The organism is Streptomyces xantholiticus (genome assembly GCF_014651015.1).
GTDB classification, from domain to species: domain Bacteria; phylum Actinomycetota; class Actinomycetes; order Streptomycetales; family Streptomycetaceae; genus Streptomyces; species Streptomyces xantholiticus.
Genome location: NZ_BMWB01000004.1, coordinates 171,020 through 225,598 on the forward strand (window position 1 = coordinate 171,020; position 54,579 = coordinate 225,598).

The 54,579-nt window shown below is 71.9% G+C and carries 56 protein-coding genes and 1 pseudogene (2 of these 57 only partly in view); 17 read left to right on the forward strand and 40 right to left on the reverse strand.

Annotated features, from left to right (window positions below; genetic code table 11):
• The 4 genes from IE198_RS09355 to IE198_RS09370 form a co-directional block, all read right to left on the reverse strand.
• Positions 1-205, reverse strand: the 5' end (the start) of a protein-coding gene (locus tag IE198_RS09355; protein ID WP_189884688.1) for a MetQ/NlpA family ABC transporter substrate-binding protein. The gene continues 656 nt to the left of window position 1, outside the view; 205 of the gene's 861 nt are visible here — the first part of the coding sequence; the start codon lies at positions 203-205; the stop codon falls past the left edge of the window.
• Positions 206-280: 75 nt separating this feature from the next.
• On the reverse strand, positions 281-952 hold the full coding sequence (locus tag IE198_RS09360) for a methionine ABC transporter permease (RefSeq protein ID WP_189884690.1): 672 nt from the start codon (positions 950-952) through the stop codon (positions 281-283).
• The gene (locus IE198_RS09365) at positions 949-2,013 is read right to left on the reverse strand and encodes a methionine ABC transporter ATP-binding protein (RefSeq protein ID WP_189884691.1); all 1,065 of its coding nucleotides are present in this window, start codon (positions 2,011-2,013) and stop codon (positions 949-951) included. The genes IE198_RS09360 and IE198_RS09365 overlap by 4 nt, the downstream gene beginning before the upstream one ends.
• Before the next feature lie 377 nt (positions 2,014-2,390).
• Entirely contained in the window at positions 2,391-3,038 is a 648-nt protein-coding gene (locus IE198_RS09370; RefSeq protein WP_189884694.1) for an HAD-IA family hydrolase, read from the reverse strand.
• 86 nt (positions 3,039-3,124) lie between these two features.
• Here IE198_RS09370 and IE198_RS09375 point away from each other — a divergent pair, with 86 nt between their 5' ends.
• Together IE198_RS09375 and IE198_RS09380 are read left to right on the forward strand one after the other, a co-directional pair.
• On the forward strand, positions 3,125-3,484 hold the full coding sequence (locus IE198_RS09375; protein WP_189884696.1) for a hypothetical protein: 360 nt from the start codon (positions 3,125-3,127) through the stop codon (positions 3,482-3,484).
• Positions 3,485-3,486: 2 nt separating this feature from the next.
• The gene (locus tag IE198_RS09380) at positions 3,487-3,903 is read left to right on the forward strand and encodes a hypothetical protein (RefSeq protein ID WP_189884698.1); all 417 of its coding nucleotides are present in this window, start codon (positions 3,487-3,489) and stop codon (positions 3,901-3,903) included.
• Positions 3,904-3,954: 51 nt separating this feature from the next.
• Here IE198_RS09380 and IE198_RS09385 read toward each other — a convergent pair whose 3' ends face one another.
• The 3 genes from IE198_RS09385 to IE198_RS09395 form a co-directional block, all read right to left on the reverse strand.
• A complete protein-coding gene (locus IE198_RS09385) occupies positions 3,955-4,458 on the reverse strand; it encodes a GNAT family N-acetyltransferase (RefSeq protein ID WP_189884700.1) in 504 nt (167 codons plus the stop codon).
• A gap of 38 nt (positions 4,459-4,496) precedes the next feature.
• Positions 4,497-5,036 carry a sigma-70 family RNA polymerase sigma factor gene (locus tag IE198_RS09390; protein ID WP_189884702.1) on the reverse strand — a complete coding sequence of 180 codons (540 nt, stop codon included), beginning with the start codon at positions 5,034-5,036 and terminating at the stop codon, positions 4,497-4,499.
• Between the two features lie 152 nt (positions 5,037-5,188).
• Entirely contained in the window at positions 5,189-6,352 is a 1,164-nt protein-coding gene (locus IE198_RS09395) for a glycerophosphodiester phosphodiesterase (RefSeq protein WP_189884703.1), read from the reverse strand.
• Positions 6,353-6,585: 233 nt separating this feature from the next.
• Here IE198_RS09395 and IE198_RS09400 point away from each other — a divergent pair, with 233 nt between their 5' ends.
• Positions 6,586-7,275, forward strand: coding sequence for a lysophospholipid acyltransferase family protein (locus IE198_RS09400; RefSeq protein WP_189884705.1), 690 nt, complete (start codon positions 6,586-6,588; stop codon positions 7,273-7,275).
• A gap of 267 nt (positions 7,276-7,542) precedes the next feature.
• Here IE198_RS09400 and IE198_RS09405 read toward each other — a convergent pair whose 3' ends face one another.
• On the reverse strand, positions 7,543-9,087 hold the full coding sequence (locus IE198_RS09405) for an MFS transporter (RefSeq protein ID WP_189884707.1): 1,545 nt from the start codon (positions 9,085-9,087) through the stop codon (positions 7,543-7,545).
• Positions 9,084-9,632, reverse strand: coding sequence for a TetR/AcrR family transcriptional regulator (locus IE198_RS09410; protein WP_189884708.1), 549 nt, complete (start codon positions 9,630-9,632; stop codon positions 9,084-9,086). Before IE198_RS09410 ends, IE198_RS09405 begins: the two co-directional genes overlap by 4 nt.
• A gap of 717 nt (positions 9,633-10,349) precedes the next feature.
• On the opposite strand from IE198_RS09410, the gene IE198_RS09415 reads away from it, so the two are divergent.
• Together IE198_RS09415 and helR are read left to right on the forward strand one after the other, a co-directional pair.
• Positions 10,350-11,585 (forward strand): glycosyltransferase, encoded by a 1,236-nt coding sequence (locus IE198_RS09415; protein WP_189884710.1) that lies wholly within the window; start codon positions 10,350-10,352, stop codon positions 11,583-11,585.
• Between the two features lie 190 nt (positions 11,586-11,775).
• A complete protein-coding gene (gene helR, locus IE198_RS09420) occupies positions 11,776-13,938 on the forward strand; it encodes an RNA polymerase recycling motor ATPase HelR (RefSeq protein ID WP_189884712.1) in 2,163 nt (720 codons plus the stop codon).
• Between the two features lie 249 nt (positions 13,939-14,187).
• On the opposite strand, the gene argH is transcribed toward helR, so the two are convergent.
• A complete protein-coding gene (gene argH, locus IE198_RS09425) occupies positions 14,188-15,615 on the reverse strand; it encodes an argininosuccinate lyase (protein ID WP_189884714.1) in 1,428 nt (475 codons plus the stop codon).
• A gap of 107 nt (positions 15,616-15,722) precedes the next feature.
• Positions 15,723-16,919: an argininosuccinate synthase gene (locus IE198_RS09430; protein WP_189884716.1), complete on the reverse strand. Its 1,197-nt coding sequence runs from the start codon at positions 16,917-16,919 to the stop codon at positions 15,723-15,725.
• Between the two features lie 144 nt (positions 16,920-17,063).
• On the opposite strand from IE198_RS09430, the gene IE198_RS09435 reads away from it, so the two are divergent.
• Together IE198_RS09435 and IE198_RS09440 are read left to right on the forward strand one after the other, a co-directional pair.
• Complete coding sequence (locus tag IE198_RS09435; protein ID WP_189884718.1) at positions 17,064-18,467, forward strand: hypothetical protein; 1,404 nt, start codon at positions 17,064-17,066, stop codon at positions 18,465-18,467.
• 71 nt (positions 18,468-18,538) lie between these two features.
• On the forward strand, positions 18,539-19,126 hold the full coding sequence (locus tag IE198_RS09440; protein ID WP_189884720.1) for a pyridoxamine 5'-phosphate oxidase family protein: 588 nt from the start codon (positions 18,539-18,541) through the stop codon (positions 19,124-19,126).
• A gap of 244 nt (positions 19,127-19,370) precedes the next feature.
• Here IE198_RS09440 and IE198_RS09445 read toward each other — a convergent pair whose 3' ends face one another.
• From IE198_RS09445 to IE198_RS09470, 7 genes and pseudogenes are all read right to left on the reverse strand, one after another.
• On the reverse strand, positions 19,371-19,916 hold the full coding sequence (locus IE198_RS09445; protein WP_189884722.1) for an arginine repressor: 546 nt from the start codon (positions 19,914-19,916) through the stop codon (positions 19,371-19,373).
• A gap of 7 nt (positions 19,917-19,923) precedes the next feature.
• Entirely contained in the window at positions 19,924-21,129 is a 1,206-nt protein-coding gene (locus IE198_RS09450; protein WP_189884724.1) for an acetylornithine transaminase, read from the reverse strand.
• On the reverse strand, positions 21,126-22,040 hold the full coding sequence (gene argB, locus IE198_RS09455; RefSeq protein ID WP_189884726.1) for an acetylglutamate kinase: 915 nt from the start codon (positions 22,038-22,040) through the stop codon (positions 21,126-21,128). The genes IE198_RS09450 and argB overlap by 4 nt, the downstream gene beginning before the upstream one ends.
• Positions 22,037-23,188 (reverse strand): bifunctional glutamate N-acetyltransferase/amino-acid acetyltransferase ArgJ, encoded by a 1,152-nt coding sequence (argJ, locus tag IE198_RS09460; protein WP_189884728.1) that lies wholly within the window; start codon positions 23,186-23,188, stop codon positions 22,037-22,039. The genes argB and argJ overlap by 4 nt, the downstream gene beginning before the upstream one ends.
• Positions 23,185-24,213, reverse strand: coding sequence for an N-acetyl-gamma-glutamyl-phosphate reductase (gene argC, locus IE198_RS09465; protein ID WP_189884730.1), 1,029 nt, complete (start codon positions 24,211-24,213; stop codon positions 23,185-23,187). The genes argJ and argC overlap by 4 nt, the downstream gene beginning before the upstream one ends.
• A gap of 298 nt (positions 24,214-24,511) precedes the next feature.
• Positions 24,512-24,639 (reverse strand): annotated as a pseudogene (locus IE198_RS35060) (VOC family protein); the annotation flags it as partial.
• 55 nt (positions 24,640-24,694) lie between these two features.
• Complete coding sequence (locus tag IE198_RS09470) at positions 24,695-25,096, reverse strand: DUF5997 family protein (RefSeq protein ID WP_189884732.1); 402 nt, start codon at positions 25,094-25,096, stop codon at positions 24,695-24,697.
• A gap of 73 nt (positions 25,097-25,169) precedes the next feature.
• Between IE198_RS09470 and IE198_RS09475 the strand changes: the two genes are divergently transcribed.
• The 3 genes from IE198_RS09475 to IE198_RS09485 all read left to right on the forward strand — a co-directional run bounded on the left by IE198_RS09475 (position 25,170) and on the right by IE198_RS09485 (position 27,693).
• Complete coding sequence (locus IE198_RS09475; protein WP_189884734.1) at positions 25,170-25,943, forward strand: LysR family transcriptional regulator substrate-binding protein; 774 nt, start codon at positions 25,170-25,172, stop codon at positions 25,941-25,943.
• Positions 25,944-26,101: 158 nt separating this feature from the next.
• Complete coding sequence (locus IE198_RS09480) at positions 26,102-26,455, forward strand: YciI family protein (RefSeq protein WP_189884736.1); 354 nt, start codon at positions 26,102-26,104, stop codon at positions 26,453-26,455.
• A complete protein-coding gene (locus IE198_RS09485) occupies positions 26,452-27,693 on the forward strand; it encodes an RNA polymerase sigma factor (RefSeq protein WP_189884737.1) in 1,242 nt (413 codons plus the stop codon). Before IE198_RS09480 ends, IE198_RS09485 begins: the two co-directional genes overlap by 4 nt.
• Before the next feature lie 10 nt (positions 27,694-27,703).
• Here IE198_RS09485 and IE198_RS09490 read toward each other — a convergent pair whose 3' ends face one another.
• From IE198_RS09490 to IE198_RS09500, 3 genes are all read right to left on the reverse strand, one after another.
• On the reverse strand, positions 27,704-28,279 hold the full coding sequence (locus IE198_RS09490) for a histidine phosphatase family protein (protein ID WP_189884739.1): 576 nt from the start codon (positions 28,277-28,279) through the stop codon (positions 27,704-27,706).
• Positions 28,280-28,310: 31 nt separating this feature from the next.
• Positions 28,311-28,763, reverse strand: coding sequence for a GNAT family N-acetyltransferase (locus IE198_RS09495; RefSeq protein WP_189884741.1), 453 nt, complete (start codon positions 28,761-28,763; stop codon positions 28,311-28,313).
• 61 nt (positions 28,764-28,824) lie between these two features.
• Positions 28,825-30,261 (reverse strand): aminotransferase-like domain-containing protein, encoded by a 1,437-nt coding sequence (locus IE198_RS09500; RefSeq protein ID WP_189884743.1) that lies wholly within the window; start codon positions 30,259-30,261, stop codon positions 28,825-28,827.
• Here IE198_RS09500 and IE198_RS09505 point away from each other — a divergent pair.
• Together IE198_RS09505 and IE198_RS09510 are read left to right on the forward strand one after the other, a co-directional pair.
• Positions 30,260-31,156, forward strand: coding sequence for a DMT family transporter (locus IE198_RS09505; protein WP_189884745.1), 897 nt, complete (start codon positions 30,260-30,262; stop codon positions 31,154-31,156). The two genes, IE198_RS09500 and IE198_RS09505, sit on opposite strands and share 2 nt — an antisense overlap.
• Positions 31,157-31,242: 86 nt before the next feature.
• Complete coding sequence (locus IE198_RS09510) at positions 31,243-31,434, forward strand: DUF1918 domain-containing protein (protein WP_189884747.1); 192 nt, start codon at positions 31,243-31,245, stop codon at positions 31,432-31,434.
• 24 nt (positions 31,435-31,458) lie between these two features.
• Here the strand turns inward: IE198_RS09510 and IE198_RS09515 are convergent, their stop codons facing one another.
• Positions 31,459-32,724 carry a glycoside hydrolase family 10-like protein gene (locus IE198_RS09515; protein ID WP_189884749.1) on the reverse strand — a complete coding sequence of 422 codons (1,266 nt, stop codon included), beginning with the start codon at positions 32,722-32,724 and terminating at the stop codon, positions 31,459-31,461.
• Positions 32,725-32,897: 173 nt separating this feature from the next.
• On the opposite strand from IE198_RS09515, the gene IE198_RS09520 reads away from it, so the two are divergent.
• Complete coding sequence (locus tag IE198_RS09520) at positions 32,898-33,758, forward strand: 3-hydroxybutyryl-CoA dehydrogenase (protein WP_189884751.1); 861 nt, start codon at positions 32,898-32,900, stop codon at positions 33,756-33,758.
• Between the two features lie 32 nt (positions 33,759-33,790).
• On the opposite strand, the gene IE198_RS09525 is transcribed toward IE198_RS09520, so the two are convergent.
• The 9 genes from IE198_RS09525 to infC all read right to left on the reverse strand — a co-directional run bounded on the left by IE198_RS09525 (position 33,791) and on the right by infC (position 43,557).
• Complete coding sequence (locus tag IE198_RS09525) at positions 33,791-34,321, reverse strand: NUDIX hydrolase (protein WP_189884752.1); 531 nt, start codon at positions 34,319-34,321, stop codon at positions 33,791-33,793.
• 51 nt (positions 34,322-34,372) lie between these two features.
• Complete coding sequence (locus IE198_RS09530) at positions 34,373-35,716, reverse strand: NsdA family TPR-like regulatory protein (protein ID WP_189884754.1); 1,344 nt, start codon at positions 35,714-35,716, stop codon at positions 34,373-34,375.
• Between the two features lie 394 nt (positions 35,717-36,110).
• Positions 36,111-38,639 carry a phenylalanine--tRNA ligase subunit beta gene (pheT, locus tag IE198_RS09535; RefSeq protein WP_189884756.1) on the reverse strand — a complete coding sequence of 843 codons (2,529 nt, stop codon included), beginning with the start codon at positions 38,637-38,639 and terminating at the stop codon, positions 36,111-36,113.
• Positions 38,639-39,760 carry a phenylalanine--tRNA ligase subunit alpha gene (gene pheS, locus IE198_RS09540; protein ID WP_189884758.1) on the reverse strand — a complete coding sequence of 374 codons (1,122 nt, stop codon included), beginning with the start codon at positions 39,758-39,760 and terminating at the stop codon, positions 38,639-38,641. Before pheS ends, pheT begins: the two co-directional genes overlap by 1 nt.
• Before the next feature lie 132 nt (positions 39,761-39,892).
• Entirely contained in the window at positions 39,893-41,011 is a 1,119-nt protein-coding gene (locus tag IE198_RS09545) for a sensor histidine kinase (protein ID WP_189885092.1), read from the reverse strand.
• Positions 41,012-41,108: 97 nt separating this feature from the next.
• Positions 41,109-41,960 carry a TrmH family RNA methyltransferase gene (locus IE198_RS09550; protein ID WP_189884760.1) on the reverse strand — a complete coding sequence of 284 codons (852 nt, stop codon included), beginning with the start codon at positions 41,958-41,960 and terminating at the stop codon, positions 41,109-41,111.
• Positions 41,961-42,109: 149 nt separating this feature from the next.
• Positions 42,110-42,493 carry a 50S ribosomal protein L20 gene (gene rplT / locus IE198_RS09555; RefSeq protein ID WP_018103794.1) on the reverse strand — a complete coding sequence of 128 codons (384 nt, stop codon included), beginning with the start codon at positions 42,491-42,493 and terminating at the stop codon, positions 42,110-42,112.
• 101 nt (positions 42,494-42,594) lie between these two features.
• A complete protein-coding gene (gene rpmI / locus IE198_RS09560) occupies positions 42,595-42,789 on the reverse strand; it encodes a 50S ribosomal protein L35 (protein WP_100106297.1) in 195 nt (64 codons plus the stop codon).
• A gap of 117 nt (positions 42,790-42,906) precedes the next feature.
• Positions 42,907-43,557: a translation initiation factor IF-3 gene (infC, locus tag IE198_RS09565; RefSeq protein ID WP_189884762.1), complete on the reverse strand. Its 651-nt coding sequence runs from the start codon at positions 43,555-43,557 to the stop codon at positions 42,907-42,909.
• 353 nt (positions 43,558-43,910) lie between these two features.
• On the opposite strand from infC, the gene IE198_RS09570 reads away from it, so the two are divergent.
• Positions 43,911-44,291, forward strand: a complete 381-nt coding sequence (locus IE198_RS09570) for a DUF1844 domain-containing protein (RefSeq protein WP_189884764.1) — start codon at positions 43,911-43,913, stop codon at positions 44,289-44,291.
• A gap of 8 nt (positions 44,292-44,299) precedes the next feature.
• Here the strand turns inward: IE198_RS09570 and IE198_RS09575 are convergent, their stop codons facing one another.
• The 3 genes from IE198_RS09575 to IE198_RS09585 are packed head-to-tail and all read right to left on the reverse strand — an operon-like array spanning position 44,300 to position 47,183.
• Positions 44,300-45,043 (reverse strand): SseB family protein, encoded by a 744-nt coding sequence (locus IE198_RS09575; protein WP_189884766.1) that lies wholly within the window; start codon positions 45,041-45,043, stop codon positions 44,300-44,302.
• A 41-nt stretch (positions 45,044-45,084) separates the two neighbouring features.
• A complete protein-coding gene (gene mycP / locus IE198_RS09580) occupies positions 45,085-46,260 on the reverse strand; it encodes a type VII secretion-associated serine protease mycosin (protein ID WP_189884768.1) in 1,176 nt (391 codons plus the stop codon).
• Positions 46,257-47,183: a hypothetical protein gene (locus IE198_RS09585; protein WP_229833805.1), complete on the reverse strand. Its 927-nt coding sequence runs from the start codon at positions 47,181-47,183 to the stop codon at positions 46,257-46,259. The genes mycP and IE198_RS09585 overlap by 4 nt, the downstream gene beginning before the upstream one ends.
• A gap of 325 nt (positions 47,184-47,508) precedes the next feature.
• Between IE198_RS09585 and IE198_RS09590 the strand changes: the two genes are divergently transcribed.
• Both IE198_RS09590 and IE198_RS09595 read left to right on the forward strand, forming a co-directional pair.
• Entirely contained in the window at positions 47,509-48,303 is a 795-nt protein-coding gene (locus IE198_RS09590) for a hypothetical protein (RefSeq protein ID WP_189884770.1), read from the forward strand.
• 216 nt (positions 48,304-48,519) lie between these two features.
• Positions 48,520-49,722, forward strand: coding sequence for an amino acid deaminase/aldolase (locus tag IE198_RS09595; protein ID WP_189884772.1), 1,203 nt, complete (start codon positions 48,520-48,522; stop codon positions 49,720-49,722).
• 18 nt (positions 49,723-49,740) lie between these two features.
• Here IE198_RS09595 and IE198_RS36565 read toward each other — a convergent pair whose 3' ends face one another.
• From IE198_RS36565 to IE198_RS09605, 3 genes are all read right to left on the reverse strand, one after another.
• A complete protein-coding gene (locus IE198_RS36565) occupies positions 49,741-50,028 on the reverse strand; it encodes an NAD(P)-dependent oxidoreductase (RefSeq protein WP_373299809.1) in 288 nt (95 codons plus the stop codon).
• Positions 50,029-50,190: 162 nt separating this feature from the next.
• On the reverse strand, positions 50,191-50,370 hold the full coding sequence (locus IE198_RS36570; protein ID WP_373299811.1) for an NAD(P)H-binding protein: 180 nt from the start codon (positions 50,368-50,370) through the stop codon (positions 50,191-50,193).
• Positions 50,294-51,304: an EamA family transporter gene (locus tag IE198_RS09605; protein WP_506417277.1), complete on the reverse strand. Its 1,011-nt coding sequence runs from the start codon at positions 51,302-51,304 to the stop codon at positions 50,294-50,296. The genes IE198_RS36570 and IE198_RS09605 overlap by 77 nt, the downstream gene beginning before the upstream one ends.
• Here IE198_RS09605 and IE198_RS36320 point away from each other — a divergent pair.
• Complete coding sequence (locus IE198_RS36320; RefSeq protein ID WP_189884774.1) at positions 51,293-52,390, forward strand: MarR family transcriptional regulator; 1,098 nt, start codon at positions 51,293-51,295, stop codon at positions 52,388-52,390. The two genes, IE198_RS09605 and IE198_RS36320, sit on opposite strands and share 12 nt — an antisense overlap.
• 19 nt (positions 52,391-52,409) lie before the next feature.
• Here IE198_RS36320 and IE198_RS09615 read toward each other — a convergent pair whose 3' ends face one another.
• The 3 genes in view from IE198_RS09615 to IE198_RS09625 are tightly spaced (at most 31 nt apart) and all read right to left on the reverse strand, a layout consistent with a single transcriptional unit that may run on beyond the window.
• Positions 52,410-53,399 carry a DUF2510 domain-containing protein gene (locus tag IE198_RS09615; RefSeq protein ID WP_189884775.1) on the reverse strand — a complete coding sequence of 330 codons (990 nt, stop codon included), beginning with the start codon at positions 53,397-53,399 and terminating at the stop codon, positions 52,410-52,412.
• A gap of 31 nt (positions 53,400-53,430) precedes the next feature.
• On the reverse strand, positions 53,431-54,213 hold the full coding sequence (locus IE198_RS09620; protein WP_189884776.1) for a 3-oxoacyl-ACP reductase: 783 nt from the start codon (positions 54,211-54,213) through the stop codon (positions 53,431-53,433).
• A gap of 6 nt (positions 54,214-54,219) precedes the next feature.
• A protein-coding gene (locus tag IE198_RS09625; RefSeq protein ID WP_189884777.1) for an aldehyde dehydrogenase family protein crosses the window boundary here: on the reverse strand, positions 54,220-54,579 show its end. The gene runs 1,020 nt beyond the window's last position; only the last 360 of its 1,380 coding nucleotides appear in the window; its start codon lies off the right edge, out of view; the stop codon is at positions 54,220-54,222.

A 54,579-nucleotide genomic window follows, 5' to 3' on the forward strand; every position in this document is an offset into this window, starting at 1 on the left:
TCTTCGCCAGGTGGTCCTTGACGTAGTTCAGGATGTCGGCGTGCGGCGTCGGCGAGGCGGCGACGACGAGGGCCTTGGACTCGTCGGCCTTGGAGCCGGAGTCGGCCCGGGCTCCCGGGTCGGAGGCCGTGCCGCAGGCGGTGAGGCCGAGGGCGAGGGCGGCGGTGGCGGCAGCAGCCGCGGTGAGCTTGATGTTCCTACGCACGAAGAGTGCCTCTTTCTGGTGGTGGTACGTCGCCCGGACAAGGAGTGCGGGCCGTGTGGGGAGGAGGTTCGGGGTTCAGCCCGCGGCGCGTCCGCGGCGGGCGAGGAGCCTTACGACGCCGTCGCCCAGGAGCTGCACGATCGTCACGAGGGCGATCAGGATCACGACCGTGACGAGCATGAACTGGGTCTCGAAGCGCTGGAATCCGTAGGTGACGGCCTTGGATCCGAGGCCTTCGCCGCCGACGGCTCCGGCCATCGCCGAGTAGCCGACGAGCACGATCACGGTGGTGGTGACGGCGGCGACGAGCGACGGCAGGGCCTGCGGGAGCAGCACCTTGCGCACGATGGTGGGGACGGAGCCGCCCATCGACTGGACCGCTTCGACGAGTCCGTGGTCGACCTCGCGGATCGCGGTCTCGACGAGACGGGCGAAGAAGGGGATGGCGCCGACGGCGAGGGGCACGATCATCGCGGTCGGGCCGATGAAGGTGCCGACGACCAGGGTGGTGAACGGGATCAGCGCGATCAGCAGGATGATGAACGGCAGCGAGCGGCCGATGTTCACGATCACGCCGACGACCTTGTTCACCGGCGTGTTCTGCAGCAGTCCTCCCTTGTCGGTGAGGACGAGCAGCACACCGAGCGGCAGTCCGCCGGCGACGGTGACGAGGGTGGACCACAGCACCATGTACAGGGTGTCGAGGGTGCCCTGGCTCAGCAGGGGCTGCATCTCGGACCAGGTCACTTCGCGACCTCCTCGACCGGCGCGGGGCCGTTCTGCGCCGGGACGGACGCGACTGCGGTGCCGATGACGTCGACCTGGAGTCCCTGTTCGCGCAGGAAGCCGACCGGGACGACGTTCTCCTCGTAACGGCCGGGGAGTTCGATCCGCATCCGGCCGATCTGGCGACCGCCGATGGTGTCCATGGCGGCGCCGAGGATCGATATGTCGATGTTGTATGTGCGCGACAGCTGGGAGATGACCGGCTGCGTGGCGGCCTCGCCGTGGAAGGTGACGTCGATGACGGTCCGGTCGGCCCCCGAGGCGTCGCCGCTCACCGGGAACAGCTCGTGGGCGAGCTCGGAGCCGGGGGTCGCGAGCAGTTCGCTCACCGTTCCGGATTCGATGATCTTCCCCTTCCTCATCAGGGCGGCTGAGTCGCAGATCGTCTTGACGACGTCCATCTCGTGCGTGATCAGCAGGACCGTGAGGCCCAGTTGGCGGTTGAGGTCGCGCAGCAGCTGGAGGATCGACCGGGTGGTCTCGGGATCGAGGGCGCTGGTCGCCTCGTCGGACAGCAGCACCTTCGGGTCGCCGGCGAGCGCACGGGCGATGCCGACGCGCTGCTTCTGGCCGCCGGAGAGCTGCCCGGGGTAGGACTTGGCCTTGTCGGCCAGGCCGACGAGGTCGAGGAGTTCCAGGGCCTTGCGGGAGCGCTGGGCACCCGGAACACCGAGGATCTCCAAGGGCAGTTCGACGTTGTCCTTGACGGTGCGCGAGGACAGCAGGTTGAAGTGCTGGAAGACCATGCCGATGCGGCTGCGTGCCTCCCGCAGTTCCCTGGAGGCGCGGCGGCCGCGGCCGGCCAGCGCGGTGAGATCCTCGCCGGCGACGGTCACGGCGCCGGAGGTGGGGCGCTCGAGGAGGTTGACGCAGCGGATCAGCGAGGACTTGCCCGCGCCGCTCTGGCCGATGACTCCGAAGACCTCGCCTTCACGGACGTGCAGATCGACGCCGTCCAGAGCGGTGACCTCTCGGCCGCCTCGCGACTGGTAGACCTTGGTAAGGCCCGTAGTGGTGATCACAGGGGTTTCCGTCACTGTCGAGTGCACGGCGAGGTGTCCGCCGGGCACGGGGCATTTCGGTTCCGACGCGGCACGGCTTGATTCGGCTGGTGGCCGGGGCGACGCGTGCGCGGGGCAGGCTCGGTCCGAGGCGTTCCTGATTTCAGGGGACGGTCGGACACGGCGCGGCTGTCGGTCTCGCTTCGGGGCGCGAGGCAGGCAGGGACCCTCAGAAGGCGCACATTCGACACATACAACGAGCACCGGGCGTCATGGTCGCCTCGGTCGCAAGGGTGCGGCTGCTCGTCGTGGTCATGGCTGCAAGTAAAACAGACAGGCCCTTGACCGGACCGGGCCTGTCCGCATAGCGGACAATCGAGTTGTGCTATGTGGACGGATCACTCTGCCGCGGTGATCTCGATGCCCTCGGCCGTGACCTGGACGGACACCGCGCCGAGGTCGGGAACCACGACGTCGGCGGCGAGTTCGGACCGGCCGTGGGTTGTGGTCAATGCCACGGTGCGCATTCCGGCGGCGCGTCCGGCCGCGAGCCCTGCGGGGGCGTCCTCGAAGACGACGCAGCGGGTAGGGTCGACGCCGAGCCGGCGCGCCGCGAGCAGAAACGGCTCGGGGTCGGGCTTGCCCCGGGTGATGTCGTCGGCGGCCACCATCATCTTGGGCCGTACGCCGACCTCGCCGAGCCGGGCCTCCGCCAGCCGCCGGGTGGCGGAGGTGACCACGGCCCACCGCTCGGGCGGCAGCTGCGCCAGCAGACGGAGCGTGCCGGGAAGCGCCACCACTCCCCCGGCCACGTCCTCCACCTCGAGGTGCTCGATGCGGGCTACGGCCTCGGGAACGACGTGCGCGGGCAGCAGGTCGGCGGCTATCTCCGCGGCAGGGCGGCCGTGCAACTCGACGCGGCCGAAGTCGTCGGCGGTGATGCCGTACTCACCGGCCCATCTGGTCCAGCAGCGGTTCACCGACTCCAGGGAGGAGACGAGGGTTCCGTCGTTGTCGAACAGCAGGGCTTCGGCGTGCAGCTTCATGGTCCCGACCCTAGGCATTCGGTCCTGCTCGCCTTGCGCCGGGGCCGCGCGCATCGCGGCCTTTGGCCCGTAATACCCTCGGGCCCATGCTTGACGCCCTGACGGTCGCGGTCGGTGTGGCCGCGCTCGCCCTCGCCGCATGGTGCGGCCTCGCCGCCTTTCGGGACCAGCCCACGAAGGACTGGCACTTCATCGGCATGGCCGTGGTGACGCTTCTGGCGGCGGCGCAGATGGTCGTCGGCATCGTGCAGCTGGTGCGCGGCGAGGAGGCCGAGCAGGGCACCGCGATCTTCCTGTCGTATCTGATCGGCTCGGCCCTCGCGGTGCCGGCGGCCGGGTTCCTGTCGCTGGCGGAGCGGACCCGCTGGGGGTCCGCGACGGTCGCGGCCGGCGCGATCGTGCTGGCCGTCCTCGAGGTACGGCTCCATGACATCTGGGGAGGCTGACGATGGCCGAGACCGCTGCGGGGACGAAGCGGACGAAGCTCGTCAAGGGCCCGGGGCTGCTGCTGGTCTGGCTCTACGGCGTGATGTCCGTCGGCGCCGTTTCCCGGTCCGTCTACCAGATCCTCACCGACTTCGGCAGCGCACCGCTCGCGCATGTGCTCTCGGCCGTCGCGGCCGTCGTGTACGCGTTCATCACCTACACGCTGGTGCGGGGCGGGGAGACGGCCCGCAAGGCGGCGCTGGTGTGCTGCGCCGCCGAGCTTGCGGGCGTCGTGATCGTCGGGACATGGACGGTGCTGGAGCCTTCGGCGTTCCCGGACTCGACGGTGTGGTCCGCGTACGGGAAGGGCTACATCTTCATCCCGGTGCTGCTGCCGGTAACCGGCATGCTCTGGCTGCGGCGCTCGCGGTCGTCCTGATTCCCGGGTCTCGCGGTCGTCCTGATTCCCGGGTGCGGGAACAACGGTCGCTCAGGCGCTGGCGACGTACGAGCCGGCGGCGGACTCCTTCTCCAGCGTGACCAGCGTCAGACGGGGGCCCACCTCCTCGCGGGAGACGGGGACATAGCCGCGGCTGCGGTACAGCCGCAGATTGCTCTCGCTGCGGTGACCGGTGAAGAGCTGGAACCGCTTGGCGGCCGGGTCGCCTTCGAAGCGCTGCTCGATCGCGTCGAGCAGCCGGCCGCCCAGGCCGTGCCGCTGCATCCGTGGATGGACGATCAGCTTGGCGATACGGGCCGTCCCGGTGTCGTCCACCCTGGCCCGCACGGAGGCGACGACCTCGTCTCCGAGCCTGGCCACGAGCGCGGGGCCCTGGGTGAGTTCGGCCTGGAGGTCGGCCAGCGACTGGGTAAGCGGCTCGATCCCGTAGTCGCCGTAGAGCTCGGCCTCGGTCTGATAGCACAGATACTGCAGCTTGAGGATGTGCTCCGCGTCGGTCTCCGCCGCCGCCGAGATGGTCACGCTCATGCCCATGTGCGCACGCCTCCCGCTCACCTGCCACCGCCGGTTGTCTACCGCTCCTTTCCCCGATGTTCAGGAGCTGCAACCTCTGCCGCCAGCATTCTGCGCAGACATCCCAGGCAACGGGAACGCATCGGCCCCAGACTTCCTTGTGAGATACCCAACGTCCCTGCGATTTCCCGGTAGGTGGGATCGTGTGGCGACAACATCTCAGTCAGCAGACGGGGGCAGTTCCCAGGAGTGCGGGCGACGGCTGCCCGCAGGGCGCGGCGGCGCTCGTTCCTGAGCGCGGCGCGTTCCGGGCCGCCGGTGGTGTCCGCGGAGGGGTCGTGGCGATACCGGAGTTCGCGGGAGGCGGTCCGGCGGGCGCGGCGTGCCTCCGCCCGCACGGCGGTCCTGACCCAGCGCGCGGCGTCGGGTGGCGGCCCGTCGCCGCCGAGCTGTTCCAGGAGCCGTACCCACACCGCCTGTTCGAGGTCGCCGGCTTCGATCGCGGCGGCGGGCGCTTCCGCCGTCGCCTCCGCACTCACCAGTGCCTGGAGAGCGCCGACGACGTGGCCGGAGGTGGCTGTTTCTCGGTATGGGGTCATGCCGGGCGGGACGGCCCCTGACCTGCTTCCGGTTGCCCGGCCCGGGCGCCATCACCCGTACGGGGTTCGCGTACAGGCCACGCACCGGTGCCCGCGGCGGGACAGGGCGTCAACCCGGCGTGTCGACCGGAGTTGACGCCCTGCGGCGGCTGTCAGGCGATGAAGTCGGACGCCGCCAGCAGGCCGGTGTCCGGGTTGTCGGTGAAGATGCCGTCGATGCCCGTCGCGAAGTACGCCCTGTACGCGGCGAAGACGTCGCCGTAGGCGTTCGGGTCGGTGCCGCGCCGGAAGTCGGCGGGAAGGAAGGAGTTCTCGTTGCGCATCGTGTAGGGGTGCAGGACCAGGCCCCGCGCGTGGGCGTCCCGTACCAGCGTCGTGGGCCGCGTGAGCCGGCCGTCCGCGTCCTTCGGTATGACCAGGTCCAGGGTGGGGCCGAGCCCCTGGGCGAAGGAGGCGATCCAGTCGAGCCCCTCGGGCCGGACCAGATCGGCGACCGTGCGCGGGTCACCGGCCTCGACGAAGTCCCAGGGCCGGGAGCTCGCACCGGACAGCAGGACGACCCGCGGAGAGGAGACCAGCTTCGCCATCCGCTGCATGCTGCTCGGCTCGAACGACTGCAGGAAGACGGGGGAATCGCGGCGGTCGCGCCCGTAGCGGCGCAGCAGCCGCGCCAGCGGCTCCTCGAGGCCGAGGCCGATGGACCGGAAGTAGCTGGGGTGCTTCGTTTCGACGTGCAGCCACACCGGGCGGCCGCGGCGCCGGCCCTCCGCCTCCGCCCACCGCAGCACCTCCTCGAAGGTGGGCACGGACCAGCGGCCGTCGTAGAGGGTGTTCTCCTGGCGGGTACCGGGGATCCGCTCCTTCGCGCGCAGGGTCTTCAGCTCGGCGAGCGTGAAGTCCTCGGTGAACCAGCCCGTGAGGCTGGTCCCGTCGACGGACTTGGTGGTCCTGCGGGAGGCGAACTCGGGGTGTGCGGCGACGTCCGTTGTGCCGGTGATGTCGTTCTCGTGACGGCATACGAGATGACCGTCCTTCGTGGGCACCAGGTCCTGCTCGATCACGTGGGCGCCCATGTCGAGAGCGAGCTGGTACGAGCCGAGGGTGTGCTCGGGACGGTAGCCGCTGGCACCGCGGTGCGCGATCACGGTGGGTACGGGCAGCTCCCACCTGTCCCTGCCGGACGGGCGGCCGCCCCCCTGACTCTCGTCCGCCTGCGCCGTCGCCGCGCCGGCGCCGACCCCGAGGGCGGCGGTGGTCAGGACCGCGGCTCCGAGAACGCTGCGGCGCGCCGGACTGCTGCTCGTACCCTGTGTCATGAAACGTTCCTCCATGTGATGTACGACGGCGATGACCGTGTGATGTGCCGCACCTGCCAAACGACGCCCGATGGTAGGCAGTTGCGCCTTACTTGCGGCAGACCCTGCACGAACGCCGCCCGAACGGGCGTCAACGCCGCGTATCCGCTGGGTGAACCCGACGTGCGATCCGGGATGACCCGCGAGTATCGTCCTCACCTGCAAAGATTTCACCGTTCACAACCGCCCGTCCCATGACACCGGAGGACCCGTTGTCCCGCTTGACGCTCATCAAGGCAGTGCTGGGGCCGATCCTGCGCCTGATGTTCCGCCCGCGTGTGGAAGGCGCAGAGAACATCCCGGGGGACGGGGCGGTGATTCTCGCCGGGAACCACCTCACCTTCATCGACTCGATGATCCTCCCGCTGGTCTGCGACCGGCCGGTGTACTTCATCGGCAAGGACGAGTACGTCACCGGCAAGGGCATCAAGGGCCGGGCGATGGCCTGGTTCTTCACCGGGTGCGGCATGATCCCGGTCGACCGTGACGGTGCCAACGGCGGGGTGGCCGCGCTGATGACGGGCCGCCGGGTGCTGGAGGAGGGCAAGATCTTCGGCATCTACCCGGAGGGAACCCGCTCGCCCGACGGCCGGCTCTACCGCGGCCGCACCGGCATCGCGCGCCTCACCCTGATGACCGGCGCGCCGGTCGTCCCGTTCGCCGTGATCGGCACGGACAAACTCCAGCCGGGCGGCGCGGGCCTGCCGCGGCCGGGCCGGGTCACGCTCCGTTTCGGCGAGCCGATGGAGTTCTCGCGGTACGAGGGGATGGACCGGGACCGGTATGTGCTGCGGGCGGTGACGGATTCCGTGATGGCAGAGGTCATGCGGCTGTCGGGGCAGGAGTACGTGGACATGTACGCGACGAAAGCCAAGGCCGCGTAGCGGTTTCGCTGCGCGGAACGTGTCCCCGCGCCGCCCATCCCCAGCGCCTGGCGGCGTGGGTGGTACCCCGAACCGGGAGCTCCGCCCCCCTACCCCGCGCCTCGGACCGGGCGAGGCCGACTCGGTCAGTGCCCCGGACCCCGGACACCGCGTGAAGCGCGGTACCGGGGTCCGGCGCAGTGCCCCTTCACGCGGCGGAGCCGCAATGCGGTACAGCGGCAAGGGTCGGGGACGGAAACGGCCCCGCGCAGCGGCCGGTGGCGCCCGTCAGTGTTCGACCGTGTCCGCCAGCCTCTGGCCCCGCAGCAGGAACCATGCCGCCACCGCCGTGACGAGCAGCACCACCGCCCCGGCCCCGGCCGCGAGCCGGAGCCCGTCGACGAACGCCTCCTGCGCCGCTGCGACCAGGGCGTCGGCGTGGGCCGGCGGCAGTGCGGCCGAGGCCTCCACCGCGCCGCCGAGGGACTCGTGCGCCGCGGACGCCACGCCCGCCGGGGTGCCGCCCGGTGCGCTGAAGTCGCGGTAGGCGCCGGTCACGATCGAGCCCAGCAGGGCGATGCCGAGCGCCGCGCCCAGCTCGTACGCGGTCTCCGACACCGCCGAGGCGGCACCCGCCTGTTCCTTGGGGACGCTGGAGAGGATGACGTCCGCGGTGATGGTGAACGAGAATCCCGCGCCCGCGCCGACGACCAGCAGGGCAGCGCCGAGCAGCGGGTAGCCGGTCGTCCTGCCGAGCAGCGTCAGCACCGCGAGCGAGAGTCCGACGGCCACGAGGCCGCCCGCGACCACGGACCGTACGGAGAAGCGGCGGGCGACCTTGCCGGCCACCAGCCCGGTCGCCACCGCGCCGATCGCCGCCGGAAGTTCGGCCAGCCCCGCCTCGAACGGCTCCCGGCCCTGGACCAACTGCAGGAACTGGGACAGGAAGAAGACGAGCCCCGACAGGCCGAGGATGGTCAGCAGATCGGCGAGCACAGCGCCCGAGAAGCCCCGGTGCCGGAACAGCCGCATGTCGAGCAGCGGTGCGCTCAGCGTCAGCTGGCGGCGGACGAATCCGTACAGTCCGGCGATACCGATGAGTGCCGCCGCACCCGCCTCCCAGCCCACCCCGTGGCCGGCCGCCTCCTTGACCGCGTAGACGACGGCGACCATGCCGGCGAGCGAGAGGGCGACGCTGACCAGGTCCCAGGGGCCGGCGACGGGGTTCTTCGACTCGGGCAGCAGCTTGACGCCGACGACGACCAGCACGGCCATCACGGGGAGGTTGATCAGGAAGACCGAACCCCACCAGAAGTGCTCCAGCAGGAATCCGCCGACGACGGGCCCGACGGCCGCGCCGGCCGAGGCCATGGCGCCCCAGATGCCGATCGCCAGACTGCGTTCTTTGGGGTCGTGGAAGATGTTGCGGATCAGCGCCAGGGTGGACGGCATCAGGGTCGCGCCGGCGACGCCGAGCAGCGCCCGGGCGAGGATCATCGTCTCGGGGGTGGTGGCATACGCGTTGAGCACCGAGACCGCGCCGAAGGCGACGGCGCCGGTCAGCAGCAGCTTCTTGCGGCCGATGCGGTCGCCGAGGCTGCCCATCGAGACGAGCAGGCCGGCAATGACGAACGAGTAGACGTCACCGATCCACAGCAGCTGTGTCCCGGTCGGCTCCAGATCCTCGCTGAGGAACGGGGTCGCGAGACCGAGGACGGTGGCGTCGACGGCCACCAGCAGGACGGCGAGGACCAGGACCGCGAGCGCCAGCCAGCGCCCGGGGCGGTACACGGTCTCGTCCTTTCCGCTCGTGAGCTGGACGGTGCTGCTCATTTCTCCACTCTCCGTGCGCCGCCGAGCAGCAGCTCGGCGGTCATGTGCTGGAAGTCCTTCTTGGCGACGCGGCCGTCCATCACGGCCCAGGCGCACGAGCCGACGAGGGCGTAGAGCGCCTCGGTCAGCCAGGCCGGTGTGAGGTCGATCCGGAACTCGCCCTGTTGTTGGCCGCGGCGGAACAGGTCGCACACGCGGGCGTCGAGGCGCGCCCAGCCTTCGTTGATCTGGTCACCCTCGAACAGCTGGTTCTCCGTGTAGAGGAAGGCCAGCAGATCGGCGGCCGGATCCATCTCGGTGATCAGCCGCCGCAGCGCGTCGCTCGCGGCGTCGTCGTCCAGGCGCGCCTTGTCGAGTGCGGCCTCGAACTCCTGGATGCCGAGCTGTTCCAGTGCCCTGATCAGCGCGTCCCGGCCGGCGAAGTGCCGGTGCAGGGTGGCTCGACCGATGCCGGCGGCCCGGGCGACCTCGTCCATGGTGGCGGTCGACTTACGGGCGAGCAGGGCGGCTGCGGTACGGAGCACGCGTTCTCGGTCCATGGTCATGAGACAACCATAAACCATATGAGACATCAACGTCTCATTCAGAACGCAGACGTCTCCTTTCCGCAGGTCATAAGGCGGCACCCGCTGGCCGCATGGGGCAGCGGCGGACCGTTCCAGCCGGCGCAGGTGGCGCGGAACTCGAGCGCCGGATCGCCCCTCCCCCAAGCCGATCCGATCGTCACGGCGCTCACGGCGCACGACGCACACCTGCTCGGCCGCCCCGAAGACGCCGAGATTCGCCGCCGATCGGCAATACGGCTGGAGAGCATGAACGACCGGCTGGGCAGCTGGGGACCGGTTCGGCTTCGCAGCCCTTGAGGCGCAACCCGGTCCAGTTCGTGAACAGTTGGGCCGAGGCCACTCAGCCGCGAGGGTCGCCGCTCGACGAGGCAACCGCGTTCGAAGCGAGCTCCGGCCAGGGCCGGAGCGACCGGGTGGGCAGCGTTCACGGCCCGACAGCGGGCTAGGGTGGATTCGACCAGCTCCGACGGCACCCGGGATCCGTAGCCGGCCGGTCGATCCAGGGGTACCTGCGTACGCGGCGCGGCGCGGCTTTCCGAGGAGGTTGTCCGCCCCGGCGGACGACAAAGGGCAAGGAGAAAACCTACTCCTTGCCACTCTCAACTTATAGCGCACCGGGGGGCTTGCGGCAAGGCCCGGGCCGTGCCGCAGAATTGCCCGTCCGAAGCCAGGACCTGTGGAAACGGGAGTCGCGAAGTGCGTGTGTTGTTGTCGACCTATGGGTCACGCGGGGACGTCGAACCGCTGGTGGGACTCGCGGTGCAGTTGCGGGCACTCGGCGCGGAGGTGCGGGTGTGCGCGCCGCCGGACGAGGATTTCGCGCACCGGTTGGGCGATGTCGGCGTGCCGATGGTGCCGGTCGGCCAGTCGGCGCGCGCGCTGACGACAGCGGCGCCGCCGCCGTCATCCCTGCCCCGGCGCGCGGCCGAGTTGATCGCCGGCCAGTTCGACGCGGTCACCACGGCGGCAGAGGGATGCGATGCGTTGGTGGCGACCGGCGCGATGCCCGCGGCGGCCGGCGCGCGGTCGGTGGCCGAGAAACTGGGCATCCTCTCCGTGTCCGTGACCTTCCAGCAGCTCACCCTGCCCTCCCCGCACCACTCACCGCTGGCGTATCCGGGCCGGCCGTTCCCGCCGGACGTGACCGACAACCGGGTGCTGTGGGACCTGGACGCTCAGAGCATCAATGCGCTGTTCGGTGAGGCGCTCAACACGAACCGGGCGTCGATCGGCCTCCCGCCGGTGGACAACGTCCGCGACTACGTCATCGGCGACCGGCCGTGGCTGGCGACGGACCCGGTCCTGGACCCGTGGCAGGAGCGGGCGGACCTCGACGTCGTGCAGACCGGCGCGTGGACTCTGCCGGACGAACGCCCGCTCCCCGCCCCGTTGGAGGCGTTCCTGGACGCCGGCACGCCACCGGTGTACGTGGGCTTCGGCAGCATGGCCATGCACGCCTCGAAGGACATCGCACGGGTGGCAGTCGAGGTCGTCCGCGCACAGGGCCTCCGCGCACTCGTCTCCCAGGGCTGGGCCGACCTGGCCCTGATCGACGACCGCGACGACTGCTTCGCCGTCGGCGAGGCCAACCACCAGGCACTGTTCGGCCGGGTGGCCGCCGTCGTGCACCACGGCGGCGCGGGCACGACGACGGCGGCCGCCCGGGCCGGTGCGCCCCAGGTGGTGGTACCCCAGCTGGCGGACCAGCCCTACTGGGCCGGCCGGGTGGCCGACCTGGGCATCGGCGCGGCACACGAGGGCCCGACTCCCACCTTCGAGTCCCTGTCGGCCGCGCTGAGAACGGCCCTGACCCCCGGGACCCGTGCACGAGCGACCGCCGTGGCCGGCGCGATCCGCACCGACGGAGCGACGGTGGGCGCGAAGCTGTTGCTCGACATGGTCGGCCGAGAGAGGCAGCCCGTGCCGGCGTGACCCACGCGGGACCGTCAAGCCGGGACCCGGAACACGAGTACCCGCACACCCGGGCGACCTGAACCGACAACAACCACGCGGCCCATGTCCGGCGGAGCATTGCTCGTCATGGCCACCGTGTTCGTCACACCGGTCCGGACGCCTTGCCGCGCGCAATGGTCGCAAGCGGCCTCACATCGGAGCTGAAGACGTGAACCCCCTGACCACCAGCCCGTTCGACCTTCCCGACCGCCTCTCCCCCAAGGCCGAACCGACGCTGATCGCCGGCGATGAGGAGCACTTCGCGGCCATCTCGGAGTGCCTCGAGCAGTCGATCGCCGATCTGTCCGACCGCCTCGAGGCGGAGCGCAAGGCGCCCGGCGGCATTGGCCGTCAGGCGATGGACCGGGACACGGAGATCCACCGCCTGACCACTCGCCTGCGCGCACTGCGTCGCTTCGGCCTGGACCTGTGCCTCGGACACATGGTCGGCGCGGACGACCCCGAGCCCGTGTACGTCGGACGATTCGGCCTCAAGGACAGCACGGGTCGTCGGCTGCTGCTCGACTGGCGCTCCCCCGCGGCTGAACCGTTCTTCGGAGCCACGCACGCCAACCCGATGGGTCTGGCAAGCCGCCGCAGGTACCGCTGGACCCGTGGCCGGATCAGCGACTACTGGGACGAGGTGTTCACCTCGGACGGGTTTGCCGGGCACGCCGCGCTCGACGACCAGTCCGCCTTCATCGCCAGCCTGGGCAGCAACCGGTCGCCACGGATGCGAGACGTGCTCGGCACCATCCAGGCCGACCAGGACGCAATCATCCGCGCGGGATCCCGCGGTGCTCTCGTCGTCGATGGCGGCCCGGGTACGGGCAAGACCGTCGTCGCTCTGCACCGCTCCGCCTACCTCCTCTACTCCGACCCTCGCCTCGGTCACCGCCGGGGCGGCGTGCTCTTCGTCGGTCCGCACCAGCCCTACCTGGGCTACGTCGCCGACGTCCTTCCCGGCCTCGGAGAGGAGGGCGTGCAGACCTGCACCCTGCGGGACCTCGTCGCCGAGGGAGCCGCAGCAGCGATCGAGACCGACCCGGACGTGGCCCTGCTGAAGTCGTCCGCGAACATGGTGAAGGCGATCGAGACGGCCGTCAGGTTCTACGAGGAGCCGCCCACCAAGGGGATGACCGTTACGACCCACTGGTCCGACATCCGGCTGAGCGCCCACGACTGGGCCGTGGCGTTCGAAGCAGCAGAACCCGGTACTCCGCACAATGAGGCGCGCGAGCAGGTCTGGGAGGAACTGCTCACGATCCTGGTGGACAAGCACGAAGGCGACGCCTCGCCGGCCATGCTCCGCAGGTCGCTGCTGCAGAACAGGGAGTTGCTCGCGGCATTCAACCGCGCGTGGCCGCTGCTCGAAGCGGCTGACCTCGTCGGAGATCTGTGGTCGGTACCCGCCTACCTGCGGTTGTGCGCTCCCTGGTTCGGCCCCGGTGACGTCTCCAAGCTCCAGCGCGAGGACGCCCAGGCCTGGACGGTGTCCGACCTGCCGCTCCTGGACGCGGCACGGCAGCGGCTCGGCGACCCGGAGGCCTCGCGACGCAAGCGTCGGCACAACGCCTCTGTCGCCGCCGAACGCGAGCACATGGCCAAGGTCGTCGACGCCCTGCTCGAGGCCGATGCCGACGGTGAAGGTGTGATGACGATGCTGCGCGGACAGGACCTGCGGGACAGCCTGGTCGACGAGACGGCGCTGGCCAGCAGCGAACCGGACCTGCTCGCCGGCCCGTTCGCGCACATCGTCGTGGACGAGGCCCAGGAACTGACCGACGCGCAGTGGCAGATGCTGCTGCTCCGGTGCCCGTCCCGGAGCTTCACCATCGTCGGGGACCGTGCCCAGGCCAGGCACGGGTTCACGGAGTCGTGGCAGGAACGGCTCGAGCGGATCGGGCTCGACCGCATCGACCTGGCCTCCCTGAGCATCAACTACCGGACGCCGGAAGAAATCATGGCGGAAGCCGAGCCCGTCATCCGGGCCGTGCTCCCGGACGCCAATGTGCCGACCTCCATCCGCAGCAGCGACGTCCCCGTCGTCCACGGATCCACTTCGGATCTGAGCTCGATCCTCGACAACTGGCTTGCCGCACATGCCGACGGGATCGCCTGCGTCATCGGCGCTGGTGACATCGGAGTTGGCGCATTCCGGGCGACGTCCCGCGTCCGGTCGCTGACCCCGGAGCTGTCGAAGGGGCTCGAGTTCGACCTGGTCGTCCTCGTCGACCCGGAGGCGTTCGGCAGGGGCGTCGAAGGAGCGGTCGACCGCTATGTCGCGATGACCCGAGCGACCCGGCAACTCGTCGTCCTCACGAGCTCCTGACACCGGCAGGACGAACGCCCGCTCGGGCCCGCGAGCTGCCGTTCGTCGACTGGCCGCAGACGTAGGGCGGGCGCCGCCCGCCACGTTCCGCAAGGCGCATTGCATCCTCCCGTACGCGCCCGGGCGCCCGTCGCGGACCAGGACCACCTCGCCGCCGCCCTGCTGCTGCGCGTCGACGAACGGACGGGCCCGACCCGGCCGGACTCGACGCGCTCGCGGACCGGGCGGCGGCCGCCGTGGTGCCGTCGGCTACCGCTTGGCCGTGGCCCAGGCGTGCTGTATCACCAGGTCGGCCTTGACCTCGTTGAGTTGGGTCTGGACGGCCGAGGGGGCCGTGCCGCCGCGCCCGCTGCGGGAGGCGAGGGCGCCCGGGACGTCAAGGACGGTACGGACCTCCGGGGTGAGGTGCTCGGAGATCTTCGCGAACTGGTCGTCCGTGAGCTGGTCCAGCTCGATGCCGTGTTGCTCGCACTCCTTGACGCACTCACCCGCCACCTCGTGCGCGACGCGGAACGGGACGCCCTGCTTGACCAGCCACTCGGCGATGTCCGTGGCAAGCGAGAAGCCGGCCGGGGCCAGCTCCTCCATCCGCTCGCGGTGGACGGTGAGCGTGGCCATCATGCCGGTGAACGCCGGGAGCAGGACCTCGAGCTGGTCGCACGAGTCGAAGACCGGCTCCTTGTCCTCCTGCAGGTCGCGGTTGTAGGCGAGGGGCAGCGCCTTGAGCGTGGCGAGCAGCCCCGTCAGGTTGCCGATGAGGCGGCCGGACTTGCCGCGGGCGAGCTCCGCGATGTCCGGGTTCTTCTTCTGCGGCATGATCGAGGAGCCGGTGGAGAAGGCGTCGTGGAGGGTGACGAAGGAGAACTCCTTCGTGTTCCAGATGATGACCTCCTCCGCGATTCGCGACAGGTCGACCCCGATCATCGCGGTGATGAACGCGAACTCGGCGACGAAGTCCCGCGAGGCCGTGCCGTCGATGGAGTTGCCGGCCGAGCCGCGCTCGAAGCCCAGGTCGGCGGCGACCGCCTCCGGATCGAGACCGAGCGAGGAGCCTGCGAGCGCTCCGGAGCCGTACGGGGAGACGGCGGTGCGGGTGTCCCACTGCCGCAGCCGCTCCGCGTCCCGCGACAGCGACTGCACATGCGCGAGGACGTGGTGGGCGAAGAGCACGGGCTGCGCGTGCTGGAGGTGCGTACGGCCCGGCATGGCGAGGTCCGGGTGGGCCTCGGCGAGGCCGACGAGGGCATCCTGGAGATCGGCGATCAGGCCGCCGATGATGCGGGCGTGGTCACGCAGATACATCCGGAAGAGCGTGGCGACCTGGTCGTTGCGGGACCGGCCGGCGCGGAGCTTGCCGCCGAGATCGGGGCCGAGTCGCTCCAGCAGGCCCCGTTCGAGAGCGGTGTGCACGTCCTCGTCGGCGATGGTGCCGGTGAAGGAGCCGTCGGCGACGTCGGCCTCGAGCTGGTCGAGACCGGCGAGCATACGGGTCAGCTCGTCGTCGGTGAGCAGGCCTGCCTTGTTGAGGACCCGGGCGTGGGCACGGGAGCCGGCGATGTCGTACGGCGCGAGACGCCAGTCGAAGTGCACCGACGCGGACAGCTTGGCCAGCGCCTCCGCGGGACCGTCGGCGAAACGGCCGCCCCAGAGCCGGACGTCACCGTTGTTGCTGCTCACAGTTCAAGCTCCTGGAAAGGGTACGGATGTGCCACCGCCTCCCCTGCCGGAACGGTCCGGGAAGGCGGTCTGTACAACGCGTGCGGGTTACGCGAGGTCCCGTCGGGCTACGCCCGCAGATCACGCCGCGCAGCGATCTTCTGCGACAGGCCGAAGATCTCGATGAAGCCCTGTGCCTTGGACTGGTCGAACGTGTCGCCCGAGTCGTAGGTGGCGAGGTTGAAGTCGTACAGCGACACGTCGGACTTCCGGCCGGTGACGACGGCCCGGCCGCCGTGCAGGGTCATCCGGATGTCGCCGGTGACGTGCTGGTTGGCCTCGTCGATGAAGCCGTCCAGGGCCCGCTTGAGCGGGGAGAACCACAGGCCGTCGTAGACCAGTTCGCCCCAGCGCTGCTCGACCTGCCGCTTGTACCGGGCGAGCTCGCGCTCGACGGTGACGTTCTCCAGCTCCTGGTGGGCGGTGATCAGGGCGATCGCGCCGGGAGCCTCGTACACCTCACGGGACTTGATGCCGACGAGCCGGTCCTCGACCATGTCGATCCGGCCGATGCCCTGGGCGCCGGCCCGCTCGTTGAGCTGCTGGACGGCCTGGAGGACGGTGACGGGCTTGCCGTCGATGGCGACCGGGACACCGGCCTTGAAGGAGATGACGACCTCGTCGGCCTCACGCTGCTCGGCCGGGTTCGAGGTGTACTCGTAGATGTCCTCGATCGGCGCGTTCCAGATGTCCTCCAGGAAGCCCGTCTCGACGGCCCGTCCGAAGACGTTCTGGTCGATGGAGTACGGCGACTTCTTGGATGTGGCGATCGGAAGCTGCTTCTCCTCGCAGAAGGCGATCGCCTTGTCCCGGGTCATCGCGTAGTCACGGACCGGGGCGATGCACTTCAGCTCGGGCGCGAGGGCCACGATGCCGGCCTCGAACCGCACCTGGTCGTTGCCCTTGCCGGTGCAGCCGTGGGCGACGGTGCTCGCACCGTGCTTCTTGGCGGCGGCGACGAGGTGCTTGACGATGGTGGGCCGGGAGAGCGCGGAGACCAGCGGGTACCGGTCCATGTAGAGAGCGTTGGCCTTGATCGCGGGGAGGCAGTACTCGTCGGCGAATTCGTCCCTGGCGTCGGCGACCTCGGCCTCCACGGCCCCGCAGGCGAGCGCACGCTTGCGGATGACGTCCAGGTCCTCGCCTCCCTGGCCGACGTCCACGGCAACGGCGATGACCTCGGCGCCCGTCTCCTCGGCGATCCAGCCGATGGCGACGGAGGTGTCCAGGCCGCCCGAGTAGGCGAGTACGACGCGCTCGGTCACGGGGTTCTCCTTACGGTGCATGCACTGATGGGCATAACTATGCAGTGTTCCGTATGGTTTGTCAATCGCCGTGGAAAAGCGCTGGTCGCGGCGGTGCGCCGCTCATACAGTGGCCGCCAGAACGGCACGGAGGGGGCGTGGGGAATGGGCAGGCGCTGGGACGACACGGCGGGCCGGGAGGCCGTCGGGCATCTGCTGGACGGGCTCGCCCCGAGCCACGTACTGAGCTTCGACGACCCGGCCTGCTGGACATCTCTGGACGAGGCGGTCCGAAACCTCGAGGTGTACCGGTGGGACGGTCACGACCCTCAGATCTCCGCCCGTCTGCGGGCGCGGCAGGAGACCGCCCTGTGCCACCGGGACGGGCGTGTGCGCGAGGGCGCGCTGGCGGCAGGGCCCGGCACACCCGCCTTCTGGTATCTCGTTGTGGTGCGGTGTGCGGACTGGGTGCGGCCGGTGCGTGTGCGGGCGCGCCGGATGCTCGCGGAACGCCTGCAGGAGGAGCCGGAGTGGACTCTGCGCGCCCTCACGCCGCTCGTGCTGCGCGTGGGGCGGCGCGAGCAGGGCGCCTGGGCGCGTGACCTGTTCGACGAAGCGCTGAGCGCCGCCCCGGCTCTCGCGCTCGACCGCCTCCACGACACGAGGGACACGGCGACGCGCCGCCTCGCCGCACGCGTCGTCCTCGACGCCGGACTGCTGGACGTCCGAGGACTGGCGCGGTCCGCCGCCGAGACGCCGGACCCCGTCCTGTGGCGGTGGTGGTCGGACGCGGCGCTCGCCGCGATGGCGGCCGACGGACCGGACGACGAGGCCGTCGACACCCTGCTCGGGGCGCGGGCACCGCTCGTACGGTCTGCCGGGGTGACCGCGCTCCGGCGGGCCGGCCGCGCCCGGGAGGCGGCCCGGTATCTCACCGACCGCTCGTCCCTGGTGCGTGCCTGCGCCCGCTGGGTCGTGAGCCAGGACGGCGGCGACCCGCACAGCCGCTGTCTCGCACTGTGCACCGACCCTGCCATGGTGCGGCCGCTCGCTGTAGTGGGGCTCGCGGAGTGCGGCAGGCGCGCGGACGCCGAACTGCTCCGCCTGCTGATGAGCCACCCGGTCGCCGCCGTGCGGGCGCAGGCCGTCGCGGGGTTGCGCCTGCTCGAATCGGTGCCCGTGGAGGACACGCTGCTGCTGGTGGACGACCCGTCGGCAGCGGTGGCGCGCGAAGCGGCCCGGGCACTGCTGCCGTACGCGCGCCGATTGCCCGCGGACCGGCTCACGGAGCGGCTCTCGCCGCGGTGGCCCACCCCCACGCGCAGGGCGGCGTTCCGGCTGCTGCGGGCACGCGGGGGCCTCATCCAACTACGGGCGGCGGTCGCTCTGTTGGGCGACGCCGACCCCGCGCTGCGCCGGAACGCGGAGTCCGCCGTGCAATTGCAGGCATGGATGGCCGATGTGCCGCCGGGCGACGCGGAGGTGGACCGGCTGCTCAGGCAGTGCACGCATCTGTTCAGCGCCTACGCCATAGGGGTACTGCGCACGCGTGCCGGTCTCGGCCGATGAGGCGATGAGGTGATGAGGCGAACACGCGATGACACGACGACGCGACGACCCTGCGACGGATAATCGGGCCCATGGGTAGAACGCACGAATGCATAGAGGGCCGCCTCCGCGAATTCATCGAGGCGCAGCCGGTGTTCTTCACGGCGACCGCGCCGCTGGCCGGTGACGGACACGTCAACCTGTCGCCCAAGGGACGCAGCGGCACCCTGGTCGTCCTCGACGGGATGACGCTCGCCTACCTCGACTTCGGCGGCAGCGGCGCCGAAACCATCGCGCACGTCCGCGAGGAGGGGAACGGGCGGATCACGCTGATGTGGTGCGCGTTCTCGGGGCCGCCGAAGGTGGTGCGGGTGCACGGCCGGGGCGAGGCGGTCTTCCGGGACGATCCGCGCTGGGGCGAACTCATCGGCCGCTTCGAGGAGGTGGACGGGCCGGGCGCCCGCGCGATCATCGTCGTCCACGCCCGCCGCATCAGTGAGGTCTGCGGCTTCGCGGTGCCGTTCATGGACTACCGGGAGGAGCGCACGCAGCACGCGGAGCACTTCGGGCGGAAGTCGGACCAGGAGTTCGCGGCGTACTGCGAGAAGAAGGAGCATGTGGGGGTGAGCCTGGACGGGTTGCCGGGCCTGCCGCTGCCGCTGCCGCCGCGCCCGGAGTGACAACGGGCCGCTGCGCCTGCGGCGGCTTGCGCCCCCACCCCGCCCGTCCCCCTTCCCGAACCGGCTCCGCCCGCACGCCTGACGGCGTGGGGGTGCCAGACGCTGTACTGCCGTCCGGCGCCCCGGACACCACCCGAAGCGGTGCGGAGTCCGGGGCTTGCCCGCCACGCGGCGGAGCCGCAACAGGTACGGCGGAAACGGGCGGGGCAGGGAGCGCGCCCGACGCAGCGGTCCCCGCCGCCCCCTACCGGTCGTTCTGGGCGAGCCGCAACAAATGGTCGGCCAGCGCCTGCCCGCCCGCCGGATCGCGGCTGATCAGCATCAGCGTGTCGTCACCCGCGATCGTCCCCAGGATGTCGTGCAGTTCCGCCTGGTCGATGGCCGACGCCAGGAACTGCGCCGCCCCCGGCGGCGTGCGCAGGACGACCAGGTTGGCCGAGGCCTCCGCCGAGATCAGCAGTTCGCCGGAGAGGCGCCGCATGCGCTCCTCCTTCGCGGACTCGCCGAGCGGTGCCTGCGGAGTACGGAAGCCGCCCTCGCTGGGGACCGCGTAGATCAGCTCACCGCCGGTGTTGCGGATCTTCACCGCGCCCAGCTCGTCGAGGTCGCGGGAGAGCGTCGCCTGCGTGACGTGCAGTCCGTTGTCCCCGAGGAGCTTCGCCAACTGGCTCTGGGAGCGCACCGGTTGCCGGTTGAGGATGTCCACGATCCGGCGGTGGCGGGCCGTGCGGGTCTGCGGCACGGCGGGCCCGGCCTGCTCGCCGCCGGCGTTGCCCTGCGCGTCGGTCATCGTCGTCTCATTCCCCGGTTCGTCCTTCCCCGTTGCTCGCCTCGAGGACACCGGGCAGCGCCCGGAGGAACGCGTCCACCTCAGCGTCGCCGATGGTCAGTGCGGGCATGAGCCGTACGACATCGGGCGCGGGGGCGTTCACCAGGAAGCCGGCGTCCTGAGCCGCCTGCTGCACCTTGGGCGCGAGGGGCTCGGTGAGCACGATACCCAGCAGCAGGCCACTGCCGCGGACGTGCGAGACCAGCGGGTGGCCGAGGCCCTCGATTCCGTCGCGCAGCTTCTCCCCGAGCCGCTTGACCGAGTCGAGGACACCCTCGCCCGCGAGCGTGTCGAGGACGGCGAGCCCGGCGGCGCAGGCGACCGGGTTGCCGCCGAAGGTCGTGCCGTGCTGACCGGGCTTCAGCAGGTCGGCGGCGTCGCCGAAGACGACGGTCGCGCCGATCGGCAGGCCGCCGCCGAGGCCCTTGGCGAGGGTGACGATGTCGGGCTCGACGCCCTGGTGGGCCTGGTGCTCGAACCACTGCCCGGTTCGTCCGACGCCCGTCTGGACCTCGTCGAGGACGAGCAGCGTGCCCGTCGCCCGGGTGATCTCGCGGGCGGCCCGCAGATAGCCCTCGGGCGGTACGACGACGCCGTTCTCGCCCTGGATCGGCTCGATGATGACGAACGCGGTGTTCTGGGTGACCGCGGCCTTGAGCGCCTCGGCGTCACCGTAGGGGACGTGTGTGACGTCGGAGGGCAGCGGCAGGAAGGGGGCCTGCTTGGCGGGCTGGCCGGTGAGCGCGAGGGCGCCCATCGTGCGGCCGTGGAAACCGCCCGTGGTGGCGACCATGTGCGTACGGCCCGTCAGCCGGCCGATCTTGAAGGCGGCTTCATTGGCCTCGGCGCCGGAGTTGGCGAAGTAGACCCTGCCGGGCCGGCCGAAGAGCTGGAGCAGCCGCTCGGCGAGCGCGACCGGCGGCTCGGCGACGTACAGGTTGGAGACGTGGCCGAGCGACGCGATCTGGCGGGTGACGGCCTCGACGACGGCGGGGTGGGCGTGGCCGAGCGCGTTGACGGCGATGCCGCCGACGAAGTCGGTGTACTCGGTGCCGTCAGCGTCCCAGACCTTGGCGCCCTCGCCGCGGACCAACGACAGTTTCGGCGTGCCGTAGTTGTCGGTCATGACGCCCTGCCACCGCTGGACGAGCTGCTGGTTGCCGTTGCCGCTCATGCTTCCCCCTGTCCGTCGGGCACGACCATGGTGCCGATACCTTCGTCGGTGAAGATCTCCAGCAGGATCGAGTGCTGGACCCGGCCGTCGATCACGCGGGCCGTGTTGACCCCGTTGCGTACGGCGTGCAGACAGCCCTCCATCTTCGGGACCATGCCGCTGGACAGCTCCGGCAGCAGCTTCTCGAGCTGGGTGGCGGTCAGCCGGCTGATCACCTCGTCGCTGTTCGGCCAGTCTTCGTAGAGGCCCTCGACGTCGGTGAGGACCATCAGGGTCTCGGCGCCCAGCGCCGCGGCGAGGGCCGCGGCCGCCGTATCGGCATTGACGTTGTAGACGTGTCCGTCGTCCTGGGAGCGCGCGATCGAGGAGATGACCGGGATACGTCCGTCGGCGAGCAGCGCCGCGATGGCGCCCGTGTCGATGTCGGTGATCTCGCCCACGCGGCCGATGTCGACGAGCTCGCCGTCGATCTGCGGCTGGTGCTTGGTGGCGGTGATGGTGTGGGCGTCCTCGCCGGTCATGCCGACGGCGAGCGGGCCGTGCTGGTTGAGCAGGCCGACCAGTTCGCGCTGCACCTGACCGGCGAGCACCATCCGTACGACGTCCATCGCTTCGGGGGTGGTGACCCGCAGCCCCGCCTTGAACTCGCTGACCAGGCCGTGCCGGTCGAGTGCGGCGGAGATCTGCGGCCCGCCGCCGTGCACGACGACCGGCTTCAGGCCTGCGTGGCGCAGGAAGACGACGTCCTGCGCGAAAGCGGCCTTGAGGTCCTCGTCGATCATGGCGTTGCCGCCGAACTTGATGACGACGGTCTTGCCGTTGTGACGGGTGAGCCAGGGCAGAGCCTCGATGAGCGTCTGCGCCTTGGGCAGTGCGGTGTGCTTCCGCGTCGGACTCTGGGAAGTGCTCATGAGCTGTACGCGCTGTTCTCGTGGACGTAGTCGGCGGTGAGGTCATTGGCCCAGATGACGGCGGACTCGGACCCGGCGGCGAGGTCTGCGGTGATCCTCACCTCGCGGTAGCGCATGTCGACGAGGTCGCGGTCCTCACCGACGGAGCCGTTCTTGCAGACCCAGATGCCGTTGATGGCGACATTGAGCTGGTCGGGCTCGAAGGCGGCCCGGGTGGTGCCGATGGCGGAGAGCACCCGGCCCCAGTTGGGGTCCTCGCCGTGGATGGCGCACTTGAGCAGGTTGTTGCGGGCGATGGACCGGCCGACCTCGACGGCGTCGTCCTCGGTCGCGGCGCCCACCACCTCGATGCGGATGTCCTTGCTGGCGCCCTCGGCGTCGCCGATCAGCTGCCGCGCGAGGTCGTCGCAGACGGCCCGTACGGCCTCGGCGAACTCGGCCTGGCCGGGGGTGATCCCGCTCGCGCCGGAGGCCAGCAGTAGAACGGTGTCGTTGGTGGACATGCAGCCGTCGGAGTCGACCCGGTCGAAGGTCTGCCGGGTGGCGTCGCGCAGTGCCGTGTCGAGGGCGGCGGACTCCAGGTCCGCGTCGGTGGTGAGGACGACGAGCATCGTGGCGAGGCCGGGGGCGAGCATGCCCGCGCCCTTGGCCATGCCGCCGACGGCCCAGCCGTCCTTCTGCACGACCGCGGTCTTGTGGACGGTGTCGGTCGTCTTGATGGCGATCGCGGCCTTCTCGCCGCCGTGCTCGGAGAGCTGGGCGGCGGCCTGCTCGATGCCGGGGAGCAGCTTGTCCATGGGGAGCAGCACGCCGATCAGGCCGGTCGACGCGACGGCGACCTCACCGGCGCTGTGGCCGAGCACGTCGGCGACCTTTTCCGCGGTGGCGTGGGTGTCCTGGAAGCCCTTGGGGCCGGTGCAAGCGTTGGCGCCGCCGGAGTTGAGCACCACGGCGCTGACCTCACCGCCCCTGAGGACCTGCTCGGACCACAGGACGGGGGCGGCCTTGACGCGGTTGGAGGTGAAGACACCCGCGGCGGCGCGGCGGGGCCCGGTGTTGACCACGAGGGCCAGGTCCGGGTTGCCGTTCTCCTTGATCCCGGCGGCGATGCCCGCTGCCGTGAATCCCTTCGCTGCGGTCACGCTCACGGCGCAACTCCAATCGTGGAAAGACCGGTGCTCTCGGGAAGTCCGAGGGCGATGTTCATGCTCTGCACCGCACCGCCGGCGGTGCCCTTGGTGAGGTTGTCGATGGCGCTGACGGCAATGACGCGCCTGGCGTTCTCGTCGTACGCGACCTGGATCTGGACGGCGTTCGAGCCGTACACGGAGGCGGTGGCGGGCCACTGCCCCTCCGGCAGCAGGTGGACGAACGCCTCGCCGGCCAGCGCCTTGTCGTACGCGGCCCTCACGTCCTGCGCGGTGACGCCGGGCTTCGCCTTGGCGGAGCAGGTGGCGAGGATGCCGCGGGGCATGGGCGCGAGGGTGGGCGTGAAGGAGACGGTGACCCGCTCCCCCGCGACCGCGCTCAGGTTCTGGATCATCTCGGGGGTGTGGCGGTGACCGCCGCCGACGCCGTACGGGCTCATGGAGCCCATGACCTCGGAGCCGAGCAGATGGGGCTTGAGCGCCTTGCCCGCGCCGGAGGTCCCGCTGGCGGCGGTGATCACGGCCTCGGGCTCGGCGAGACCCGCCTGGTAGGCCGGGAACAGGGCGAGGGAGACGGCGGTCGGGTAGCAGCCGGGCACCGCGACACGCTTGGACCCCTCCAGCGCGGCGCGGGCACCCGGCAGTTCGGGCAGGCCGTAGGGCCAGGTGCCGGCGTGTTCGGAGCCGTAGAATGCCTGCCAGTCGGCGGCGTCCTTCAGCCGGAAGTCGGCGCCCATGTCGATGACGAGGACGTCGTCACCGAGTTGCTCGGCGACGGCGGCGGACTGCCCGTGCGGCAGCGCGAGGAACACGACCTCGTGCCCGGCGAGCACCTCGGGGGTGGTCGGCAGGAGCACCCGGTCGGCCAGTGGCAGCAGGTGCGGCTGGAGGCCGCCGAGTGTCCGGCCGGCGTTGGAGCTGCCGGTCAGGGCGCCGATCTCGACCTCCGGGTGGGCCAGGAGCAGTCGGAGCAGTTCCCCGCCCGCGTATCCGCTCGCCCCTGCGACTGCTGCTCGTACCGTCATCGAATCCTCCTCATCGATGGCATGACTATACGCAGCAATGCAGGTTTATGCAACGAGCGCAATGACAGGCCTCGCCCCCGATGCGACCGAGAGTTTCAGTCGGCGGACGAGCACGCCAGTTGGCGGATCTTGGTCCCGTAACGCTGTGTTGCGGTCAGTTCCGAAGATTGGCCCCCGCTGCCGGTCGGGTGGTGCTGCTGTGGGTGTGCGGGGGAGGCAGCGAGCGCGAAGTGACCACCCGGGGTCATGGCGCATGAGCACACAAGGCCCCTGTGTCGGGGTGTCGTCAAGGCCCGCGTCAGGCCGGGGCGAGGACGCAGAACTCGTGGCGCTTCGGTCGGCCAGGCACGTCCACGGGACGTCGCCCTGGCCGAGGTCGAGGTCGGTGGCGCCGAGGGCCATCAGCCGGGCCACCTCCGTGGCTTCGGCAAGCCCCGCGCGGCGAGGTCGCCCTCCGCCGATGCGGGGCCGGTACGGTCCGTCAGTGCCCGTTGTGCGGCTGACCGCCCCGCGCCGCGTGCTTCTCCTTGATGCGCACGGCTTCCTTGCGGACCTCGGCCTGCGTGGCGCGCTCCGCCCGCAGCCACTCGGGAAGCTCCCGCTTCAAATCGTCGATCTGCTCCGTGGTGAGCGGTTCCGTGACCCCGCCGCGCGCGAGGCCCGCGATGGAGACGCCCAGCTTCGCCGCGACGACCGGACGGGGGTGCGGGCCGTTGCGCCGCAGCTCCTGCAGCCACTGGGGAGGATCGGTCTGCAGCGCGCCGAGCTCGCTGCGCGTGACGACGCCCTCCTGGAACTCGGTGGGAGTGGCCGGGAGGTACACACCCAGCTTCTTGGCCGCGGTCGCGGGCTTCATCGTCTGGGCGGTCTGGTGCGAGGTCATGATGTCAAGGATATCGAGCATGTGCGGCACCTCCGGCCACGGCCGCTGCGGCCACGACCGGTAACCTGGCGGGGTGACAGGCTCGGAAGTACCCCCTTCGTTCCGGCTCGCCTACGTCCCGGGTGTGACGCCGGCCAAGTGGGTGCGGATCTGGCACGAGCGGCTGCCCGACGTGCCCCTGACCCTCCTCTCGGTGCCCGCGGCCGACGCGCCCGACGTGCTCCGGCGCGGCGACGCCGACGCCGGTCTCGTCCGGTCGCCGATCGACCGGACGGAGCTCAGCGCGATCCCCCTCTACTCCGAGACGACGGTCGTGGTGGTCCCGAAGGACCATGTCGTGGCCGCGGTCGACGAGGTGACCTTCGAGGACCTTGCCGAGGACATCGTGCTGCATCCGCTCGACGACACCCTCGAATGGGAGCGCCTGCCGGGGCGGCCCGCGATCGAACGCCCCGCCACGACGGCGGACGCCGTCGAGCTGGTGGCGGCGGGAGTGGGGGTCCTCGTCGTCCCGCAGTCGCTGGCCCGTCTGCACCACCGCAGGGACCTCACCTACCGGCCGGTCGCCGACGCCCCCGTCTCGCGCGTCGCGCTGTCGTGGCCGGAGGGCGACACCCCCGATCTGGTGGAGCAGTTCATCGGGATCGTCCGCGGGCGGACCGTCAACAGCACACGGGGCCGCACTTCTGCCCCGGCGCAGCCGAAGGCAAAGCGCCCCGCGGCAGGTACTGCCCGGCGGGGGCACGCGGCGGCCGGCGACCCGGCCGCGAAGCGCGCCCGCGGCGGCTCGGCCGGGGCCAGAGGCGGCCAGGGAAACAAGCGCGGCAAGCCCCGCCGCCGGTCGTAGCGGTGCCGCCGGCGGCATCGAGCGTTCTGGAAGAACAACTCGCGGAAACAGCGTCCTTCGGCTGTCGATCCGGCGGAGCCCCGTTCGTGTAGAGGGTGAGACCACCAAACGGTGAGGCCACGGCGGGGGCGCCGCGGCTCCATGGAGGAGGTAACGCCATGACGCAGTATCTGCTCAGCATCTACCAGCCCGACGGACCCGTGCCGCCGCCCGAGGTCCTGGACCCGATCATGCGGGACGTGGAAGCCGTCAACGCCGAGCTCAGGGCGGCCGGCGCCTGGGTGTTCGCCGGCGGACTGCACGCGCCGAGCACCGCCACCGTCGTCCGGTGCAAGGACGAGGAGATGCTCATGACCGACGGCCCCTACCTCGAGGGCAAGGAGCACATCGGCGGTTTCACGGTCGTCGAGGCCCCCGATCTCGACGCCGCCCTCGAGTGGGGCCGCAAGCTGGCCAAGGCCATCACCCTGCCGATCGAGGTGAGGCCCTTGCAGTACGGCAGTCGCGGATGAAGGCCCGCATTCCCGCCGTGGCCGCGGGCGTCGTGGAGCGGGTGTTCCGCGAGGAGTACGGGCGCGCGGTCGCCGTCCTGGTCCGCCGCTTCGGCGACTTCGACATCGCGGAGGAGGCGGTCCAGGAGGCGTTCGCCACGGCGGTACGGCGCTGGCCGGACGACGGGCTCCCGCCCCGTCCGGCCGGCTGGATCATCACGACCGCGCGCAATGCCGCGGTCGACCGCCTCCGCAGGGAGGCCGCCCGCGCGGACCGGCACGCTCAGGCGGCGCTGCTGCGGGCGCCGATCGAACCGGCTGAGGAGGGGCCCGTGCACGACGACCGGCTCCGCCTGATCTTCACCTGCTGTCACCCCGCTCTCGCCCCCGCAGCCCGGGTCGCGCTGACCCTGCGGCTCCTCTGCGGGCTCACCACGGCGGAGATCGCCCGGGCGTTCCTGGTGACGGAGCCGACGATGGCGCAGCGGCTGGTACGGGCCAAGGGCAAGATCCGGGACGCCCGGATTCCGTACCGGGTCCCGGCCGAACACGAACTGCCCGACCGGCTGCCGGCCGTGCTGTCAGTCGTCTATCTCGTCTTCAACGAGGGCTACGCCGCCGGATCGGGCGCACGGCTGGTGCGGGAGGACCTGTGCGCGGAGGCGGTCCGCCTGGGCCGTCTGCTGGCCGCACTGATGCCCGACGAGCCCGAGGTGCTCGGCCTGCTGGCGCTGATGCTGCTGACCGAGTCGCGACGCCCGGCGCGGACCGGCCCGGAAGGCGAGCTGGTGCCCCTGCCGGAACAGGACCGGCGGCTGTGGGACGCGGATCTCGTCGCGGAGGGGCAGGCGCTCGTCCGCCGCTGTCTGCGGCGGGGCCGGCCCGGCCCGTACCAGATCCAGGCGGCGATCAGCGCCGTGCACAGCGACGCGGCGGACGCGGCGTCGACCGACTGGGGGCAGGTCCTGCGGCTGTACGACCAGCTGACGGCGCTCGCCCCGAGTCCGGTCGTGGCGCTCAACCGGGCGGTCGCGGTGGCCGAGGTGGAGGGTCCGGAGGCGGCCCTGCGTCTGGTCTCGGAACTCGAGACGGGTCTCGGCACGTTCCATGTCCTGCACGCGGTCCGGGCCGACCTGCTGCGACGTCTCGGGCGTCGCAGCGAGGCGATCGCCGCCTACGAGGCGGCGATCACGGGGGCCGGGAACGCAGCCGAGGCGGCCTTCCTGCGGCGCAGGCTCGGGGAGCTCGGGAACGGCTGAGCGCGCACCTTCAGGCCGCCGCTTCGAGGCACAGGCTCCAGCGGCCGGGCACACCGGTCAGGGTCACCGTCGACAGCGGCCGGACGTCGACGTTCCAGTACATCGACGGATGCGCCCGCAGCGCGTACACGAACGCCGCCCGTACGACGGCGGGCTCGGCCACCGCGACGATCGAGCCCCCGGCGTCCGCGGGGCGGGTGTCCAGCCAGCTCCCTATCCGGGAGATGAACGCGAGCAGCGGCTCCCCGCCGTGCGGGGCGCTGCGCGGATCAGCCAGCCACGCGTCGACGGCGGCGGGTTCCCTGGCCGTGACCTCGGCGAGCGTGAAGCCGCGCCAGCGGCCCATGTCGCAGTCCCGCAGGGCGGGCTGGGCCAGGGGCGCGAAGCCGAGGGCGTCACCGGTCGCCCGGCTGCGCGGGGTGGGTGAGCAGTAGCGCAGCTCGGCGGCGCTGAGCGGTACGAGAGCGTGGGCGGCGAGCTGCACTTCGTACCAGCCCGCCCGGTCGAGCGGCCGGTCGTCGTCGAATCGCTCGGTGAGCAGCGAGGAGGTACGCGCGGCGGCGACCAATGTGACCCGGACACTCATGGCGTGATGGTGCTGTGCGGCGCCTCCCAGGTCAAGGGGTTGCCGACGGCGGGGACTGGAGTGGCAGCACCAGCCAGTCCCCCGGGTTCGCCGGCGCCTTGAAGCCGACTCCCTCGTAGACGCCGTGGGCGTCGTCGGTGGTGAGCAGGATCCTGCGCACCCCGAGCGGAGTGAGGTGGTCGCGGACCGCGGTGACGAGCGCGGTGCCGAGGCCGGTGCCGCGGGCGGACCGGTCGACGTAGACGTCGCAGAGGTAGGCGAAGACGGCGTGGTCGGTGACGACCCGCGCGTAGCCGGCGATCTCACCGGTGGACGTCACATAGGCACCGAAGTTGAGCGATTCGGCAACAGCCCGGTCGTGGGCCTGGCGGCTGCGGCCGATGGCCCAGTACGCGTCGGTGGAGAGCCAGTGGTGGATGCGGTCCAGATCCAGGCGCCCCGGGTCGGTGGAGATCGTGTAGGCGCCGTGCGTCGAGTCGCTCATGGCTGGGAGGCTCGCATGTCGGTGCGGGTTTGTCAGGGCGTTTTCCGGCGGGACGAACGGCTCAGCGCAGGGCTTCGCCGCAGGCCGCGCGCAGCCTGCGGACGCCTTCCGCGATCTCGGCCGGGCCCGCCACCCCCGCGAAGCTCATCCGGATGTGCCCTGCCGTGGGCTCGGCGCAGAAGTAGGGGCGCCCGGGTGCCACGGCGACGCCCGCCCGCAGGGCGGCACCGACGAGGGCGGTCTCGTCGGTGCCGTCCGGCAGCCGCAGCCACAGGTGGTAGCCGCCGGAGGGGATGTGGGGAAGGGCCAGTTCGGGCAGCTCGAGCCGGAGGGCGGCGGTCATGGTGTCACGGCGGGACTTGAGTTCCGCAGCCACGGCGCGCAGATGCCGGCTCCATGCAGGAGCACCGACCAGCTCCAGGGCGGCTTCCTGCAGCGGGCGCGGGACGAAGAAGGTGTCGACGACGTGGATGGCGCGCAGGCGTTCGTGGACCGGCCCACGGGCCGCGAGCATGCCCACCCGCAGGCTGGGCGAAGTGGCCTTGGTGAGCGAGCTGACGTGCACGACGACGCCGTCGTGGTCGTCCGCCGCGAGGGGCCAAGGCAGCGGACCGGCGTCGTCGTGGACGAGCCGGCGGGCGAAGTCGTCCTCGACGACGAAGGCCCCGGCCTCGCGGGCGATCCTCAGGACGTCGGCGCGCCGCGAAGGCGCGAGAACCGCGCCCGTCGGGTTCTGGAAGAGCGGCTGGCAGACGAAAACCCGCGCGCCGGTGGCCCGGAAGGCGGCCGCCAGCAGTTCCGGCCGTACACCTTCGGCGTCGACGGGCACCGGTACGGGCCGCAGACCGGCGGCTCGGGCGATGGCGAGCAGGCCCGGGTAGGTGGGTGACTCGACCAGGATCGGCGCACCGGGCGGCGCCAGCGCCCGCAGCGCGGTGGTCAGGGCCGACTGCCCGCCCGCGGTGACCAGGACGTCCGCTGCGGTGACAGTGCCGCCGAGCCCGCGGGCGAACCATTCGCGCAGCTCGGGGAGCCCGTCGACGGGCGGCCGCCCCCACGCTCCCGGACGGCGTCCGGCGCGGGCGAGCGCGGCGGACATGGCGCGTTCGGGCTGGAGGGAGGGGTGCAGATAGCCGCCGTTGAACTCGACGACGCCCGGGGACGGCGCGGCGAGGGTGACGAGGACCCCGGCGGCGTCGACCGCCCGCGGCACGATCTCCGCCGCGGCGTCGGCGCTGAGGGTGACCTCCTGCCAGGAGGTGTCGCCTGCCGCGGGCGCGCCGGTGCGCGGCTGCGCCCGGAAGGCACCGGCACCGGGCCGGGTGACGACGAGGCCCTCGGCGGCGAGCTGGGCGAGTGCACGGGACACGGTCACCGGGGACACCCGGAAACGCTCGACCAGGGCCCGGCTCGACGGCAGCTTCCCACCTGCCGGATAGCGGTCCAGCTCTCTTTTCAGCGAGGACGCCAGCTCCGCCACACTGCTACGCTCTTGCATGACAGCACAGGATAGCGCTACTCCCACTACTCCGATAGCGGTCGGCAGCGGCACCCCTCTCGCCGCCCTGGGCGTCGTCGCCTTCTCCCTGACCTTTCCGTCCACGACTTGGGGGCTCGAGAGCTTCGGCCCCTGGTCCCTCACGGCCGTGCGCAGCGTTCTCGCCGCGGTTGTCGCAGGCGCCTTCCTGCTGGCGCTGCGGGTACCGGTGCCGGAGCGTCGCCACTGGGCCGGCCTGGCGACGGTCGCCGCGGGCGTGGTCGTGGGGTTTCCGCTGCTGACCACACTGGCGTTGCAGACCTCCAGCACCTCGCACGCCGCTGTGGTCGTGGGGCTGCTGCCGCTGACGACCGCGGCGTTCGCCGCCCTGCGTACCGGCCGCAGGCCGTCCCGTACGTTCTGGGCCGCGGCTCTCGCGGGCGCGGCCGTCGTGATCGCGTTCACCGTTCAGCAGAGCGGTGGGGCGCTGCACCCCGGCGACCTGTATCTGTTCGGGGCGCTGGTGGTCTGCGCCGCGGGCTACACCGAGGGCGGCCGGCTCGCGCAGCAGATGCCGGGCTGGCAGGTGATCGGCTGGGCCCTGATGCTCTGCCTGCCGCTCGCCCTCGCCGGCTCGGTCGTGGCGCTGTCGTACGAGCCGGTCCACCTCGGCGCTCGCGGTGTGATCGGGCTGCTGTGGGTGGCCGCCGGATCCACGTTCTTCGGTCTGTACGTCTGGTACCGGGGCATGGCCCAGATCGGCATCGCCAAGGCCAGCCAGCTCCAACTCGCCCAGCCGCTGCTCACGCTGGTCTGGTCGGTGCTGCTGCTCGACGAGAACCTGTCGCCCGCGGCTCCCCTGGCAGCCGGCGCCGTGCTGGTGTGCATCGCGATCACCCAGCGGTCGCGCAGCTGAGGGTGCAGCAGGCTCCCCCGGCCGTAGACTCGGATAAGAAAAGGGACCATTCGACACATCGAGCCGCTTCGAGGAGGTCACTCCCGATGCAAGCGAACGTGGGCGACACGCTGCTGGTGCACGGCAGGACCGTGGGACAGCACGACAAGATCGCCGAAGTCGTCGAGGTGCTGGGTCACGAGGGAAATCCGCCGTTCCGCGTCCGCTTCGAGGACGGGCACGAAGCGCTGATGTCCCCCGGACCCGACACCGTCGTCAGGCACCACGAGAAGACCTGACCTCCCCGTTCCCCCGGGGCGGCGTCAGGCGGGCGGCCGGGCCCTGGTCGGGTAGTGGTCGGCCACGACCCTGGTCATCGCCCCGATCGGGTCGGCCACCACCTCCTTCGCCGAGAAGTAGCAGTGACCGGCGACCTCCGGGTACCTCTTGGCGTACGTGAGGTGCCGGGAGAGTTCGGCCGGGTCGTGCCAGGCCTGGGGCTGGCCTGCCGCGCCGACCTTGTACAGCGCCTCGCCGATGATCAGGTCGACGCCGGTGCCTCTCGCCACCTCTGCCCACCAGGGGACGAGCGTCGCGTAGTCCGCGGGCTGGAATCCCATGTGCCAGTAGACCTGGGGCACGATGTAGTCGATCCAGCCCTCTTTGACCCAGCGGCGGGTGTCCGCGTGCAGATCGTCGTAGGCCTGCACGCCGGCCCGGGTGCGCGAGCCGAGCGGGTCCGTCGCGGCGTTGCGCCATACGCCGAAGGGGCTGATGCCGAAGCGGACGTGCTTCTTCGCCGCCCTGATCCGCGCGGCCATCTCCCGCACCAGCCGGTTGATGTTGTCGCGGCGCCATGCTGCCTTGTCGCTGAAGCCGCCGCCGTAGCGCGCGAAGGTCGCGTCGTCGGCGAATGCCTGGCCGGCGACCGGATACGGATAGAAGTAGTCGTCGAAGTGGACCGCGTCGACGTCGTAGCGGACGACGGCGTCCATCATCGCGTCCTGGACGAAGCGCCGGACCTCGGGGACACCCGGGTCGTAGTGGAGCTTTCCGCCGTACGCGACGGTCCACTCCGGGTGCAGTCTGGCCGGATGGCTCTCCACCAGGCGGCCGGGGTCGGTGTGCATGGCCACGCGGTACGGGTTGAACCAGGCGTGCAGTTCCAGGCCGCGCCTGTGGGCCTCGCGGACCGCTGTGCCGAGCGGGTCCCAGCCCGGGTCCCTGCCCTGGACGCCGGTCAGGTACTGGCTCCACGGCTCGTGCGGCGACGGCCACAGGGCGTCCGCGGTGGGCCGGACCTGGAGGACCACGGCGTTCAGCCGGCGCCCCACCGCCGTGTCGAGGTGGGCCAGCAGCTCTGCCCGCTGGCGGTCGGCCGTGAGGCCCGGCCCGGAGGGCCAGTCGCGGTTGCCGACGGTGGCGAGCCACATCCCGCGGAACTCGCGTTTCGTCCGCCGTCTCCGGCCGGCACCCCTGGCCGGTTCCTCAAAAGCCGTGCGGGCCGCCGCCGCGTCCCCGGCGGTCGCGAAGGCGGCAAGTGCGCCAGCCGCCGTCATCACGAGCCCTCTTCTGCCGATACGCACCATACGTCCACCTCTGTCGGGCTCGGTGTCCACCGTTTTATCCGCAGAGCATGCCCGCCCCGGGCACCGGGGCATCCACGCATCCGGAGTAACGTCGGGGGGTCGGGCGGGCGCCGGAACCATACGGGGGACCTGCCGACCGAAGGATCAGCGAAAGGCACGAGGTGACGGACTCAATGGCCGACATTGCACGCGTCGGAGTGGTGGGTTGCGGCCAGATGGGCGCGGGCATCGCGGAGGTGTGCGCCCGCAGCGGCCTCGAGGTGAAGGTGGCGGAGACCACGGGCGAGGCCCTGGAGATCGGCCGCACCCGGCTGTACAACTCCCTCTCCAAGGCCGCCGAACGCGGCAAGATCACCGAGGAGGAGCGGGACGCCACCCTGGAGCGGCTGAGCTTCACGACCGACCTCGGGGAGTTCGCCGACCGCGACCTCGTCATCGAGGCCGTTGTGGAGAACGAGCAGGTCAAGACCGAAATCTTCCAGGTGCTGGACCAGGTGGTGACCCGCCACGACGCGATCCTCGCCTCCAACACCTCCTCCATCCCGCTGGTGAAACTGGCCGTCGCGACCTCGCGTCCCGACCAGGTCATCGGCATCCACTTCTTCAACCCGGCCCCGGTGCAGAAGCTCGTCGAGCTGATCCCGGCGCTGACCACGTCCGAGGAGACCGTCAAACGCTCCGAGGCCGTGGTGCAGCAGGTGCTGGACAAGCACCCGATCCGCGCCCAGGACCGCTCCGGCTTCGTGGTCAACGCACTGCTCATCCCGTACCTCCTCTCCGCGATCCGGATGTTCGAGTCGGGCATCGCCTCGCGCGAGGACATCGACAACGGCATGGAGATGGGCTGCGCACACCCCATGGGACCGCTGAAGCTCTCTGACCTGATCGGCCTCGACACCGTGGCCTCGGTCGCCGACAGCATGTACGCGGAGTTCAAGGAGCCGCTGTACGCCGCTCCCCCGCTGCTGCAGCGGATGGTGGACGCGGGCCGGCTCGGCCGCAAGACGGGCTCCGGGTTCTACCCGTACTCCTGAACGCCGCGGCTCCCGGCGGAGCCGACCGGCCGTCAGCCGAGCCTCAGATGGTGCAGCATCAGCAGCCCGGCCGCCATGCCCGCGGCCGGGACCTCGCCGCGGGCGATCATGTCGGGGACCAGCTTGAGCGGCACCCACTCACGACGCGAGGACTCGAAGTCGTCCACGGGGTGACCGGTGTACGTGGCGCCCTCGGCCCAGTAGAGGTGATGGCGTGCGTCGGTGAGGCCGTTGGACGGCTCCACGGTGAGCAGATGGTGGAGGCGGCCGGGCCGCCAGCCGGTCTCCTCCTCCATCTCCCTGGCCGCCGCGGCCGGGACGTCCTCGCCTTCCTCGACGACACCGGCGGCGAGCTCCCACCCCCAGCTGTCGGTGATGAACCGGTGCCGCCAGAGCATCAGCACCTCGTTGTCCTCGTTGACCGCGGTCGCGACGGCGACCGGGCGGAGGCGGATGAGGAAGTGGTCCAGGTGCCGGCCGTCGGGCAGCTCGACTTCCGCGAGGTTGACGCTGAACCACCGGTTCTCATACATGGTTTGTTCGCTTAAGTTCGTCCACTGCACGTTTCTGCCACCTTCCGTCGAGTAGATGGCAACATGGCAGCAGGACCCGGGTCAGAGGGGAACGCGCAGCGCCCCTTCGATGAGTCCGGCCGTCTCCTTTGCGCCGGCACAGCCACTCGCTGCCAGATGCTCGCGGACCGCCCGAAGCCGGTCCCTCAGCCGCTGCGACTCCATCCCCCTGGCCCGCTCCAGCATCTCCGCCGCCGTCCGCGCCGCGCGGTCCGCCTCGCCCTGCAGCAGTTCGATCTCGCTCAGCATGGCGAGCCGGTGCACCCGGCCCCGGTCGTGCGCCGGTGCGCCGACGGCCGCGGCAGCGTGTTCCCTGGCCGCCGCCAGGTCCCCCAGACCGAGCAGCGCCTCCGCTACCTGGACGTTGACCAGGCCCGGCTGGACATAGCCGGTCTCGTCCGGCTCCTGACCGGGGCGGATACGCTCGGCCTCCGACTCCGCACGCCGGATGCAGGTCAGGGCACCGCTGGCGTCGCCGAGATGCGCGTACGCCTTGGCCTGCATCGCGTACAGGTCGGCGGCGAGGGCCGGGGTGATCTCGCGGCGGGCCGCCCGCAGCGCCGCCTCCACGAAGGCGACCGCCTGCCGGTGCTCCGACATGAACAGCGACTGATTGACGAGCAGCGCGATCACATAGGCGCCGAGCCCCCGGTCGCCGCTCGCCTTCGCCAGTCGCAGCGCCTGATGGAAGTAGCGCTGGGCGAGGCCGTGCGCGTCCGAGTCGTACGCGCAGATGCCCGCCACCGCCACCAACCCGCCCGCTGCGCGGTGCAGTCGGCGACCCAGGGCGTCGCTGTACGAGCCGCGCAGCAGCGGCGCCGTCTCCGCGTCGAGGAAGCCGGCGATACGCGAGCGGGTCGCGACACCGCCCGTCCGCCGGTACATCAGCTCGTAGTGCGCGCGGGCGGCCCGCAACATCTCTATGTCGCCGGTGCCGACTCGGGTGCGCCCGTCGCGTGAGACGTCCGCGTCCTCCGGAGGGTTCTCCCATTCCCATACGGGCATCACGGCGGGGGTTCCGGTGACGGCGGGCGCGGCCGGTGATCGCCTGTGCTGCCGGGCCTCGTACCGCCACTGTGCGGTGGCCCGCTCCACGAAACCGGACAGCGGCGAGCTGTGCGGCACGGCCCGGTCCGGCTGCGGTACGCCGAGTCCGATGTCGTCGAGGGTGATCACACGGCGCAGCCGGCCGGCGAGCACCTCGCAGATCAGGTCGGGCACCTGGCCGCGGGGCCGCTGTCCCTTCAACCAACGTCCCACCGCGGTGTGTTCGTAGCGCAGCGCCAGTCCCCTGGCCGAGCCCGCCTGGTTGACGCGGGCGGCGAGGCCCGCGTTGGAGAAACCCGCCTCTTCGAGCAGGGCGTCGAGCAGGGTGTTGGGCTGCATGGCCCCTCCGGTGGCTGACGTCCGCTCAGGGTAGTGGAGACCGATTCGCACGGGGTGTGAAAGTAGTGCGCTTTTCTGCGGCTTGCGTGCTCTGCCGCCGCCCGGGCGGGGGCGGTTGACTGAACTGCCTCTCCAGGAGGCGGCCGGGCCGCCGGCTCCCCCTCGTACAGTGCGGCGGCCCTGATCGCGCCGTCCGTCCTGCTGATCTGCCCGACACTCCGCGGCAGGACGGACGGCGCGCGTGCCGCGTCTGCGGCTGTCTCCGGGCGGGTGCCGCCCGGATCCGGCAAGGGCGGGTGTGGGAACAGGCAGCGCGCAGCGGCCGCTGCCCGCACGCGAAGGGGCCCGGCCCGGCGCGTGCGCGCCGAGGCCGGGCCCCTGTCACCGGTTGGGCTCACGCGCCCCGCAACACCGCTCCGGTCCGCTCCGACGCCAGCGCCACCGCCGCGTCCCGCGCGGCCGACGCCTCGTCGACGGTCAGTGTGCGGTCCGCCGCGCGGAAACGCAGCGCGTACGCCAGCGACTTCCGGCCGGTCCCGATCTGCTCGCCGGTGAACACGTCGAACAGGCGGATGGACTCCAGCAGTTCACCCGAGCCCTCACGCAGCGCGGACTCGACGTCGGCCGCCGGCACGTCGTCGGCGACGACGAGCGCGACGTCCTGCGTCGCGACGGGGAAGGTGGAGATCCGCGGCGCCTGGACCGCGCCGGTCGCCGCCCGCTCCAGCACGTCGAGCTCGAGCTCCATCGCGCAGGTTCGGTCCGGCAGGTGCAGCGCCTTGACGACGCGCGGGTGCAGCTCGCCCGCGTGGCCGACGAGGGTCTCCTCGCCGTCCACCGTGGTGTACAGCGCGGCGCAGCGACCCGGGTGCCACGGCGCGTGCTGGTCGGCCCGGACGGTCAGCTCGACGCCCGCCTCGCGGGCGACCAGCCGGCCGGCCTCGATCGCGTCGGCCCAGTCGGCCGGGCGGCCCTTGCCCCACCAGCCGTCCTGCTCGCGGGCGCCCGCGAGTACGACGGCTGCGCGGCGCGGCTGCCTCGGCAGCGCGGCGTCGAGCTCGGCGATCTCCTCGCCGGTGGGGCGGCGGTCGACCGGCAGTCGTACGGCGCGCCGCTCCTCGCCGGTGGGGCGGAAGACGAGACCGGTCTCGAAGAGCGCCAGGTCGTGGCTGCCGCGGCCGTCGTTGCGGCGCAGTGCGCCGAGGAGACCGGGCAGCAGCGTGGTGCGCAGCGCGGGCTCCTCGTCGGAGAGCGGGTTGACGAGCCTTACCACCCGGCGGCGGGCGTCGTCGGCCTGCAGGCCGAGCTGGTCGAGAACCGGCTCGCCGATGAAGGGGTAGTTCGGCGCCTCCACGTATCCCGCTCCGGCCAGGGCCCGGCCGACGCGGCGGTGCAGCCGCTGGCGGGCGGTGAGCCCGCGGCCGGACGGCGGGGTGGGCAGCGTGGAGGGCAGGTTCTCGTAGCCCTCGAGCCGGATGACCTCTTCCGCGAGGTCGTTGACCTCGGCAAGGTCGGGCCGCCACGAGGGGACGGTGACGACGAGCTCGTCCTGCCCGTACACGTCGCAGCCGACCTCCTGGAGGCGGCGCACCACGGTCTCGCGGCCGTAGTCGACACCTGCGACGCGGTCGGGGTGGTTCGCGGGCATCGCGATCGTACGCGGCGCGCTGGGCGCGACGACCTGCGTGACGCCGCCCTCGGCCGTGCCGCCGGCGAGCAGCACCAGCAGGTCGACCGTGCGCTGCGCGGCGGCAGCCGCGGCCTGCGGGTCGACGCCGCGCTCGAAGCGCTTGGACGCCTCGGACGACAGCTTGTGGCGGCGCGCGGTGCGGGCGATGGCGACCGGATCGAAGTGCGCGGCCTCGATGACGACCTCGGTGGTCCCGCTGATCCGGCCGGTCTCCGGGTCGGGAGCGGCGTCCGCGATCTCGGTGTGGGCGCCGCCCATGACGCCCGCGAGGCCGATGGGCCCGCGGTTGTCGGTGATGACCAGGTCCTCGGCATCGAGCACGCGCTTGGTGCCGTCGAGGGTGGTGAGCTTCTCACCGGGCTCGGCGCGGCGCACCCCGATCGGCCCGTCGAGGCGGGAGCGGTCGTAGGCGTGCAACGGCTGGCCGAGCTCGAGCATCACATAGTTGGTGATGTCGACGGCGAGCGAGATCGGGCGCATCCCGGCCTTCTGCAGGCGGCGCTGCAGCCAGATCGGGGAGCGCGCCTCGGGCTCGAGGCCGACGACGGTGCGCGCGGTGAAGACGTCGCAGCCGATCGGGTCGGCGACCTTGACGCCGTAGCCGTACGAGTTGGGTCCGGGCACGTCCAGCAGGGCCGGGTCGCGCAGCGGCAGCCCGTAGGCGGTGGCGGCCTCGCGTGCCACACCGCGCAGGGAGAGGGCGTAGCCGCGGTCGGGGGTGACGGCGATGTCGAGGACCTCGTCGACGAGCTCGAGGAGCTCGATCGCGTCGGTGCCGACCTCGTGCTCGGGCGGCAGCACGATGATGCCGCCGCTGCCGTCGTCGCCCATGCCGAGCTCGTCGCCCGAGCAGATCATGCCGTGGGACGTCCTGCCGTACGTCTGGCGCGCGGCGATCGCGAAGTCGCCGGGCAGCACGGCGCCCGGCAGGACGACGACGACCTTGTCGCCGACGGAGAAGTTGCGTGCGCCGCAGACGATCTCCTGCGGTTCGCCGGTGCCGTTGGCCCGGCCGACGTCGACGGTGCAGAAGCGGATCGGCTTCTTGAACTCCGTCAGCTCCTCGATGGTCAGCACCTGGCCGACGACGAGCGGGCCCTTCAGCCCGGCGCCGAGCTGCTCGACGGTCTCGACCTCGAGCCCGGCGGCGATGAGCTTGGCCTGGACGTCACGGCCGGTCTCCGTCGCCGGCAGGTCGACGTACTCCCGCAGCCAAGAAAGCGGGACCCGCATCAGATCTCCATCCCGAACGGCCGGGTGAACCGGACGTCACCCTCGACCATGTCTCGCATGTCTTCGACGTTGTGGCGGAACATCAGCATCCGTTCGATGCCGAACCCGAAGGCGAATCCGCTGTACTTGCTGGGGTCGACGCCGCAGGCGGTGAGCACCTTCGGGTTGACCATGCCGCAGCCCCCGAGCTCGATCCAGCCCTCGCTGGAGCAGGTGCGGCAGGGCCGGTCCGGGTTGCCGATGGAGTCGCCGCGGCAGACGTAGCAGACCATGTCCATCTCGGCGGACGGCTCGGTGAAGGGGAAGAAGTTGGGGCGCAGCCGGGTCTTCATGCCCTCGCCGAACAGCGCCTGGACCATGTGGTCGAGCGTGCCCTTGAGGTCGGCCATGGTCAGGCCCTCGTCGACGGCGAGCAGCTCGACCTGGTGGAAGACGGGGGTGTGTGTGGCGTCCAGCTCGTCGGTGCGGTAGACCCGGCCGGGGCAGATCACATAGACCGGCGGCTCGCGGTCGATGAGCGAGCGGATCTGCACGGGCGAGGTGTGCGTGCGCAGCACGACGCCGGAGTCGGAGCCTCCGTCCGCGTCCTGGACGAAGAAGGTGTCGTGCTCGCCTCGGGCCGGGTGGTCCGGGCCGATGTTGAGCGCGTCGAAGTTGAACCACTCGGCCTCGGCCTGCGGGCCCTCCGCGACCTCGTAGCCCATGGCGACGAAGACGTCCTCGATGCGCTCGGAGAGCGTGGTCAGCGGGTGCCGGGCGCCTGCGGGGACGCGGTCGTGGGGCAGCGTGACGTCGACGGCCTCCTCGACGAGCACCCGGGCGTCGCGCTCGGCCTCGAGCTCGACCTGGCGGGCGGCGAGCGCCCTGCCGACCTCGGCCCGGGCCTGGCCCACTCGCTTGCCGGCCTCGGCCTTGGCCTGTGGCGGCAGGGCGCCGATCTCGCGGTTGGCCAGGGACAGCGGCGAGGTGCCGGAGGTGTGCGCGGACTTCGCGTGGGCGAGCGCCTCGAGGGAGTCTGCGGCGGCGAAGGCGGCGAGCGCCTCGTCCCGCATGCGCTCGATCTCTTCCGGTTTCAGTGCCTCGACCTCAACAGGGTCGTACGACTTATTGGGTGCGGACATCTCTTCCCGTACTTCCGATGGTCTGGCTGGGGACCCCGCACGTCAGGGACGACCGAGGACGCAAAGGTGCCAAAGGTCGAGTCTAACGGGGTGCGGGAGGACGAATGAGCCCGTGGGCCGCCCGGCAGGCTTCTAGAGAAGGTGGGCCGGGGTGCCGACGGGCAACGTAAATCGGAACTCGGCGCCGCCGCCGGGTCCCCGGCCGACGGTGATCGTCCCGCCGTGCGCCTCGACGATGCCCTTGACGATGTAGAGCCCGAGGCCGGTGCCACCGCGCTTGCTCCCCCGCCAGAAGCGGGTGAAGACTCGGCCCATCGACTCCTCCGGGATTCCGGGGCCCTCGTCGGTGACGGTGACGACGGTGCCGCTACCGCTCTGCTCGCCTGCGGACGGCGAGGGCGCTATGTCGATGGTGACAGTTCCCTCTCCGTGCCGCACCGCGTTTTCCAGAAGGTTGCCCAGCACCTGGTCGATCTTGTCGGGGTCGGCCCACAGGTCGGGCAGCGGCCCGGTGACATTGACACGGAACCGGTCCGGGGCCTGCCCGGCGGCCACGTGCGCATCGACGTGGCGGCGTACGGCGGCGCCGAGGTCGACGGGCTGGCGGCGCACCTCGAGGCGCCCGGAGTCGATGCGGGAGATGTCGAGGAGCTCCGCGATGAGGCGGGTGACGCGGCCCGCGTCGGCGTCGACGGTCTCCAGCATCAGCCGCTTCTGGTCGTCGGTGAACCGTTCCCACTTGGCGAGGAGCGTCGCCGTGAAGCCCTTGACGGAGGTCAGCGGGGAGCGCAGTTCGTGGGCGACGGTGGCGATCAGCTCGGCGTTGCTGCGCTCGCTGCGGCGGCGCGCCTCGGTGCCGCGCAGGCTCACGACGAGGCTCCGCAGCGGGCCGGTGGGGACGTCGCGCACGTAGCGGGCCGAGACGAGGACTTCACGGCCGCCGGGCAGCAGGAGATTGCGCTCGGGCTGGCCGACGCGGGTGGCGAGCCCCTCGTAGGGGTCGGTCAGCGTCCACCAGCGGCGGCCCTTGAGGTCCTCGAGCGGCAGTACGCGCTCCAGGGGCCGGCCGATCGCGTCGGCCCTGGCCACGGCGGTGATGCGGACGGCGGCGGCGTTGAAGCAGACGACGAGGCCCTGCTCGTCGGCGACGACAAGACCGTCGGGGAGGTCGTCGGGGTCGACCCAGGACGTCTCGGGGCCCCACAGGGACGCGCCCTGTGGCTGTGCCGGCCTGCTGGTCCCGACCATCATGTCCCCGTACCCCACCTCTCCGCCGGCGCAGTGGGCCCCCGAGTGCGTCACCCTACTAGCTGAAAGTGACGTCGCCGACCCCCTGAGCGAGTGGTGCTCAGCCTGCGGGGGCGCCCTTCGCCCCGGCGCGCTGGGCGCGCGCCGACGCGTAGAGACATACGGCCGCGGCGGTCGCCAGGTTCAGGCTCTCGGCCTTTCCGTGGATCGGGACGCGCACGACCGCGTCAGCGAGCGCACGGGTCTCCTCCGGCAGCCCCCAGGCCTCGTTGCCGAAGATCCACGCGGTGGGTCCGCCCATGGTGCCGGCGTCGAGCTCGTCGTCGAGGTCGTCCTCGCCCGCCCCGTCGGCGGCGAGCACCCGCACGCCCGCCTCACGCAGCCCCTGGACGGCCCGTTCGACGGGGACGCCCACGGCGACCGGCAGGTGGAAGTGCGAACCGACCGACGCCCTTACGGACTTGGGGTTGTAGAGGTCGACCGATGCGTCCGTGAGGACCACGGCGTCCGCGCCGGCGGCGTCCGCGCAACGCAGTACGGTGCCGGCGTTCCCGGGGTCGCGGACGTTGGCGAGCACGGCGACGAGCCTGGGCCGGGCGGCCAGGATGTCCTCGAAGGGCGAGTCGAGGAACCGGCAGACACCGACGAGCCCCTGCGGGGTGACGGTCTGGGAGACCTCGGCGAGCACGCTGTCCGCGGCGTGGTGGACGCGGGCTCCGGCGGCGCGGGCGGCGTCGACGATGTCGGCGTAGCGCTCCGCGGCCTCGACGGTGGTGAACAGCTCGACCAGCGTCGCCTCGCCGCCCGGTCCACGGTGGGCGACGGCCTCCCGGACGGCCTGCGGCCCCTCGGCGATGAACAGGCGGTCCTTCCCCCGGAAGTTGCGCTTGGCCAGCCGCCGTGCGGCGGTGACGCGGGGGGAGCGGGGGGAGATCAGCTCGGGGGTCGGCATGCGGCTCGACGGCTCTCTCTCACGGGTCCGGTCGGGGAGGATGCGGAACGCGGCGGTCGCCCGCCGGCCTCGGCCTGCGGGTCCGGTGTGCCGGAACACGCCGGACCCGCAGGCCGAGGCCTGCGGGTCCGGTCGGCTCCGTGCGGGCGTCAGGCAGCCTTGGGGGCGTTGACGTCGCTCGGCAGTGCCTTCTGCGCGACCTCGACGAGCGCGGCGAACGCATTGGCGTCGTTCACGGCGAGCTCGGCCAGGATCTTGCGGTCCACCTCGATGTTGGCGGCCTTCAGACCCTGGATGAGGCGGTTGTACGTCATGCCGTTCTGGCGGGCAGCGGCGTTGATGCGCTGGATCCACAGCTGACGGAAGTCGCCCTTGCGCTTCTTGCGGTCGTTGTAGTTGTAGACCAGGGAGTGGGTGACCTGCTCCTTGGCCTTGCGGTACAGGCGCGAACGCTGACCGCGGTAACCGCTGGCCTGCTCGAGGATCGCCCGGCGCTTCTTGTGGGCGTTGACTGCCCGCTTGACGCGTGCCACTTGTTAACTCCTTGTAGCGGGGCCGTGGTTGTCCTCACACGACCCGGAAACGAATCGGTCCCGGTCTCGGCGTCCCGTCCCCGTCACCGGGGACACGGACGTCACTTGCCGAGAAGCTTCTTGATCTTCTTGGCGTCGGCCGGAGCCATCTCCGCGTTGCCCGTGAGGCGACGCGTCAGCGTGGACGGCTTGTGCTCGAGCAGGTGGCGCTTGCCGGCACGCTCGCGGAGCACCTTGCCGGAGCCGGTGATCTTGAAGCGCTTCTTGGCACCGCTGTGCGTCTTGTTCTTCGGCATCGCGCCGTTATCTCCTCATCAGTGGCGCTCCCCCGGTGCAAGCACCGGACAGCGGGAGCGTCAGAACTTGGTTGTGGTTCCGGGCGGGTCCGGGGCTGCCACGGGGCAGCCCCTGGGTCACGCCTCGGAGGTTGTGTCGGCCGGGGCGTCCGTGCCCTCGTCCTCCTGAGAGCCCTGGCGCTCCGCCTTGCGTGCGGCCTGGGCCTCACGGGCCTCGGCCATGGCCTCGGTCTTCTTCTTGTGGGGGCCAAGAACCATGATCATGTTCCGGCCGTCCTGCTTCGGGTTCGACTCGATGAAGCCGAGGTCCTCGACGTCCGCCGCGAGACGCTGCAGCAGACGGAAGCCAAGCTCAGGGCGGGACTGCTCACGACCACGGAACATGATCGTGATCTTGACCTTGTCACCCTGCTTGAGGAACCGGACGACGTGACCCTTCTTGGTGTCGTAGTCGTGCGGGTCGATCTTCGGCCGGAGCTTCATCTCCTTGATGACCGTGTGCGCCTGGTTCTTGCGCGCCTCACGGGCCTTCATGGCCGACTCGTACTTGAACTTCCCGTAGTCCATGAGCTTGCACACGGGCGGGCGGGCGTTCGCCGCCACCTCGACGAGGTCGAGGTCGTACTCCTGAGCAAGCTCAAGGGCCTTGGCAAGCGGAACAATCCCGACCTGCTCGCCGCTGGGACCGACAAGTCGCACTTCGGGAACGCGAATCCGGTCGTTGATGCGGGGCTCGGCGCTGATGGATCCTCCTAAGTAGCACCACACGGATGCCTGGCAGACAGCCGCGCATACGTCTGTTTCATCGGACCAACCGAACGGAGACGTCAAAAACGCCCCGGACGGGACACAGGCGGCAGCTCCTCGAATACCGGAGCACCGCCGCGGTCAACCGCGGGGCGCACATCGGGCGACTCCATCGTCCGTACGGAACGATGGCGGCCGCCTGACCGGTGACCCGCCGTCCCGGAGGACGGTCAGGTGGGAGATCGGAGCCTCCACTTGTGGGCCGGGCACTCAGGTGTCCAGCCGGTCGTCACACAAGGTTAGCAGCTCCCGGGGGATGCGGCTAACCGGCGGTCGGACCAGGGGCGCGGGCGACGGGGCATATCGTGTGCCTCATGAGTGACGCGACCTCCCCCAATGAAACGCCGGGATCACCCGAATCGCCCGACTTCGACGCCATGACGCGTGACATCGCCGAGGTCCCGGCCGTCGAGGTGATCGTCACGGTCGCGGTGAACCTGATGAGCGCGGCAGCGGTGAAACTCGGCCTGACCGAGGACGCCGAGGACCACAAGGACCTCGACGAGGCCCGCAAGCTGGTCCACGCCCTCGCCGGTCTGCTGGACGCCAGTACGACGGAGATCAGCTCCTTCCACGCGGCACCGCTGCGGGACGGGCTGAAGTCCCTGCAGCTCGCCTTCCGTGAGGCGTCGCTGGTGCCGGACGAGCCGGGTCAGGGCCCCGGGGAGAAGTACACCGGTCCGGTCTACGGCTGACCCTTCGGTTACCCCTGTTCCTTTACGTAGAAGGGCTCGCCCGGAGCGGTGGCCCCGGCCGGCAGCAGCGCCAGGTCGATTCCCCGCACCAGGCGGGCCCTCAGTACGTCGTCGGCCGCCAGCGCCTGCGCCACGCGCCGGCCGGCCTCCGCGGGCGCCGTGTCCGCCGCGACCACGAGCGCGAGCGTCCCGTCGGCGTCCCGGCCGGGGCCGAGGTGTGCGCGCAGCACCGCGGGCTCCGCGGCGAGCACCTTCCGCAGCACCTCGGTGACCGCGGGATCGGCGAGCGGGGCGGAGCTCGTGCGGCCCTCGGCGAGGGCGAGCAGGGCAGGACCGGTCAGCTGGTACGGCACGGGCCCGGCCAGGTCCAGCACGAGGGTGTCCGCCTTCTCGTGGGCGGCGGCCTGCAGCGCCTGGTGCAGCGGCACGGCGACGGGGCGGGCCTCGGGGTTCCAGCGGGCGAGCGACGCGATCGAGGTGAACGCCGGGAGCGCGCGGCGGGAGCCGGCCGTGAGCGTCGGCACGGCCATGTCGCTGGTCTTCTCACGGCGCAGCCCGGTCTCCGCGTCCTCCTCGACCTCGCCGAGCACGGCGACGACGGGAACCAGGAGCCGGGCGCCCCGAAGCGCCTCGAGGACCGGCTGTTCGGCGGTGCGGTCCTCGGACCAGGCGGCGAGAGCCGCCTCCAGGGCCGGGTCGGCAGTGCCGTCGTCGTCGGAGAAACCGGGATCGGGAATGTTCTTGAGCGCCACCCGACGAGCCTAACGTCCTGGCGGCGGGCGCCCGCGCACGGTCAGGGGCGGTGGGTGCGGCCACCCCGCCACAGGGCGACGGCCGTGGCCAGCAGCAGGGCACCGACACCGCCGGCGGCCGCGGCCGGCCAGCCGACGGAGCCACCGTCCTCGTCGGCGGGCTCCGGGCCGGGCCCGAAGTACTCCTTGCCGTAGCCCGCGTGAGCCGTCTTCAAGTCGGCGGGGCGCAGCTTCGCGCCCTCGGCGATCGCCGCGGCCGGGTCGACCATGCCGTAGCCCTTGGCGTCGTCACGGCCGCCCTCGGGAGCGTCGCGTGCGGTGTCGATGAGGAGCTTTTTGATCTGGGCGGGCCTCAGGTCGGGATGCGCGGATCGCACGAGGGCGACCGCGCCGGACACGAAGGCCGCCGCCGCGCTGGTGCCCCAGCCCTCGTAGTAGCGGCGGTCGGGGTCGGCGATGACGATGTTGACGCCCGGGGCGCTGACGGTGGCGTACCAGCGCCGCGTCGAGAACGACGCGTGGGTGCCCCAGCGGTCGACGGCGGTCACCGCGATGACCCCCGGGTAGGCGGCGGGGTACGAGATGTGGTCGCCCTTCTCACCGCCGTTGCCCGCGGAGGCGACGACGACCGAGCCCTTCGACAGGGCGTACTGGACGGCCGCGTCCTCGCCGGCCTCGGGGTGGGCCGACTCGCTGTCGTCGCCGAGGGAGAGGTTGATGACGTCGGCGCCGTGGTCGGCCGCCCAGCGGATGCCCTGGGCGAGGGCGGTGCCGCGGGTCTTGCGGGCCCTGTCTCGGGCCTTGTCGCTGCCCTCGAGGATGACCCGGACCGGCAGGATCTTCGACTCGGGGGCGATGCCGAGCACGCCGGACTCCTGGCCCGGGCCGTGGCCGTGACCGGCGACGATGCCGGCCATCGCGGTGCCGTGCCGGGCCCAGGACCGGTCGCCGCGTCCGGCGCCGAACCCGATGAAGTCCTTGCCGGGCAGCACGGAACCGGCCAGGTCGGGGTGCTGGTCGTCTACTCCCGTGTCGAGCACGGCGACGGTCACGCCCTCGCCCTTGGAGGTCTGCCACGCCTGCTCGGTGTGCATGGCCTCGAGGCTCCACTGCTGGCCCCGGATGGCATCGGCGTGCGCGGGCGCCGCGGGCAGCACGACGAAGGCGGTGGCGGCGAGCGCTGCGAGGAGGCGGCGGCCGTGGTGGCGTCTTCTCATCGGACCGTCCCCAGTACATCGTCCGTGGTCCGGCCCGCGGCCCGGTCCCTGCTCCGCGCCTGGCCCCCGTCGCTGCCGTCGTCCTTGCTCCGGCCCACGGCGCTGCGCAGTCCCTGCTCGATGCGCTGTGCGACACCGGCGGCCTCGTGGCCGAGCCCGGCCTGCGCGGGAGCGCTCGTGGCGCCCTTGGCCTGGGCCTCGTCGGCCGGCTGGGGGTCGCTCACGGCACGGCCGTCGGCGAAGCCGGAGACCGCGTAGACGACGACCGGCGCCTCGGTCACGACCTTGATCGTCCAGCTGGCGCGCTGGGCGCTGCCGAAGCCGGCGGCGACGGTGCCCTTTGCCGGGAGGGTGAGGGGCATGAGGTCGGTGCGCTCCCCCAGCGACTCGGTCGTGAACCGGTTGTGCAGGGCGAGCATCCCCTTCTCGTCCGCCTCCGTGAAGACGAGCCCGACGGTGGTGACGCTGCTGGCGGTCGCGTCCGTGTACGTGGCGCGCAGTACGCGGGCACAGCCGACGGGCTCGAGCGCCTTGGTGAGCAGCGGGTCGAGCGCGGCCGCGCAGCCGCTGTCGGGCGCGACCGCGATCCGGGTCCACTCCCGGTCGGCACCGCCCGGGCCGACGTTGTCGCCGGTGAGGGTGCGCGGGAAGAGGGTGTCCACCGGAACGCTGTGCCAGGCGGAGCGCACATGGGCGTAGGTGGCGCGCTCGGGGGTGTCGGCGCTCGAGTCCCCGGTCAGCCAGGTGCCGGTGACGGCACCGCCGATCAGCCCCAGCCCGAGCACGACGGAGGCGATGGCCCCGACGGTCCGCGCGGGACGGCGCGTGCGGACCGGGCGCAGCCGGGTGGTCATCTCGGCCGGGGTCTCCGGCGGGATCCACGTCTGCACCGGCGGCCGCGGCGCACCGGGCCGCGGCGTCATGTCGACGCTCCCGACGGGCCGCGTCGACCGCGCGGGGCGCGGCGGGGGCACCGGCCCGTCGGCGATCGGCCGGAGCCGGGTGGTGGTCTCGACGTCGGGGATCGCCCCGTCGCCGGCGGCGGCCGGACCGGCGCCGGGTGCCGGGCCCGCCGGCCGCTCGGGCGCGCCTGCACCCGGGCCGGGCCGAGAGGCCCGTGGGTCTTTGCCGCGCGACGACTCGACGTCGGGACCGGGGGCCGGGGTACCGGCAGTCGGCGCAGCAGCGCCCGCGCCGGGGTGTGCCGATCCACGTGCGGCGGCGGGCGGCCCCGGCGGCGACACGGCCGTGCCTTCGGCCCGCGAGGGCGGCACGGAAGTGTGGCGCGGCGGCGCTGCCGGACGGGCGGGCACGGCCGGATCCGCAGTCGCGGCGGCGCTTCCCGTCCGGGACGGCGGCACGGTGGGCGGCTGCGGGAGCGAGGCCGGCCGGGCGGGCGGAAGGGACAGGGGGCTCTCGGCGCGGGCGGCCGTGCCGGGCACCTCCGCCGACGGCGCCACGGGACCCGCGGGAGGCCTCGAGCCGGCCGAGCGGGCGGGCACGGCGACGCCCGGAACGGGCCGCGCCGCCGTCGAGTGGGCAGAGGGCGGCGCGATTGCATCCACCTCGGGGCGCCGCATCGCCTCCTCTGCGCCGAGGGACCGGGACGCCGGACTTCCGGGGTGGGCCGAGCCCGGCGGGACGGCCGGCGCGTCCGCGGAGGTAGCCGGCTCCACCGGGTCTCCCGCCCGGGAGGCCGGCACCTGGTGCGGGGGCACCGGACCCGCGGGGTGGCCCGGGGCCGTGCGCGACTGCGGGCCGGCTGGACGCTCCGAGCCGGCCGAGCGGGCGGGCGTGGCGACGGGCGAAGGACCGGTCGGTCCCGCGTACCCGGCACGGGGCGGCGGCGCAGAGGTGCGCGGAGGCGACGTCGGCGGGCCGGGTCGTGCCGGGGCCGCGGGTGGCGGCACCGTGACGGCCGCAGGCGCCACGTCCGCCGGCCGCGCCGGCGCGCCGGGGACGGCCGGGTTCGTGGACGGCTGCGCCGGGGCGTCGTCGGGGGGCAGGAGGGCGTCGGCGATGCGGGAGCGGGGCGGGGGCTGAGGGCCGGAAGGGCGCTGCGCCTCCGTGCTCATGCCACCCCCCGTTGCTCAACCAGCTCCCGCCGACGGATCACCGTGCGGGGCAGGCGCGTTCATCACCTCGTGCCCGTCACTCTAACGGCCACCACCGGTGGCGTAGGCCACGTGCCTGTGGTCCGTGGGGATCTGCCCAGAACATCCCCTACCCCGGGGTAATCATGTCTGGCAGGCTCAGGCCATGACTCCCCGCGCCGCTGACCGGGCCCGCTACGACAGGGCCACCGCGCATCTCGACGCGCCGCTCGCGATCGTCGATCTCGAGGCGTTCGACGCCAATGCCGGAGATCTGGTGCGGCGGGCCGGAGGCAAGCCGATCCGGGTCGCCAGCAAGTCGCTGCGCTGCCGGGCGCTGCTGGAGCGGGTGCTGGCCATGGACGGGTTCGCGGGGATCATGTCGTTCACGCTGGACGAGTCGATCTGGCTGGCCCGGGCCGGTTTCCAGGACGTACTGCTCGCCTACCCGTCCGCGGACCGCGCCGGTTTCGCCGAGCTCGCGGGCGACCCCAAGCTCGCCGCCGCCGTGACGGTGATGGTCGACGACCCGGCGCAACTGGAACTCGTCGACCGGGCTCGTTCGGGCGGCGCGGAGGAGATCCGGATCTGTCTCGAACTGGACACTGCTCTGCATCTGTTGGGCGGCCGCGTCCGGGTCGGAGCGCGGCGTTCTCCGCTGCGTGAGCCCGCTCAGCTGGCCGAGTTGGCCCGTTCGGTCGCGCGCCGGCCGGGTTTTCGTCTGGTGGGGCTGATGGCGTACGAGGGCCATGTCGCCGGGGTGGGTGACTCGGTGGCCGGTTCGCCCGTGCGTTCGCGTGCCGTACGGCTGATGCAGCGCGCGGCCCGTAAGGAGCTCGCCTCACGCCGGGCCACTGTGGTGCGGACGGTGCGGGCCGTGGCGCCGGAGCTGGAGTTCGTCAACGGCGGCGGCACCGGCAGTGTGCAGCACACGGCCGCGGAGGACGCCGTCACCGAGATCGCCGCCGGGTCCGGCCTCTACGTACCGCGGTTGTTCGACAACTACACGTCGTTCACCGGCCGTCCGGCCGCGCTGTTCGCCCAGCCGGTGGTGCGCCGCCCGGGCGTGGGCGCGGTGACCGTACTCGGTGGCGGCTATCCCGCTTCCGGCGCGGCCGGCCGGGACCGGCTGCCCGTCCCGTATCTGCCGGAGGGCCTGCGCTACGACCCCAGGGAGGGGGCCGGGGAGGTGCAGACCCCGCTGCTGGGGCCGCAGGCCGACGATCTGCTGATCGGCGACAAGGTGTGGTTCCGGCACGCCAAGGCCGGTGAGCTGTGCGAGCGTTTCGACAGTCTGCATCTCGTCGAGGGCGACCGGGTGACCGGCACCGTGCCGACGTACCGGGGCGAGGGACGCACCTTCCTCTGAGCTCCGGGAGAGCCGGGTTCAGTGGGCGACGGTGAACCGCGTGCGGCGGTGCTTCGGCAGCTCGGCCTCGTCGAGCAGCGCGACCGCGAAGTCCTCCATCGATATGGCGGAGGTGCCCCGGGCGTCGACGAGCAGTTCGTCGGTGCCGAGCCGGTAGGTGCCCGTCCGCTCGCCGGGCTCCAGGAGGGCGGGCGGGCTGAGGTAGACCCAGTCCGCCGAGGTGTCGGCACGGCAGAGGTCGAGCTGGGCGGCGCAAGCGGCGGCGATGGGTCGCAAGTCGGCCGGGAAGCCCGGGTCGTCGACCACGGTGGAGCCGGACCCGCCCGGCAGGGTGAGGGTCGCCGCGCCGCCGACGACGAGTAGCCGTACGCCGGCGCGGGCCGTTCCGGCCAGCAGCGCCGCGGCGGAGCTCCTGCTCCCGCCCCGGCGCCGGTCGGGTGGCGCCGATCACGAGCTGCCGGCCGGTGCTCAGGGCGGCGACGGACTCGGCGTCCGCGGCGTCGCCGATCCGTCGGCGTGCGGCGGCGGGCAGACCGGCCGCGCGTGCCGGTGGCGTACGACGGCGGTGACGTCATGGCCTCGGGACAGGGCTTCCGCCACCGTCCGGCGTCCGACGTTCCCCGCTGCTCCGAACACGGTGATGCGCATGGTCCGACTTCTCCTTGTGACGACGGGTGTTGGTGGTCTGCGCGGCGACGAGGGCACCGAGGACGACGAGTCCGCCGACGGCCTGCAGAAGGTTCAGCTGCTGACCGAGAACCGCCATGCCGAGGAGCGTGGCGACCACGGGGCTGAGCAGCCCGAGGAACGAGACGGCCGTGGGCGGCAGCGCCCGGATGCCGCGGAACCAGAGCGCGTAGGCGACGGCGGCGCCGATGATCGAGAGGTAGGCGTAGCCCGCGAGGTTCGCCCCGGTGAGGGCGGCCGGCGGCGGGCCTTCCACGGCGAGCGCGACGGGGAGCAGCAGCAGGCCGCCGGCGACGAGCTGCCAGCCGGTGGTCGCGAGCAGCGGTGCGGGCGATGTCCAGCGCTTGGCGAGGACGACCCCGACCGCCATGACGAGCGCTCCGCCGAGGGCGGCGGCGACACCGACGGGATCCAGCCGTGCGTCGGCGCGCAGCACGAGCAGGCTGACCCCGCCGACGCCGGCCAACCCGGCGAGGACGGTGCGCGGCGACAGCCGCTCGCCGAGGAGACCCGCGGACAGTCCGGCGGCGAGCAGCGGCTGTACGGCTCCGACTGTCGCGGCGACGCCCCCCGGCAGCCGGTACGCGGCGACGAAGAGCAGTGCGAGGAACAGCCCTATGTTCAACGCGCCGAGCACGAACGCGCGCCACCACCACCCGCCGCGCGGCAGCTGCCGGGTGACGGCCAAGAGCAGGAGTCCTGCAGGCAGGGCCCGTACGAGGGCGGCGAGCAACGGTCGGTCAGGGGGCAGCAGTTCGGTGGTGACGAGGTAGGTGGTGCCCCAGATGGCGGGTGCGAGTGCGGTGACGAGGACGATTCTCGCCCGGTTGCTTAGCACTAAGGCAATGTACCTCATCGCTAAGCAAAGGCCTAGACTGGCCCCATGGCAGACCATGTCGATCTCGTCCTGAGGCAGTGGGGTGCACAGCGGCCCGATCTCGATGTGTCACCGATGGCCGTGATCGGCCGGCTCTCCCGGGCCGGGCGACTGATCGGCACGGAGCTCGCCCGCACCTTCGCCGAACACGGCCTCGACCGCGCCTCCTTCGACGTCCTGGCGACCCTGCGGCGCAGCGGGCCCGCGCACCGGCTCTCGCCCGCCGGGCTGATGCGGTCCGCGATGGTCACGTCGGGCGCCATCACCCAGCGTCTGGACCGTCTCGAGGCGCGCGGGCTGGTCACACGGACCCCCAGCGAGTCGGACCGCCGGGTGGTGCACGTCGAACTCACCGAAGAGGGGAGGTCGCTCGTCGACCGGACGCTGCCCGACCATCTGGCGACCGAGAACCGGGTGCTGGCCGCACTGACCGATGCCGAACGCCGGACCCTGGCAGGCACGCTGCGCGGTCTGCTGGAGTCCCTGGGGGACACGGTCGCCGAGGAGATTCTCAGTTATGAGAACGAATTTTGCGAAACTGCCGCGACCGAGCCCCGGACGCTGAATCGGCCGATCCGCATCGAGTACGGCGGTGAGAGCGATGCCACGGAGGGCCGGCCGGAGCTGGATCGTGCCCTGGCGATCGCCCGCGACATCGGGCGGACCGCACCGGAGCGGCCCGTCGTCCTGACCGTGAGGGAACTCGGACTCCTCGCGCGGACCTCCGCCGGGCTCGCGGCCGTCGCCGTCGAACTGCGCGAGCACGGCATCGGGCTGGAGATCCTCACGGGCCCGCTGCGCGGGGTGCACGATCCTCATGAGACGGGCGCCGGCCTCTTCGGGGTCCTGGCCGAGGCCGCCGAACTGGACCGCGGATCCAGGCTCCAGGCGCGGAAGCGGTCGCCTCGCGGAGGTGGCCGGCCCAAGGTGATCGACGACGACATGCTGGCCCGGGCGCGCTCACTGCGGGACCAGGGGGTGCCGGTGTCCGAGATCGCCCAGCGGCTGACCATCGCAGCCGGCAGGAACGCGGGACAACACCCCTCGACCGCCTCGCTCTACCGGGCCCTGGCCAAGGACCGGCGGCGGGACGGCGAGCGTTAGGGACGGCCGCCGCGGGCCGTCAGCCCGGGCCGATGCTGCTGCCGACGCCGCCGCCGGTGGTGTCGCCGACGGGTCGGATGCTCGCCGCGATCTCGTCCATCACGTCGAGCCCGGGCGCTGACGGGCCGGCGTCGAAGGCGAAGCGGACGACCATCAGCGCCCCGGTGCCCACGGGCGAGGGGAAGGCGATGGTCTGGACGTAGCCGCCGGGCCCCGCACCGGTGACGACCTGCCAGCGCACCAGGTAGCCGGCCTTGCCCGCGACCGCGAAGTTCTGCGACTTGAGGACCTTGTGGGACGTGATGCCGCCGTGGGGGCGGTTGCGGAGCCTGTCCTCCCCGTACACGGCGTCCGCGGCCCGCTCGACGTCCTGTTCGGCCAGGGTCTTGGCCGTGGCGTCGGGTGACGGGCTGTTCGCCGCCAGCGACGACACCCGGGCGTGCCGGCAGAGGGAGGACCCGCCTGCGGGGCAGTCGTAGGTCTCGTCCGTGTAGATCGTCGCGCCCTCCTCGAGGGAGCTGTCCGCGCGTACCCAGCCGTCCGGGATGGCAAGGGTGATGCCGTTGAGCTGGTCCTCGAGGACCGTGGCGTCCGCCGCATCGGTGGGCGACGGACTCGCGCTGTTCTTCGGGTCCGCCGTGGCAGGGGCCGTCTCGGCTGCGGTGCTCGGCGCGGCCTCGGGAGTGGACCCGCCGTCGTCCCTGCCGAGGAGCACGGCGCCGCCGGCGACCGCGGCGACGAGTACCAGGCCGACGGCGGCCAGTGCGATCAGCCGCCTGTTGCCGCCGGCACCGTCCGCGGCGCCCGCCTGCTGCATCGGAACGGTGTGCGGCTGCGGTGGCCCGTACGACTGGCCCGGCCCGTACGACTGGATCTGGGCCAGGCCCTCCGCACCGCCGGCGGCCTGGGCCGCACGGGAATGCGCGGTCCAGGCCGTGCCGTCCCACCAGCGTTCGGTGTGGGGCGCCTGGGGGTCCGGGTACCAGCCGGGCGGCGTCGTCATGCTCATCACACCACCCTATGGGCGGCGGGGGGTCTGCCTAAACAGGGGTCACATAAGCCCCGGAGATGCCGCCGTCGACCAGGAAGTCCGTCGCATTGACGAACGACGAGTCGTCACTGGCGAGGAAGGCGACGGCGGCTGCGATCTCGTCCGCCTCCGCGAAACGTCCGGCCGGGATGTGCACCAGCCGGCGTGCGGCGCGCTCAGGGTCCTTGGCGAACAGTTCCTGCAGCAGCGGGGTGTTGACGGGCCCCGGGCACAGCGCGTTGACCCGGATGCCCTCGCGGGCGAACTGGACGCCGAGCTCGCGTGACATCGCGAGCACACCGCCCTTGGAGGCCGTGTAGGAGATCTGGGAGGTGGCGGCGCCCATGATCGCCACGAAGGAGGCGGTGTTGATGATGGAGCCCCGGCCCTGGCGCTGCATGTAGGGGATGGCGGCCTTGCAGCAGAGGTAGACGGAGGTGAGGTTGACCTCCTGGACCCGCCGCCACGCCTCGATGCCGGTGGTGAGGATCGAGTCGTCGTCGGGCGGCGAGATGCCCGCGTTGTTGAAGGCGACGTCGACGCTGCCGTAGATGTCGTACGCCGTCTTGAACAGGGCCTCCACCTGCTCGGAGTCGGTGACGTCGACGCGTACGAAGGTGCCGCCGACCTCGTCGGCAGCCGCCTTGCCCGCCGTCTCGTCGATGTCGCCGCAGACGACGTTCGCGCCCTCTGCGGCGAGCCGGCGCGCGGCCGCCAGGCCGATGCCGCTTCCGGCGCCGGTGATCACTGCGGTGCGGCCTGCGAGGCGGCGGCAGAGCGGGGTCTCGGTCATGGTGTCTCAGGCCTCCGTGCTGATGAAGACGTTCTTGGTCTCGGTGAAAGCGGTGAGCGCGTCGGGGCCCAGTTCACGGCCGAGGCCGGACTGCTTGTAGCCGCCGAACGGGGTCCAGTAGCGGACGCTGGAGTGGGAGTTGACGGAGAGGTTGCCCGCCCGGACGGAGCGGGAGACCCGCAGGGCACGGCCCACGTCGCGGGTCCAGACCGACCCGGACAAGCCGTACTCGGTGGCGTTCGCGAGCCGTACGGCGTCCTCCTCGTCCTCGAAGGGGAGCACGACGGCCACTGGCCCGAAGACCTCTTCGCAGGCGGCAGGCGCGTCGGGGGCGATGTCGGTGAGCACGGTGGGCGGGAACCAGAA

What these genes read in the sequence shown, in the direction of transcription:
- pheS (WP_189884758.1), bottom strand. Translation starts at nt 39,760, where the DNA reads ATGTCCGCACCCAATAAGTCGTACGACCCTGTTGAGGTCGAGGCACTG.
- IE198_RS09400 (WP_189884705.1), top strand. Translation starts at nt 6,586, where the DNA reads ATGACACCGGAGGACCCGTTGTCCCGCTTGACGCTCATCAAGGCAGTG.
- IE198_RS09385 (WP_189884700.1), bottom strand. Translation starts at nt 4,458, where the DNA reads ATGGGCATGAGCGTGACCATCTCGGCGGCGGCGGAGACCGACGCGGAG.
- IE198_RS09550 (WP_189884760.1), bottom strand. Translation starts at nt 41,960, where the DNA reads ATGCCGACCCCCGAGCTGATCTCCCCCCGCTCCCCCCGCGTCACCGCC.
- IE198_RS09510 (WP_189884747.1), top strand. Translation starts at nt 31,243, where the DNA reads ATGCAAGCGAACGTGGGCGACACGCTGCTGGTGCACGGCAGGACCGTG.
- IE198_RS09435 (WP_189884718.1), top strand. Translation starts at nt 17,064, where the DNA reads ATGGGCAGGCGCTGGGACGACACGGCGGGCCGGGAGGCCGTCGGGCAT.
- IE198_RS09500 (WP_189884743.1), bottom strand. Translation starts at nt 30,261, where the DNA reads ATGCAAGAGCGTAGCAGTGTGGCGGAGCTGGCGTCCTCGCTGAAAAGA.
- pheT (WP_189884756.1), bottom strand. Translation starts at nt 38,639, where the DNA reads ATGCGGGTCCCGCTTTCTTGGCTGCGGGAGTACGTCGACCTGCCGGCG.
- IE198_RS09495 (WP_189884741.1), bottom strand. Translation starts at nt 28,763, where the DNA reads ATGAGCGACTCGACGCACGGCGCCTACACGATCTCCACCGACCCGGGG.
- IE198_RS09585 (WP_229833805.1), bottom strand. Translation starts at nt 47,183, where the DNA reads ATGACGCCGCGGCCCGGTGCGCCGCGGCCGCCGGTGCAGACGTGGATC.
- IE198_RS09405 (WP_189884707.1), bottom strand. Translation starts at nt 9,087, where the DNA reads ATGAGCAGCACCGTCCAGCTCACGAGCGGAAAGGACGAGACCGTGTAC.
- IE198_RS09515 (WP_189884749.1), bottom strand. Translation starts at nt 32,724, where the DNA reads ATGGTGCGTATCGGCAGAAGAGGGCTCGTGATGACGGCGGCTGGCGCA.
- IE198_RS09440 (WP_189884720.1), top strand. Translation starts at nt 18,539, where the DNA reads ATGGGTAGAACGCACGAATGCATAGAGGGCCGCCTCCGCGAATTCATC.
- IE198_RS09615 (WP_189884775.1), bottom strand. Translation starts at nt 53,399, where the DNA reads ATGAGCATGACGACGCCGCCCGGCTGGTACCCGGACCCCCAGGCGCCC.
- IE198_RS09445 (WP_189884722.1), bottom strand. Translation starts at nt 19,916, where the DNA reads ATGACCGACGCGCAGGGCAACGCCGGCGGCGAGCAGGCCGGGCCCGCC.
- IE198_RS09395 (WP_189884703.1), bottom strand. Translation starts at nt 6,352, where the DNA reads ATGACACAGGGTACGAGCAGCAGTCCGGCGCGCCGCAGCGTTCTCGGA.
- argC (WP_189884730.1), bottom strand. Translation starts at nt 24,213, where the DNA reads ATGACGGTACGAGCAGCAGTCGCAGGGGCGAGCGGATACGCGGGCGGG.
- IE198_RS36320 (WP_189884774.1), top strand. Translation starts at nt 51,293, where the DNA reads ATGGCAGACCATGTCGATCTCGTCCTGAGGCAGTGGGGTGCACAGCGG.
- IE198_RS09485 (WP_189884737.1), top strand. Translation starts at nt 26,452, where the DNA reads ATGAAGGCCCGCATTCCCGCCGTGGCCGCGGGCGTCGTGGAGCGGGTG.
- IE198_RS09375 (WP_189884696.1), top strand. Translation starts at nt 3,125, where the DNA reads ATGCTTGACGCCCTGACGGTCGCGGTCGGTGTGGCCGCGCTCGCCCTC.
- IE198_RS09520 (WP_189884751.1), top strand. Translation starts at nt 32,898, where the DNA reads ATGGCCGACATTGCACGCGTCGGAGTGGTGGGTTGCGGCCAGATGGGC.
- IE198_RS09570 (WP_189884764.1), top strand. Translation starts at nt 43,911, where the DNA reads ATGAGTGACGCGACCTCCCCCAATGAAACGCCGGGATCACCCGAATCG.
- mycP (WP_189884768.1), bottom strand. Translation starts at nt 46,260, where the DNA reads ATGAGAAGACGCCACCACGGCCGCCGCCTCCTCGCAGCGCTCGCCGCC.
- IE198_RS09390 (WP_189884702.1), bottom strand. Translation starts at nt 5,036, where the DNA reads ATGACCCCATACCGAGAAACAGCCACCTCCGGCCACGTCGTCGGCGCT.
- IE198_RS36570 (WP_373299811.1), bottom strand. Translation starts at nt 50,370, where the DNA reads ATGCGCATCACCGTGTTCGGAGCAGCGGGGAACGTCGGACGCCGGACG.
- IE198_RS09545 (WP_189885092.1), bottom strand. Translation starts at nt 41,011, where the DNA reads ATGATGGTCGGGACCAGCAGGCCGGCACAGCCACAGGGCGCGTCCCTG.
- IE198_RS09480 (WP_189884736.1), top strand. Translation starts at nt 26,102, where the DNA reads ATGACGCAGTATCTGCTCAGCATCTACCAGCCCGACGGACCCGTGCCG.
- IE198_RS09490 (WP_189884739.1), bottom strand. Translation starts at nt 28,279, where the DNA reads ATGAGTGTCCGGGTCACATTGGTCGCCGCCGCGCGTACCTCCTCGCTG.
- rpmI (WP_100106297.1), bottom strand. Translation starts at nt 42,789, where the DNA reads ATGCCGAAGAACAAGACGCACAGCGGTGCCAAGAAGCGCTTCAAGATC.
- IE198_RS09410 (WP_189884708.1), bottom strand. Translation starts at nt 9,632, where the DNA reads ATGACCATGGACCGAGAACGCGTGCTCCGTACCGCAGCCGCCCTGCTC.
- IE198_RS09530 (WP_189884754.1), bottom strand. Translation starts at nt 35,716, where the DNA reads ATGCAGCCCAACACCCTGCTCGACGCCCTGCTCGAAGAGGCGGGTTTC.
- IE198_RS09370 (WP_189884694.1), bottom strand. Translation starts at nt 3,038, where the DNA reads ATGAAGCTGCACGCCGAAGCCCTGCTGTTCGACAACGACGGAACCCTC.
- argB (WP_189884726.1), bottom strand. Translation starts at nt 22,040, where the DNA reads ATGAGCACTTCCCAGAGTCCGACGCGGAAGCACACCGCACTGCCCAAG.
- IE198_RS09605 (WP_506417277.1), bottom strand. Translation starts at nt 51,304, where the DNA reads ATGGTCTGCCATGGGGCCAGTCTAGGCCTTTGCTTAGCGATGAGGTAC.
- IE198_RS09620 (WP_189884776.1), bottom strand. Translation starts at nt 54,213, where the DNA reads ATGACCGAGACCCCGCTCTGCCGCCGCCTCGCAGGCCGCACCGCAGTG.
- IE198_RS09380 (WP_189884698.1), top strand. Translation starts at nt 3,487, where the DNA reads ATGGCCGAGACCGCTGCGGGGACGAAGCGGACGAAGCTCGTCAAGGGC.
- IE198_RS09470 (WP_189884732.1), bottom strand. Translation starts at nt 25,096, where the DNA reads ATGACCTCGCACCAGACCGCCCAGACGATGAAGCCCGCGACCGCGGCC.
- IE198_RS09450 (WP_189884724.1), bottom strand. Translation starts at nt 21,129, where the DNA reads ATGAGCGGCAACGGCAACCAGCAGCTCGTCCAGCGGTGGCAGGGCGTC.
- IE198_RS09595 (WP_189884772.1), top strand. Translation starts at nt 48,520, where the DNA reads ATGACTCCCCGCGCCGCTGACCGGGCCCGCTACGACAGGGCCACCGCG.
- IE198_RS09505 (WP_189884745.1), top strand. Translation starts at nt 30,260, where the DNA reads ATGACAGCACAGGATAGCGCTACTCCCACTACTCCGATAGCGGTCGGC.